Raw genomic sequence first — 56585 nt, 5'->3', positions numbered from 1 at the left:
GGGCGCTTCGAGCTGGAGAAGCGGGTGGCGCAGTTCGCCGCCAAGTACGCCATCGGCAAGGTGCCGCGGCCGCCGCACTGGTCCGGCTTCCGCATCGTGCCGCGGCGCATCGAATTCTGGCAGGATCGCCCGTTCCGTCTGCACGACCGGCTCGTTTATAGTCGCGACGCGGCCGATGCCGCCTGGCGCACCGAGCGCCTGTTCCCCTGACGGCGGCCGGATCCGGCCGCGACCGGAGCCGACGCCATGTCCGACGATCTCGCCGCCGCGGCCGCAGCCGCCGACCCGCGCGACCGCGCCGGGCGGCTCATGCGGCGCGCCACCTACGCCGCGGTGGGCGTCGCCTTCACGCTCATCATCGTGAAGGTGGTCGCCTATGTGCTGACGGGGTCGGTGGCGCTGCTTTCCAGCCTCATCGACAGTGCGCTCGATACGGCGGCCTCGGTGGTGAACCTGATCGCCGTACGCCACGCCCTGCAGCCCGCGGACGAAGAACACCGCTTCGGCCACGGCAAGGCCGAGCCGCTGGCCGGCCTCGGCCAGGCGGCCTTCATCACCGGGTCGAGCATCTTCCTGGTCATCGAGGCGGTGGATCGATTCGTCACGCCGCAGGAGGTGACGCGCGGCTGGGTCGGCATCGCCGTCATGGCCTTCGCCATCGTCGCTACGTTCGGCCTGGTCGCCTACCAGAAGCGGGTGGTGAAGGAGACCAACTCCGTCGCCATTTCGGCCGACAGCCTGCACTACACGGGTGACGTGCTCATCAACGGCAGCGTCATCGTCTCCATCGTGCTGGCGACATGGTTCGACGTTCCCTACGCCGACCCGGTGTTCGCGCTGGCCATCGCCGGCTACCTGTTGTGGAACGCGCGCGCCATCTTCCTGTCCAGCCTCGACCTGCTCATGGACCGCGAGTTCCCCGAGGAGGACCGCGAGAGGATCCTCGCCATCGCCCGCAGCCATCCGCTCGCCCGCGACGTCCACGACCTGCGCACGCGGTCGAGCGGCCAGCAGCAGTTCATCCAGTTGCACCTGGAACTGGATCGCGACCTGACGCTCGCCAAGGCGCACGCCATCGCCGACAAGGTGGAGCGCGACATCCGCAAGGCCTTCCCCCACGCCGACGTCATCATCCACCAGGACCCTGTCGGCATCGTCGAAAGCCACCACGACGACCTGGCCTACGGCGACAAGGAACTGGCGCCCGGCGAGGTGCCACCCAGGGAGGGGCAGGGCAGGGGCGCGTGACGCCTTGGCCGGACGGCTGACGCCCTAGCCTCGTCCGGCGCGGGCCTGGGTCCAGCGCAGGCAGAACACCCGCAGCGCGCTCGACAGGTTGCCGGTGCGCTGGTCGCGTCGGCTGTCGACGGCGGTGATGAGGGCGGTGACGGTGGTGCGCTCGGCTCGTGCGATGGACTGCAGCGATTCCCAGAAGGCCTGCTCCAGCGATACCGAGGTGCGGTGCCCGGCGATGTTCACCGAGCGTTTGACCACGGCGCCGAGCGGCGCTTCCGCCAGCAGGCCGGCGACGCCGGAGTCGACGTGGGGCGGGATGCGCTCGCTCATGCCGGCCCGCTCCCCGACCCGGTCGCCGCGGTCGCAACGGGCGCTGCGGCGGGCAGGGTGACGAAGAAGGTGGCGCCGGTGCCCGGCGTGCTTTCCACCGTGATGCGGCCGTGGTGGCGCTCCACGATGCGCTTGCAGATGGCGAGCCCGATGCCGTTGCCGCCGTAGGAGCCGCGGGCGTGCAGGCGCTGGAACATGAGGAAGATGCGGTCGGCGAAGCGCGGCTCCAGGCCGATGCCGTTGTCGCGCACGAAGAACCGCCAGCCGCCGGCAAGTCCGGCGGTCGCGTCCGGCTCGACGCCGACGTGAATGCGCGGCGGCCGTTCGGGATCGCGGAACTTCAGGGCGTTGTCGATGAGGTGCTGGAACAGGCGCACCAGCTGCGGGAAGTCGCCGTCGACCACCGGCAGGGCGTCCCAGGTGACGCGGGCGCCGCAGGCGGCGATGGCGCCTTCCAGGCGGCGCACGGCGCTTTCCACCGCCAGCACCGTGTCGCAGCGCTCGAACGGCCGGCCCTTGCGGTCGATGCGGCTGTAGTCGAGCAGGTCCGTGATCATGGACTGCATGCGCTTGGCGCCGTCCACCGCGAAACCGATGAACTCGCGGCTTTCCGCGTCCAGGCTCGCCGCCCGGCGGTCGACCAGCTGCAGGTAGCTGGCGATCATGCGCAGCGGCTCCTGCAGGTCGTGGCTGATGATGTAGGCGAAGGCCTCCAGCTCGGCATTGCTCTGGGCGATCTGATCCAGCAGCGCGCGCTGGCGCAGCTCGGCGCCGCGGATTTCCGTCAGGTCGGAGACGAAGGCGAAGGCACCGGTGGTGACGCCGCCGGCATCGCGCAGGGCGGTGGCGGCGATTCGCACGGGCACCAGCGAGCCGTCGTCGCGGCGCAGCTCCGTCTCGAAGGACGCATGCGGGCGCCCGTCGTCGGCGAGGGCGGCGGCGAGGCCCTCGGCGAGGCGGCGGCCGGCGTCGCCTTCCGCCAGGGTGGCGATGGGGCTGCCGATCAACGCCTCGCGCGCCACCCCGAGCAGGGCGGCGAAGGCGGCGTTGCAGCCGGTGAGGCGGCCGTGGCGGTCGACCTCGGCATAGCCTTCCTGGGTGAGGTTGAGGATGGTTTCCTGCCGCCGCTCGCCGGCCTCCAGCACCGCCATCTGGCGGCTGACGGCGGCCTGCAGGTGGCGCAGGTAGTCGGTTTCGATGCCGTGCAGCACGTCGGTGAACGACAGGATGGCGACGATGCCGCCGAGCCCGTCCTCGACGCCCAGGTGCCGGATGCCGCGGCTTTCCATCAGTTCCTGCGCCGTCAGCAGGGGCGCCGACGCGGCCACGGTGACGATGGGGGTGCTGGCGACGCCGCGCACGGCGCGCCCGACGTCCTGCCGTGCCACCAGGCGCAGAATGTCGCGCTCGGTGACGATGCCGTAGGGGGTGCCGTCGTCCTCCACGACCAGCGCCGCTTCCGCCTCGGCCTGGCGCAGGGCGCGGGCGGCGGTGGCGACGTCGGCGGCGGCGGGGATCTCGAGCGGGCGGCGGCGCGTCACCGACTCCACCGACCGCAGGGTGAGGTAGCCGTGCAGGCCGCTGTTGCGCACCACGTCGGTGCGCGACAGCACGCCGACCGGCGCACCCTCGGCGTCGACCACCAGGAAGTGCCGCAGGCCGGCCTCGCGGAAGCGGGGCAGGGCGTCTTCCAGGGTGACGCAGTCGGGCAGGGTGACGATGGGCGCGCTCATCACCGCCGCGATGGGGCGGGCGAGGGTGCCGGGATCTGCGAGGTCGAGGGCCAGCGCGTCACGCTCGGTCCAGATGCCGACGGGGCGGCCGCCTTCGACGACGATGATGGACGAACAGGCGTCGTCCGCCATCAGGCGGGCGGCCTGGGCCACCGGAGTCTCGGCCGGGCATTGCAGGATGGTGCGACGGACGAGGCGACCGACCGGCCATTTGCCGCGGTCGGGCGCGATGTCGTCCTCGCGGCCTTGCGGTGCCGCAGCCTGCGTCGGCCGCAGCGCCGGATCGGCTGCCGCCACTTCCACCGTCATGGTCTTCCCCCGTCGGGCGGGCGCGAAACCGCTGCGCCCGCGACCTTCGTCTGAACTATAGCAGATCGTGAGGCCGGGGGTACGTCTTTCGGGTCGTCACAGTGTCGCCAAGAAGGCGTCGATGGCGTCCACGGCCTCCGCCAGCGCCTGGGCCTCGGTGCGGCCGGAGGCGCGGCGCGGCTTCAGGGAATGGTCGCCGTCCTCCGCCCAGTGCAGCCGGATGGCCGGCGACAGCGCCAGGCCCGCCACCAGATCCCGCCCGCCGAGGGTGTCGCGGGTGCCCTGGACGATCAGGGTGGGGGTGCGCAAGCCGGCCAGATGCTCGGTCCGCAGCTTTTCCGGCTTGCCCGGCGGGTGGAAGGGGTAGCCGAGGCACACCAGCCCGCGCACGCCCGCCGCGTCGGCGATCAGGCTGGCCATGCGGCCGCCCATGGACTTGCCGCCGATCACGAGGTTCTGCGGCCCGCCCAGGTCGGCGATCACCTGCCGCCAGCAGTCCAGCAGCACAGGCTGGCGGTCGGGCGGGCGTTTCGTCCCGCCGTCGCGCCGGCCGGCCATGTAGGGAAACTCGAACCGCACCACCCGGTGGCCGGCGGCGGCGAGGCCGGTCGCGATGGTGTCCATGAAGGGGCTGTCCATGGGCGCGCCGGCGCCGTGGGCGAGAACCAGGGTGAGGCGGGCGTCGGGCGGGCCCTGGTCGAGCAGGTGCATGCGGAGGGTCTCCCGTGCGGTGGAAACGGAATGCATCGGGCGCACGTTGTACCGGGGTTTCCCATCGTCCTCCACCATCGGAGTGCTCCATGCCGTCGTCCATGCCGCGTGTCTGGCCGGGGTCGCCCTATCCCCTCGGTGCCACCTTCGACGGGTCGGGGACCAACTTCGCCCTGTTCTCCGCCCATGCCGAGAAGGTGGAGCTGTGCCTGTTCGACCACGGCGGCCGCACCGAGACGGCCCGCATCCCGCTGCCCGAATACACCCACGAGATCTGGCACGGCTACCTGCCCGACGTGCGGCCGGGGCAGCTCTACGGCTATCGCGTCCACGGCCCCTACGACCCGGCCAACGGCCACCGCTTCAACCACCACAAGCTGCTGCTCGACCCTTATGCCAAGGCCCTGCATGGCGAACTGAAGTGGGATGATGCCCTGTTCGCCTACATCGTCGGCGACCCGGCCGAGGACCTGTCGTTCTCCACCACCGACAGCGCCCGCTTCATGCCCAAGTGCCGCGTCATCGACCCGGCCTTCACCTGGGGCGACCGCAAGACGCCGACCCCCTGGCACGAAACGATCATCTACGAGACGCACGTCAAGGGTTTCACCATGCGCAACCCGGGCGTACCGGAGGAGATGCGCGGCACCTTCGACGGCCTGGCGACGGTGACCACGGCCGAATACCTGCGCGACCTAGGCGTCACGGCCGTCGAACTGCTGCCCGTGCACGCTTTCATCCAGGACCGCCACCTGATCGACCGCGGCTTGCGCAACTACTGGGGCTACAACTCCATCGGCTTCTTTGCGCCGCACCCCGAGTACCTGCCGGGCGACGACCCGCGCGCCTTCAAGACCTTCGTGCAGGTCATGCACGATGCGGGGATCGAGGTGATCCTCGACGTCGTCTACAACCACACCGCCGAGGGCAACCATCTGGGCCCGACGCTGTGCTTCCGTGGCATCGACAACCGCAGCTACTACTACCTGATGGGCGACAACGAGCGGTACTACAACGACTTCACCGGCACCGGCAACGCCCTCGAACTGCGCCATCCCTACGTCCTGCGCATGGTGACCGACTCCCTGCGCTATTGGGTGGAGGAGATGCGCGTCGACGGCTTCCGGTTCGACCTGGCGACCACGCTGGCGCGCGTCGAGGGGCCCTACGACCAGCACGCCGGCTTCCTCGACGCCGTGGCGCAGGACCCCGTGCTGTCGACCGTGAAGCTCATCGCCGAGCCGTGGGACACCGGCCTGGGCGGCTATCAGGTGGGCGCCTTCCCGCCCGGCTGGGCCGAGTGGAACGACCGCTACCGCGATACCGTGCGCGAGTTCTGGAAGGGCGATCCGGGCAAGCTCGGCGAATTGGCGTCGCGCGTCTCGGGCTCGTCGGACATCTACGGCCATCGCGGGCGGCGGCCGTGGGCATCGGTGAACTTCGTCACCGCCCACGACGGTTTCACCCTGCGCGACCTCGTCAGCTACAACGGCAAGCACAACGAGGCCAACAAGGAAGACAACCGCGACGGCTCCGACGACAACCGCAGCTGGAACTGCGGCGTGGAGGGGGAGACGGACGACCCCGCCGTCGTCGACCTGCGCCGCCGCCAGAGCCGCAACATGCTGGCGACACTGCTGCTCAGCCAGGGCGTGCCCATGATCCTCGGCGGCGACGAGTTCGGCCGCACCCAGGGCGGCAACAACAACGCCTATTGCCAGGACAGCGAGATCAGTTGGTTCGACTGGGAGGGCATCGACGAGGCCGGACACCAGATGATCGCCTTCACCAAGGCGCTCGTCCGCCTGCGGCGCGAGCACATCGTGTTCCACCGCTCGCGCTTCTTCCACGGCCGCGTCATTCCGGGGACGGAGGTGAAGGACGTCACCTGGCAGCGCCCCGACGGCACCGAGGTCACCGAGGACGACTGGGCCGACCCCAACGGCAAGTCGCTGCGCTTCGTGCTGTCGGGCGAAGCGGGCAACTTCCACCTGACCATGCGCGGCGAACCGGAACCCGACGACACTTTCCTGGTGGCCATGAACGCCAGCGGCGAAGACATCGACAACATCCTGCCCGACGACGAGGCCGGCGCCGGGCAGGTGTGGTGCAAGCTGGTCGACACGGCGGAAACGCCGTCGGTGTCCGAGAACGGCGAGGTCCTCGCCCAGGCGGACCCGGGCGGCACCTTCACCCTGGCGGCGCACAGCCTGGTGCTGTGGGTGCGGCGGGAGGAGGGGTAAAATCAGGTCCGAGCGGCTTCCTCGACCACTTCAAGAACGGCAGAAATCGCAGTGTCGCCGAGGAAACGGAGGCCGTCCGAGGTCGGGTTGACGTCGCGTTCCGCCAGTTGGACATAGGCCGAGGTCAGGGCCGTAAGACGGTCCCGCAGGCGCGGCAGACGATCGGATGGCAGGTCGCGCAGGATGCCGATCAGCCCTGCCCGATCGTTTTCCGCGATGGCCGCGAAGTCGAAGACATCACGAGTCTTGAAGTCGGAGGCGCGGTAGAAGGCTTTCTTTGCCGCGATCTCCAGGATCAGCTCCATCTGGATCGTCGTCCCATCGCCGACGACGAGAGGCTTTGGGGACAAGTCTGTCACGGGTGCAGAGGCTATGAAGTCGATCTCCCCGCCGTCCAACTCGAGTTTCAGGTAGTGGCCGGGCCACTGATAGCTGCGCCCAGCGAGAAATGCCCGCACTGCTTCGTTCTTCGGCGGAGCGAGGGCGCGGAGGTGGCGACTGCTTTCCAGGAATATGTCGATGTCGTAGCTGACGCGGTGACCGAGTTGGACCGCAAGGGCGGTGCCGCCGCCGAAGGTCCAGCAGTCACGCCCTGGCAGTGTCGCGTCCAGCACCGGAAGAATGCCCTCCAGCATTTCGCGCCAGATGGAGGTCGGCCATTTCCTTGATCCAGGGGGCGAGCCGGGCATCTTCGCATCTCCAGACGCGCAGGGCGTGATAGAGGGTCTCGAACGTCGTTGCGCCGGCCAGCACCATGTCGTGGACGGCCCCCATGTCGACCTCGTCGAACAGCGCCTGCATGTGCGGCAGCCACTCCGTCCGGACGGTCTCCGCCCGTAGGCACTCGAGAAGGGTAGCGGCGTCCATGGCTTGTGGTCGCGGCGCGTTCATGGTTTTGAGCGGCAGGCGGCACACCTGTTCCGCCGCCGCCAGTTCGCGCTCGCAGCGCCCAGCGAACGCGCGAACGGCCGGCACCGCATCCTCGCGCAGGCGCAGTTCCAGTCGGCGCCGTCCCAGTTCCGTCTGGCGGGTGCGGTAGCGGCGCATGCGGGTGCGGATGGTCGGATCGCTGCTCATGGAATGATCGTATACCGGAAACGGACCCGTTGCCAGCCGGCCTCACGGAAAAGGGCGCCGCTCCACCCGGAGCGGCGCCCTTCCTCTTTCCCAACTCTCCCCAGCCGTTACAGCTTCTGGAAGAAGTCGTTGCCCTTGTCGTCGACGATGATGAAGGCCGGGAAGTCCTCCACCTCGATCTTCCAGATGGCTTCCATGCCGAGTTCCGCGTACTCCAGCACCTCCACCTTCTTGATGGAGTTCTGCGCGAGAATCGCCGCAGCGCCGCCGATGGAGCCGAGGTAGAAGCCGCCATGGGTGTGGCAGGCGTCCGTCACCGCCTTGCTGCGGTTGCCCTTGGCGATCATCACCATGCTGCCGCCGGCGGCCTGGAACTGCTCGACATAGGCGTCCATGCGACCGGCCGTGGTCGGGCCAAAGGAGCCGGACGGCATGCCTTCCGGCGTCTTGGCCGGGCCGGCGTAGTACACGGCGTGCTGCTTGAAGTACTCGGGCAGGCCCTCGCCGGCGTCCAGGCACTCCTTGAGCTTGGCGTGGGCGATGTCGCGCGCCACGATCATCGGGCCGGTCAGGCTGACGCGGGTCTTGATCGGGTACTGCGACAGGGTCTTGCGGATCTCGTCCATGGGGCGGTTGAGGTCGATCTTCACCACCTCGTCGGAGAGCTTCTCGGTCTTCACCTCCGGCATGTACTTGGCCGGGTCGGTTTCCATCTGCTCCAGGAACACGCCGTCGCGGGTGATCTTGCCGAGGATCTGGCGGTCGGCCGAACACGACACGCCGATGCCGACCGGGCACGAGGCGCCGTGGCGGGGCAGGCGGATGACGCGCACGTCATGGCAGAAGTACTTGCCGCCGAACTGGGCGCCGATGCCCATCTTCTGGGTCATCTCCAGCACCATCGCCTCGGCTTCCAGGTCGCGGAAGGCGTGGCCGTCCTTGCCGCCCTCGGTCGGCAGGGCGTCGAGGTAGCGGGCGGAGGCCAGCTTCACGGTCTTCAGGCACGTTTCGGCCGAGGTGCCGCCGATGACGATGGCCAGGTGATAGGGCGGGCAGGCGGAGGTGCCGAGCGAGCGGATCTGCTCTTCCAGGAACTTCCGCAAGGACGCCGGGTTCAGCAGCGCCTTGGTCTGCTGGTAGAGGTAGGTCTTGTTGGCCGAGCCGCCGCCTTTCGCCATGAACATGAACTTGTAGGCGTCGCCCTCGGTCGCGTAGAGGTCGATCTGCGCCGGCAGGTTGTTGCCGGTGTTGATCTCGTCGTACATGGTCAGCGGCGCCATCTGGCTGTAGCGCAGGTTCAGCTTGGCATAGGCGTTGGCGACGCCGGCCGACAGGTAGTGGGCGTCGTTGGCGCCGGTCCAGATGCCCTGGCCCTTCTTGCCCATGACGATGGCGGTGCCGGTGTCCTGGCACATGGGCAGCACGCCGCCGGCGGCGATGTTGGCGTTCTTCAGCATCTCGATGGCGACGAAGCGGTCGTTGGGGCTCGCCTCGGGGTCGTCGATGATCTTGCGCAGCTGGGCCAGGTGGCCGGGGCGCAGCAGGTGGCTGACGTCGCGGAAGGCCGCCTCGGCCAGCACGGACAGCGCCATGGGGTCGACCACCACCACCTCGCGGCCGCCCACCGTCTCCACCGACACGTAGTCGCTGGTGAGCTTGCGGTAGGGCGTGGTGTCCTTGCCCAGCGGGAACATATCGGAGAAGGCGACGTCGACGGTCATGGCTGAAGGCCTCGCAGCACGGGTTCGCGACACAACGGGACGGGCGGTGCCCGCCGGCGGCCGCCGACGCTCACGCGCAGCGGCCCGCCCGAGCGGGTAGGGAAACGACTCTGCGAGGGAGTGTTTACCGCGAAATCACTTCTTACGGAAGGCGTCGAGGGTGACCACGTTGTCGCCGCCCTTGTCGGGGTCGTCGTCGTCCCCGCCGGTCCCTGCCTGTTCGGGCCGTTCGCCACCCTTCGGGTCGTGCCGCAGGACCGAGGCGTCGGTGCCGTCGTCCTCGTCGTCGTCCTGGTCCTCGTCGTCGAACCCGTCCAGGTCGTCCAGGTCGTCGTCGTCCAGGCCGACGTGGAACTGCAGGCCGAACTTGGCGTAGGGGTCGGCGAAGGCGGTGACCGCGGCAAACGGGATGTCCAGCTTTTCGAGCTTGGAGCTGAACGACAGCGTCACCGTGAACTCGTCCTGCGTCACACCCAGGTCGTAGTACTGGTGCTGCAGGACGATGGTCATGGTCTCCGGATGCTGCGCCTTCAGGCGCTCCGGCAGGACCACGCCCGGGGCGTCGGTGCGGAAGGTGATGTAGAAGTGGTGTTCGCCGGGCAGGCCGTCGGCGGCGGTGCGTTCGAGCGCACGACGCAGGACGCCGCGCAGGGCATCCTCGACCATTTCCTCGTAGTTGAAGCCGTCGGTCCGGTCGTCGTGCTCGTGCAACCTCTTGTCCCCTCCGGTGATGCGCCCTGTGCCACCGGTGATCCCGGCAGGGGCCGGAGGCGAGAGAAGTGGGAGGCTTCTGTTGCCAGGTGCCTCCCGGACCCCGCCCGACGGGGCTAACCGCCAGGACTTCAAGTCGGTTTACGATGCCGCATTACGCAGCAGCGCGAACCTCAGCAAAGTTGTCGTTGGCAACTATTGCGTTTGGCCCGATAACGGTGGAGCCATGCCGGGGACAGCCAATGCCTTTACCACGCACGTCGATCCTATTTCGGCCCCTTGCCACCGACGTTAGCCCGCCGGGTGAGGTTGGTGGAGCCGCCGGGTACCGCCCCCGGGTCCGTAACGCTTATTCCGCAATGGGTTTAGCCCCATAGTCGGGTTGCCCCGACGGGTCCTATATAGAGCGGGCGACCGGACTTGCAAAGAGGGTTTCGGTTTTGCCATGCGGCATGGGAGGGGCTATAACCCCTCGGCTTAGATCATACCAAGGAACGGGCCGCCCATGTCGCTCACCGACGCGCAGAAGGAAGAGATCGCCCAACTGCGGGGGATCGAGACTCCCACCCGCCGCGCCACCGTGCCGGCGCTGGAGGAGATTCTGTACGAGCCGCTGCCGCTGCTCGACCATGGCTTCGTGCGGGTGGTCGACTACATGGGCGACGACTCGGCGGTGGTGCAGGCGGCCCGCGTGTCCTACGGCAAGGGCACCAAGAAGGTGAGCGAGGACCGCGGCCTCATCCGCTACCTCATGCGGCACCGCCACACCACGCCCTTCGAGATGTGCGAGATCAAGTACCACGTGAAGATGCCCATCTTCGTGGCGCGCCAGTGGATCCGCCATCGCACCGCCAACGTGAACGAGTACTCGGCCCGTTACTCCATCCTCGACAAGGAGTTCTACATCCCGGGGCCGGACGCGCTGGCGCCGCAGTCCAAGCAGAACCACCAGGGCCGCGCCGAGGGCGAGCCGCTGACCGGCGAGGAGGCCCACAAGGTCCTCACCCTGCTGCGCGAGGACGCCGAGCGCTGCTACGCCAACTACGAGTGGATGCTGAACGAGGAGCAGGACCCGTCGCGCCGCGGCCTCGCCCGCGAGCTGGCGCGCATGAACCTGACCATGAACTGCTATACGCAGTGGTACTGGAAGATCGACCTGCACAACCTGCTGCACTTCCTGTCGCTGCGCGCCGACGGCCACGCGCAGTACGAGATCCGCGTCTATGCCGAAGCCATGCTGGAGACGGTGAAGCGCTGGGTGCCCCTGACCCACGAGGCCTTCAGCGACTACCGCATGGGCGGCGTCCACCTGTCGCGCGGCGGCCTCGACATCGTCCGCCGCCTGCTGGCCGGCGAGGCGGTGACGCAGGAGAATTCCGCCCTGTCGCCCCGCGAGTGGCGCGAACTGATGGCGAGCCTCGGCCGCGAGGGGTGAGGGCAGAGGCTGGCGAGGCGTCACTGGTTTCTATATATTCTATAGAAGCCAGAGGTGCCGGAGGGCCCATGCCAGGAAAGACCATCTCCGCCTATGCCGACGCCGAGACGGCGCGTCGCGTGGAGGCTCTCGCCCGCATCGAGGATCGCGCGCCGTCGCAGATCGCCGCGGCGGCCTTGCGCTTCTATCTCCGGCTTCCGCCCGATGCCCATGATGCGATCCGCCAGGTCGAAGCGCTCGGCGATGCGCATGACGTCGAGGTCCTCGTGGAAACCATGACGCGCGACCTGCTCAAGGCCCGGTCGGAAGTCTCCCTTCGCAAGATGGCGGACGCCATGGCCGAACGCGGCATCGGCGCCGGGTTGGACGACGAGGCGGCCATCGAAGCCGAAGCGGTGCGCCTCACCCGGCCCGGCCGCTGGCGCCGATGACGGCCGCGCAGGCCGTCCGCTGCTGCCTGGACCTCAACGTCTACTGCGCGGCCCTGCTCGCGCGCAGCCGCGGCCGCGAAAACACCGGCGCGCTACGCATGCTGGACATGATGCGCGACGGCAGGGGGGCCTGCGGCCCGCTGCAACTGATCGTGTCCTGGGTGATGCTGGACCGGCTGCGCAAGGTCTTCGTCGAGGACTGGCGCCTGCCGAAAGAGATCGCCGACCTGTTCCTGGCGGACGTTCGACTCCTCGCTGCCCTCGGACCCGATCGGCTGGATCCCTATCTGCTTCTGGGTGGCGGCGGTGTGGCCCCGGTGCGGGACGAGGAGGACCGTTCGGTACTCGAAGTCGCGGGTGCTGCGCGATCCGCACTACTGGTGACGAGCAACTTCGCCGACTTCACCGCCGACGCCGAGATCCTGGTGCCTCAGCGCCTGGCGCTGGCGGAAATCCAGCAACACAGGGTGATCGTCGCCCGCCCGGCGGAGGCCCTGCACCTCCTGACGGCCCCCGTGGTCCCCGACGTGGCGGCCGCACGCCGTTTGGCGGAGCGGCTGGTGGCCGCTCCGCCCTCCTGACCCGCCGTCAGCGGAACCAGAACTTCGGCTTCTTCTTCGCCGGCTGGGCGTCGGGCGTCTCGCCGGAGATGCTGCTCCAGATCGACTTGGCGATGTCCAGGTAGGCCTTGGCATGCGGGCCGTCGGGCTCGGCGACCACGATGGGGCGGCCGGCGTCGGTGGCCTCGCGGATCTTAAGGTCGAGCGGGATCTCGCCGAGGAAGGGGGCGTCCAGCTCCGCCGCCGTCTTGCGGGCGCCGCCGTGGCCGAAGACCTCCTCGCGGTGGCCGCAGCTCGGGCACTGGTAGTAGCTCATGTTCTCGATGATGCCGAGCACCGGCACCTCGACCTTGCGGAACATGAACAGGCCCTTGCGGGCATCGAGCAGGGCGATGTCCTGCGGCGTCGAGACGATGACGGCGCCCGACAGCGGCACGCGCTGGCTCATGGTCAGCTGGGTGTCGCCCGTGCCCGGCGGCATGTCGACGATCATCACGTCGAGCTCGCCCCAGTCGACGTCGCGCAAAAGCTGCTCCAGCGCGCCCACCACCATGGGGCCGCGCCACACGACGGGGCTGTCTTCCTCGACCATGAAGCCGATGGACATGACGGTGACGTCGTGGTTGCGCAGCGGCACGATGCGATCGCCGCGGGCCGTGGGCTTGCGCCCGGCCAGGCCCATCACGCGCGGCACGCTGGGGCCGTAGATGTCGGCGTCGAACAGGCCGACCTTGAGGCCGAGGCGGGCGAGCGCCAGGGCGATGTTGGCCGCCGTGGTCGACTTGCCGACGCCGCCCTTGCCCGAGGCGACGGCGACGATGTGCTTGATGTTGGGCAGGTCGAGCCGCCCGGTGCCGCCGCCGTGGCCCATCATGCCGGGGCCGGGGCCGTGCGAGTGGCCGTGGGAATGCCCATGGCCGCCCGCCTGCGGGCGCTGCTGCGGCGGCGGGGGCGTCGGCGCCGAGCCGGCGGCGCGGCCGGCCGTCAGCACCGCCGTGACGTGCGCGACGCCGTCGAGGGCTTCCACCGTACGTTGCGCCTCGGCCCGCACGGGTTCGAGCTGCGGCCCCAGTTCCGGCGGCACCTCGATGGCGAAGGTCACCCGGTCGCCGCTGACCACCGGGTCCTTCACCCAGCCGGCCGAGACGATGTCGGTGCCCAGCTGTTCGACCCGCACGGTCTTCAGCGCCGCGACCACCGTGTCCTTATCGATTTCCGCCATCCTTGAAAACTCCTGAGACTACCCGATATCTCAACCCGAGCGACGTGTGCGTTCGGCCGGGGCGCGTGCCACGTGAGGGGCATTTCGGAACCCCCCTTCGTTGCACGGGATTTCCTGGTGCCCTATAAGGCAATCAGGATCCAGTGTCCGCGTAAGGGGTTTCCGGTACGGGATCGACGGGGGATCATCCTTCCGCCGGTCCGGAAGTGCACCTTAAACGCTCAGGTATCTGTAAGCGAAGAGGGATTTGTTCAATGGCCTGGAATCAACAGGGCGGCCCCTGGGGCGGCGGCGGTAACAACGGCGGCGGCCCTTGGGGGGGCGGTCGGGGTCCGGGCGGCGGGGGTCAGGGCGGCGGAGGCGGCGGTCAGCAGCCCCCCGACCTGGAGGAACTGCTGCGCAAGAGCCAGGAACGGCTCCGCAAGTGGGTGCCCGGCGGCGGCCGCAGCGGCGGCGGCGGTGGCGGCGGTGGCATCGGGGCGCGCACGGTCGTGCTCATCGCCGCCGGCGTGCTCATCGCCTGGGGCCTGACCGGCTTCTACCGCGTGCAGCCGGACGAGCAGGGCGTCGAGCTGCTGTTCGGTGAATACGTCAAGACCACCGGTCCCGGCCTGAACTACTGGTTCCCCGGCCCCATCGGCGAGGTCGTGACGCCCAAGGTGACGCTCACCAACCAGCTGACCATCGGCTTCCGCGGCAGCTCCGACCCGCGCAACGGCGGCGCCCGCGACGTGCCGCAGGAAAGCATGATGCTGACCGGTGACCAGAACATCATCGACAGCGACTTCATCGTGCAGTGGCGCATCGCCGATGCCGGCAACTTCCTGTTCAACATCCGCGACCCGGAGACGACCGTGAAGGCCGCCGCCGAAAGCGCCATGCGTGAAGTGATCGGCCAGACGCCGCTGGAAGCCGCCATGACCGAGGGCCGCGCCGAGGTGCAGGCCAAGACCCAGCAGCTGCTGCAGCAGGTTCTCGACAGTTACGGCGCCGGCATCGCGGTGCTCGACGTCAAGCTGCTGAAGGCCGACCCGCCGGCCGAGGTGATCGACGCCTTCAACGACGTCCAGCGCGCCCGCCAGGACAAGGAGCGCCTGCAGAACGAAGCTCAGGCCTACCGCAACGACATCGTGCCGCGCGCCAAGGGCGAGGCGGAACGCATGATCCAGGAAGCGCAGGGTTACAAGCAGTCGGTCATCGCCGCCGCGCAGGGTGAAGCCAACCGCTTCAAGTCCGTGCTCGACAGCTACAACACCGCCCAGGACGTGACGACCCAGCGCCTCTACATCGAAGCCATGCAGGACGTGCTGGCGCGCAGCGACAAGGTGCTGGTGGACGGCCAGGGTGCCGGCGGCGTCGTGCCTTACCTGCCGCTGCCCGAGCTGCAGAAGCGCATGCAGTCGCAGCAGCCGACCGGCCGGGCCGCCGGTTCGTCCAACACGCCGAACACCTTCTCGGCGCCGCCGGTGCCCCAGGCGCCCCAGATGTCGTCCGCGCCGCAGGAGGCCGCTCGATGAAGCGTACCAGTCTCGCCGTTCTCGGCATCATCGTCGCGGTCGTCGCCGTGGTGCTGTTCAGTTCGCTCTTCACCGTCCACCAGACCCAGCAGGCGCTGGTGCTGCAGTTCGGCAGCCCGCAGCGCGTCGAAACCGAGCCGGGCCTCAAGTTCAAGCTGCCGTTCATCCAGAACGTGATCACGTACGACGCCCGCACCCTCGACCTCGATCCGCCGGGCCAGGAAGTGCCGCTGCGTGACCAGAAGCGCATCATCGTCGACACCTATGCCCGCTACCGCATCGTCGACCCGCTGCTGTTCTACCAGACGGTTCGTACCGAGCAGGGCCTGCGCGACCGCTTCGGCTCCATCCTCAACTCGGCGGTCCGCGACCAGCTGGGTGAGGCCGACCTGACCGACCTGCTGGCCGAAAGCCGCAGCCGGGTGATGGCCGAGATCACCAACACCGTCCGTCGCCGCGCCGGCGAGTTCGGCATCGAGGTGGTCGACGTCCGCATCGGCCGCACCGACCTGCCGCAGGAGACCAGCCAGTCGGTGTACAACCGCATGCGGTCCAGCCGTATCGCCCAGGCCGCCCAGCTGCGCGCCGAAGGCGCCGAGCTGAAGGCCAAGATCGAGGCCGAGGCCGACCGCGACCGCACGGTCATCCTGGCCGAGGCGCGCAAGACCGCCGACATCCTGCGCGGTCAGGGCGAAGGCGAGCGCAACCTGGTGCTCGGCGATGCCTATGGCGCCGACCCGCAGTTCTTCGCCTTCTACCGCTCGATGGAAGCCTACCGCCAGGCCCTCGGCAACGGCACCACCACCATGGTGCTCAGCCCCGACAGCGACTTCTTCCGCTTCTTCGGGGACGCTCCGGCCAACGGCAGTGTTCCGGCCGCCGCGCCGCGCTGACGCCGCCGGCACGAGGCCGTCGACAGAGGAGGGCGCGTCCGCGGGCAGCGGGCGCGCCCTCTATGTTTGCCGCAACGGCAAACGCCCGAAAAGCATAGTCTCTCTGGAACCCGTCCGGGCGGCGTCCTAGATTGGGAGTCCACGACTCTTTCGGGTCCGGCGAGGGGGCATTGGCACGCGGTGCGTGCCGGGGGTAGGCTTCCGTCGTCGCATCGTCCGCATCCGTCTGCAAATGGAGTAGTGTCCGTGAGAGGATCGATCCGCACCCGCGCGCCGGCCGTGCCCCGTTTCCGCCCGGCCGCCGTAGCCCGCCTGTGCCGGCTCGCGTCGCTGGTCGTGCTCGTCGCCCTGGTGAGCGGCGCCCATGTCGTCGGCGCCGGCCCGGCGGCCCAGGCGCGCGAGGCCCCCAGCTCGTTCGCCGACATGGCCGAGCGCCTGCTGCCCGCCGTCGTCAACATCTCCACCACGCAGAGCATGACCGGCGAGCGCGGCCCCCAGATGCCGCAGTTCCCGCCCGGCAGCCCGTTCGAGGAGTTCTTCCGCGAATTCTTCGACCGCCAGGGGCCGGGGCAGGGCCAGGCGCCCACCATGCCGCGCCGCGCCACCTCGCTCGGGTCCGGCTTCGTCATCGACAAGGAAGGCTACATCGTCACCAACAACCACGTCATCGAAGGCGCGGACGAGGTGACGGTCATCCTGCAGGACGACACCGCTCTGAAGGCGGAAATCGTCGGCCGCGATCCGAAGACCGACGTCGCCCTGCTGAAGGTCGAGGCCGAGAAGGATCTGCCGTTCGTCGAATTCGGCGACAGCGACCGCTCCCGCGTCGGCGACTGGGTCGTCGCCATCGGCAACCCCTTCGGCCTGGGCGGCACGGTGACGGCGGGCATCATCTCGGCCCGCGCCCGCAACATCAACGCCGGCCCCTACGACAACTTCATCCAGACCGACGCCTCCATCAACCGCGGCAACTCGGGCGGTCCGCTGTTCAACATGGACGGGCAGGTGATCGGCGTGAACACCGCCATCTACTCCCCGGCCGGCGGCGGGTCCGTCGGCATCGGCTTCGCCACGCCCTCCAACCTGGCGCAGAGCGTCGTCGACGACCTGCGCCGCTTCGGCGAGGTGAAGCGCGGCTGGCTCGGCGTGCGCATCCAGACCGTCACCGACGAGATCGCCGACAGCCTCGGCCTCGATCGCGCCCGCGGCGCCCTGGTGGCGAGCGTGCAGGAGGGTGGCCCGGCGGCCGAGGCCGGCATCCAGGCGGGCGACGTCATCCTGTCGTGGGACGGCGACGACATCCGCGAGATGCGCAACCTGCCCAAGGCCGTCGCCGACACCGAGATCGGCAGCACCGTCGACGCCGTGGTGTGGCGCGACGGCAAGCGCCAGACGGTCAAGGTGAAGGTGGCCGAGCTGGAGGAAGAAGAGGCCGCCGCCATGGCCGGCGAGGAAGGTGCCCCGGCGCCTGCGCCGGAGACCGCCGGCGCCGAGGTGCCGTCGCTCGGCCTGTCGGTGCAGCCGCTGAACGACCAGACGCGCGAGAGCTTCCAGATCCCCGAGGACGTGCAGCGCGGCGTGGTGGTCACCGACCTCAACGCCGAGAGCGACGCCGCCGAGAAGGGCATCCGCCCGGGCGACGTCATCGCCGAGGTCAACCAGAAGCAGGTGACCACCGCCGAGGAGATCCGGGCGCAGATCCAGGCGGCCAAGGATTCGGGCCGCAAGTCGGTGCTGCTGATGGTGCAGAACGAGGCGGGCAGCCGCTTCGTGGCGGTGCGCATCGGCGACCAGTAACGCCTTCACCGGCGTGGACCGCGACGGCCGGGCCCCTCCCACGGGGCCCGGCCGTTGCCGTTCCGGGCTGGTGCTTTCACCGCGGCCGCCGCTCCGTTCGCAGTTTGAAAACCGCAGCGAGTTCGCGTCGCAAAACTTCAATGCCCGGCCATGCCATACGAATCGTAAGGGTTAAGCACCCGCCTCCGGCCCGCGCAGCGGACCGTGCACGCGCGGAAAAAGGGAGAGAAACCGGGCGTTTGCCCCTCCGCCGGATGCGCAGGCGGCGATTGCCGCTGGATGGCACGCCCCCTGCAAAACAGCAGGTGTCGCAACCACCCGCCGGAGGACATCCGCATGTCGACCATCACCGCCCGCTCCGTCGCCCCCGCGTCCGAGGACTACGGCGCCCCCGATCCCATCGACGTCAACGTCGGCGTCCGCCTGCGTCTGCGTCGCACGCTGCTCGGCCTGACCCAGCAGCAGCTGGGCGACGCCATCGGCGTCACCTTCCAGCAGGTGCAGAAGTACGAGCGCGGCACCAACCGCATCTCCGCCTCCCGCCTGTTCGACATGGCCTGCGTGCTCAGCGTGCCCGTGTCCTACTTCTTCGACGACCTGCCGGAGGAGGTGGTGCAGGCCCGCACCGGCCGCGCCGGCGTCATCGGCGCCCGCGCCGGCCGGGGCCGTCTGGCCCGCCCGACCGACGCCACCGGCGAAGATCCCATGGCCTCGACGGAAATCGTCCAGCTGGCCAACGACTACCTCAAGCTCGACCAGCGCCAGCGCAAGGCCCTGCGCGCCTTCCTGGAAGCGACGGCGCACGGCTCGCGCTGAAGTCTGACGGTCCGGCGGATGCGGTGGAGCCGCCGCGGTGGCGGCTCCACTTTCCGCGGGCGCGGCGCTCGGCTATGCTGCGCGCCATGAAGCGCGTCGACTTCTATCATCTGCTGCAATGGCCGCTGGAGCAGGCACTGCCGCCGCTCCTCGGCAAGGTGCTGGACAGCGGCCAGCGGGCCGTGGTCCTGACCTCCTCCCGTCCCAGGGCGGAGGCGCTGTCCGCCGTGCTGTGGACCTTCAAGCCGGAGGCCTGGCTGCCCCACGGCACCCCCGGCGACGGCTTCGACGCCGACCAGCCGGTGTGGATCAGCGACACCGACGACCGGCCCAACGGCGCCGGCATCCTCCTGCTCACCGACGGCATGACCTCGCAGCGTCTGGCCGAATACGACCGCTGCCTCGACCTGTTCGACGGGCGCGACGACTCGGCGGTCCAGGCTGCCCGGCAGCGCTGGGTCGGCTGCCGCGACGCCGGCTTCGAGCTGCATTACTGGCAGCAGACCGAGCGCGGCGGCTGGACCGAAAAGGCAAGCGCCAACACGACTTCCGGCGGCTGATCGCGGCGGTAGAACATCAAATTCTGTCTTTCTCCTCCTGTCCTCGGGTAGACAGAACCTTCGCCGCTTCCACAGGTCGGGGGACTGACGGAGCGGTCCGAAGGGACCACAGGGGGGACCGGGGGAGATGGCCCGAGCGAAATTCGAGGTTCAGGTCCAGCGCGACGGTCGCTGGACGCTGGAACTCGTCGAGGAAGACGAGGCCGCGGCCATCCGCGAGGCGGACAAGATCCTCGCCCGCGGCAGCAACCAGGGTGTGCGCGTCGTCCGCGAGCGCCTGGGGCGCGATACCGTCGTCTACCAGAAGGAGCGGGGCGGCCCGAGCAACGCCAACGTCGCCGCCAGCGCCATCACCGAGGCGGCGGACTGCGCCGACATCGAGGACCTCTATGCCCTGCCGGCCCGCCTGACGGCCAGCAAGGTGCTGCGCCGCTGGCTGGACGCCAACAAGGTGACGCCGCTCGAGGTGCTGCACAACTACCGTGCCCTCAGCCGTCTCATGGACAGCGACCCGCAGGTCTACCCGTCCGCCGTCGACCGTGTGGCGACCCTGCAGGCCAAGGCGCGCGGCACCGACCCCCGGCAGCGCCGTGACGAGCTTTACCGCCTGATCGAGGAAGCGGCCACCCGCGCCCGCCGGGCGGAGGGCGAGAAGCAGATCTGGAAGCTCGGCCTGGAGACCTACCCCAAGCTCTGCCGCACCGCCGAACAGGTCGCCTGGATCCCGCAGGACCGCGACCTGCTGGTGCGCAGCGCCGTCGCCCGCGACCTGATCGGGCAGGGCTCGTGGCTCGGCAAGCTCGATGCGTTGCTCGTGGCGGTGACGCCCGAGTTGAGCGAGCAGGACCTCGCCATCCTCGACGAGTTCATCGCCGACGTGCTCGGCTCGCCGCAGACCATCCAGGACATCCTGGGCGAGCGCCCCAACCTGTCGGCGGCCCTGGTGGCCCTCATGGACATCATGGAGGGCAAGCCGCCCGCCGGCCGGCGCGAGCCGGAGACGGTGACGGTGCTGCGCTCCCTCATGGCCGAGGGGCGGCTACGCTCCGCCTGGGTGGTGCTGCGCGACCGCGTGGTCAACGAGGTGGCGAGCACCCGGCCGCTCGCCCGCAACGATCCGGCCCGCGAGACGGAGGCCTTCCAGGCCCTGGTCACCCGCATCCTGCGCTTCCCGAAGATCGGCAACGGCCCGGTCATGGCCGAAGCCCTGACGGGCCGCTGCAGCCGCCAGTTCCCGGAAGGCGGCAAGACCGGCATCCAGCTCGCCATCGGCGCCATGGGCGGCCTGATCGGCGACCGCTCGCGGCGGGTGCACTACTATCTCGACATGCTGCGCACCGAAAGCGGCCGCGCCTGCCTGCCCATGCTCGGCCAGGCGATCCAGCAGACGGTGATGGAAGCGCCCGACATCCACGCCTTCGCGCGCATGGACGAAAGCGCCCACGAAAAGCTGGCGGCCATGGGCTCGCTGCAGCGGTCGCTGCGCCGCGCGCCGCTGCCGCCGCAGCTGCGCGAGGCCCTCGTGGACCGGCTGGACGTGCTGGTGGCGCGCTATCTGGTGCAGGAGCGGGTGATCGAGCGCCTGGACGACCCCACCGACTCGCTGCGCATCCGCGCCAAGCGGCTGGTGCAGTTCGTCGCCTCCGGCCTGCTCATCGAGGGCAAGGCCATGGCGCTCGCCCGCGCCCGCGTGGTGGAGCACCTGAAGCGGCCGAACTTCCTCGGCGAGTTCACGGCCGACATCGCCGATCCGACCCACAAGGAAACGGCGGTGCGCGACTTCTGGCAGATGCTGACGACGGCCGGCTTCGGCGGCCCCGGGGGAAGCGGTGGCAGCAAGGACGATCAGCCGCCCGCCGCCATGGCCTCCTCGTAGGCTTCCTGGGCTTCGAGCCACGCCATTTCCATCTCTTCCACGGCCCGGGTCAGTTCGCCCAGTTCCTTCTGCAGGGCGGCGACCCGCTCGCCGGGGCCGTCGTAGAGTTTGGGATCGGCCAGCTGCGCCTCGACCTTGCGGCGCTTTTCCGTCAGGTCTTCCAGCTTCTTCTCGGCGGTCTGCGCCACCTTCTTCAGCGGCGCCGCCTTCTGGCGCAGCTCGGCGGCGGCGCGGCGGTCTTCCTTGCGGGCGGCGGCGGACTGGGCCGAGGGCTCGGCGTCGGCGCGGGCTTCGGCCTTGGCCTCGCGGCGGGCTTCGCGCGCACGGTCGAGCAGCAGCTTGCGGTAGTCCTGCATGTCGCCGTCGAAGGGCGTCACGCGGCCGTCGGCCACCAGCCACAGGCGGTCGGCCACCAGTTCCACCAGGTGGGGATCGTGCGAGATGAGCACGACGGCGCCCTCGAAGGTGTTCAGCGCCTCGATGAGGGCGTCGCGGGTGTCGATGTCCAGGTGGTTGGTCGGTTCGTCGAGCACCAGGATGTGCGGCGCGTCATGGGTCATGAGCGCGATGAGCAGGCGCGCCTTCTCGCCGCCCGACAGCTGCTCGACCCGGTTGTCGGCCAGTTCGGCCCCGAAGCCGAAGCGGCCGAGGTGGGCGCGCACCTTGGCGTCGGCGACGCCGGGCATGAGCTTCGCCATGTGCTGGAAGGGCGTGCCCTGGGGGTTCAGCTCTTCCGTCTGGTGCTGGGCGAAGTAGCCGACGCGCAGCTTGGTGCTGGCCTTCATCTCGCCTTCCATGAGGGCGAGGCGGCCGGTGATGACCTTAGCGAGCGTCGACTTGCCGTTGCCGTTGGCGCCGAGCAGGGCGATGCGGTCGTCCATGTCGATGCGGAACGACAGCCGGCCGAGCACCGGGCGGCCGTCGTAACCGGCCTTGCCGCTCTCCACCTGGATGAGCGGCGGCGCCAGCTCGTCGGGCTGCGGGAAGTCGAAGGAGACGGAGCGGTCCTCCACGATGGGGATCACCGGCTCCATCTTCTCCAGCATCTTGAGGCGGCTCTGGGCCTGGCGGGCCTTGGTGGCCTTGGCGCGGAAGCGGTCGACGAAGGACTGCAGGTGGGCGCGGCGGGCCTCCTGCTTGACGGCGGCCTTCTCGCGCAGTTCCATCATCTCGCGCCGCTGGCGGGCGAAGTCGTCGTAGCCGCCCTGGTAGGAGACCAGCTTGCCCTTGTCCAGGTGGACGATGCGCTGGCACACCTTGTTCAGCAGGTCACGGTCGTGGCTGACGATGATGAGCGTGCCGGGGTAGACCGCCAGGTAGTTCTCCAGCCAGACGGTGGCCTCGAGGTCCAGGTGGTTGGTCGGCTCGTCGAGCAGCAGCAGCTCCGGCCGGGCGAACAGCGCCGCGGCCAGCGCCACGCGCATGCGCCAGCCGCCCGAGAAGTCGCCGACGAACCGCTCCTGCGCCTCCGCCGAGAAGCCGAGGCCGGCCAGGATGCTGGCGGCGCGGGCCGGGGCGGAATGGGCGTCGATGGCGTTCAGCCGCTCGTGGATCTCGGCGATGCGGTGGGCGTCGGCGGCGGCCTCGGCGTCCGGCAGGTCGGCGAGGAGCCGGGCGCGTTCCAGGTCGGCGGCGAGCACGCAGTCGACCAGCGTGCGGTCGCCGGCCGGCGCCTCCTGCGCCACGCGGCCGACGCTGGCGCGCGGGCGCACGACGATGTCGCCGGAATCCGGGGCGACTTCGCCCAGGATCAGCTTCAGCAGGGTCGACTTGCCGGTGCCGTTGCGCCCCACCAGGCCGACCCGCGCGCCGGCGGGGATGTGGCAGGTGGCGCCGTCGAGCAGGACACGGCCGCCGATGCGGTAGACGAGGTCGTTCACGTGCAGCATGGGGCGGTTCCTACCACACCCGGAAGCGGCGGGAAACGGGGTCGTGCGGGCGCCGCCGCGACCGTAACGGATTGGCGGTTGTCACGGCCTGTGACTGTCTGTATAACCGCCCACCGTTTGCGGCCGAGCGGGACTCCGTGTAGGAGTCTGTCGCGAACGGTCGCGCCGCCACCCGGCACGCGACCCGCACCGCCGGCCGCTGGCCGCACAACAAACGCAGGGATACCGTAATGGCTATCGAACGCACGCTCTCGATCATCAAGCCCGATGCCACCCGTCGCAACCTGACCGGCAAGATCAATGCCCGGTTCGAGGAGAACGGCCTGCGCATCGTCGCGCAGAAGCGTCTGCAGCTGACCCAGGCCCAGGCCGAGGGCTTCTACGACGTGCACCGCGAGCGCTCCTTCTTCGGCGAGCTGGTCGCTTTCATGATCTCCGGTCCGGTGGTCGTGCAGGTGCTCGAGGGTGAGAACGCGGTCGTCCGCAACCGCGAGATCATGGGCGCCACCAACCCGGCGAACGCCGCCGAGGGCACCATCCGCAAGGACTTCGCCGAGAGCATCGAGGCGAACTCGGTCCACGGTTCGGACAGCCTGGAAAACGCCGCCCGCGAAATCTCGTTCTTCTTCGCCGAGATCGAGATCGCCGGCTGAGTGACTGCGGCCGCTTCCCCCGCGGCCGGCCGCCACGGCAATGAACCGGCGCTTCCCTAGCGGGAGGCGCCGGTTTCATTTCGGGGTGTCGGAAAATCTGACGCCGCCGGACGCGCCCGAAAGGCGCAGGATTCCGCCATTCGTCGGGATTCCCGAAATATCAGACCCATCCGGGGCGTCGCTGTGGACTACATGGCGAACTTTCCGATAACGCCGTAGCATTCCGGTTTTCCTTGCCTGCAGCCACGTGGCACGGTGCGTGCTTCTCCCTTGTCCCCGGGGGCAGTGACGGACAGGAAGGGAGAACGGCTCATGCGGCATCGATTCATCTTCGTGGCAGCGACCGGCGCGTCGGTCCTGATGATCGCGCTGGTGTCCGCCGCCACGGCCTTCGTGGTGCTGAACCACGAGGAGAAGGCCAGGGTCGTCGGCGGGCTGACCATCGACGACGGCAGCGCCGACGACGGCGGCGGCGACCACGACCGTTCCCTGGTGATGCGCATGGCCGACGCCCTGGCGGCGCGGCTGCTGCAGGGCTGGGAAAGCACCACGGTCCGCATCGCCGGCAATGGCGGCGCGGAGACCGGCGGCGCCATCGGGACCGGCATCGGCACGTCCGGCTCGGGCGACGTCCTCGGCGAATTGATGCCGCAGAGCGCCCTGACCTCGGCCCAGAACACCGGCCTGCGCCTCGGCCGCATGACCTTCGGCGCCTACGGCGAGAGCGGCCCGACCTTCACCACCGCCATGGCGATGCCCGGCGGCCTGGGCGGCGGCGGCGGGTCCGGGGGCGGCTCGGGCAGTGGCGGAGCCGCCGGCGGTGGTGGCGGCGAGGGTGGCGGTGCGCCGACGCCCGGCGGCCCGGCGCCCGTGGTCGACGAAGGGCGCCTGCAACTCCCGGCCCCGCCGGTCACGCCACCCGGCCCGCCGGCTGTGGTGCCGGTCGACCTGCCGGGCAACGCCGGCCCCGGCCCGCAGCCGCCGCGCGGCAACGCCAACCCGCCGGCGCCGCCCTTCAGCCCGATCCTGCCGGGACCCGGCGGCGGCCAGGTGGTGGAGGACCTCGTCCCCGCCCAGGTGCCGGAGCCGGCGAGCCTCGCCCTGCTGGGCGGCGCGCTGTCCACCCTGGCCCTCGGCGCCGCCTGGCGCCGCCGCCGCCGCGGCTGAAGTTGAGGCGGCCGCAAGCAGCCACGAACGCCCGCATGACGAAAAAGGGGAGGCTCCGGACCGGGCCTCCCCTTTCTCCTTGCCGAGCGCGGCGCCGCCGGTCAGGCGGTGCCGGCCAGCACGTCCTCGGCCCGGTGGCAGGCGACGCCGCGGCCCGCCACGTCGCGCACGGCCGGCACCTCGGTGCGGCAGCGGTCGATCACGTAGGGGCAGCGCGTGTGGAAGCGGCAGCCCGACGGCGGGTTCAGCGGCGACGGCAGCTCGCCCTTCAGCGGCACCTTCTTGGCACGGTCGGAGGCGTTGATCTTCGGCGTCGAGGCCATGAGCGCCCGCGTATACGGATGCGCCGGGTTGTCGAAGATCGCGTCCTTCGGCCCGTGCTCGGCCACCATGCCGAGGTACATCACCATGACGTCGTCGGCGATGTGGCGCACCACCGACAGGTCGTGGGAGATGAACAGGTAGGCGACGCCGAATTCTTCCTGCAGGTCCATGAGCAGGTTGAGCACCTGCGCCTGCACCGAGACGTCGAGCGCCGACACCGGCTCGTCGGCCACCACCACGCGCGGGTTCAGCATCAGCGCCCGCGCGATGGCGATGCGCTGGCGCTGGCCGCCCGAGAACATGTGCGGGTAACGGGCGGCGAACTCGGGCCGCAGGCCGACCACGCGCATCATCTCGCGCGCCCGGTCGCGGCGTTCCTCCTGGCTCATCTTCGTGTTGATGACGAGCGGCTCTTCCAGGATCGACAGCACCTTCTTGCGCGGATTGAGGCTGCCGTAGGGGTCCTGGAAGACGATCTGCACCTTGGTGCGGGCCTGCTTCAGCTTGTCGGCGGGCGCGCCGGCGAGATTCTCGCCCTCCAGCAGGAACTCGCCGGCGGTCGGCTGCTCGATGAGCGTCACCTGGCGGGCGAGGGTGGACTTGCCGCAGCCGGACTCGCCCACCACCGCCAGCGTGCGGCCGGCGTGCAGGGCGAAGGAGACACCGTCGAGCGCGCGCACGGTGGCGTCTTCCTGGAACATGCCGCGCTGCACCTTGTAGTGCTTGGTCAGGCCGCGGGCTTCCAACAGCGGGCCGCCGTCGGCCGGCGCCTCGATCTTCTGCAGCGGGGTCACGACGGCATCAGTCATAGGTCGGGTTCCCGTGATCGTCGAGCGGGTAGTGGCAGCGGTGGCGGAAGGCGCCTTCGCCCATCAGCGCCGGCCGTTCCTCGCGGCAGTGCTTGCGGGCGTTGGGGCAGCGCGGGTGCAGCAGGCAGCCGTGCGGCCGGTCGTAGGCGCCGGGCACCACGCCCGGCAGGCTGTTGAGGCGCGACGCCCCGACGGACCGCTCGGGCAGGGCCGCCAGCAGCGACTGGGTATAGGGGTGGCGCGGGTGGTCGAAGACCTCCGGCACCGTGCCCGTCTCCACCACCTGGCCGGCGTACATCACCACCACCCGGTGGGCGGCCTCGGCCACCACGGCGAGGTCGTGGGTGATGAGGATCATGCCCATGCCGCGCTTCTGCTGCAGATCCAGCAGCAGGTCCATGATCTGCGCCTGGATGGTGACGTCGAGCGCCGTCGTCGGCTCGTCGGCCACCAGCAGGCGCGGATTGCAGGCCAGCGCCATGGCGATCATGACGCGCTGGCTCATGCCGCCCGACATCTGGTGCGGGAAGGCCGACAGGCGCCGCTCGGCGTCGGGGATGCCGACCAGGCGCAGCAGTTCCACGGCGCGGGCGTGCCGTTCCGCACGGGTGCCGCCTTCGTGGATCTGCAGCGCTTCCTTGATCTGCCAGCCGACCGTGAAGCAGGGGTTCAGGCTGGTCATGGGCTCCTGGAAGATCATGGCGATCTCGGAGCCCGTCAGCTTGCGCCGCTTGCGGGCCGGCATGGCCAGCAGGTCCTGGCCGCGGAAGATGAGCTTGTCGGCCTTCACCCGCCCCGGATAGGCCACGAGGCCCATGGTGGCGAGCGAGGTGACGCTCTTGCCGGAGCCTGATTCTCCGACGATGCCGACCACTTCGCCCTCGTCGACGGTGAGGGAAAGGCGGTCGACGGCGCGGAAGGGCGACGCCTCGTCGCCGAATTCCACGCTCAGGTTTTCGATTTCGAGCAAATGGGACATCAGCGTTTCATCTTCGGGTCGAGGGCGTCGCGCAGGCCGTCGCCCATCAGGTTGAAGGCCAGCACCGTCAGCAGGATGGCGAGACCGGGGAAGGTCACCACCCACCACGCGCGCTGCACGAACTGGAGGCTGTCGGCCAGCATGGAGCCCCATTCCGGCGTCGGCGGCTGCGCGCCGAGGCCGAGGAAGCCGAGCGCCGCGGCGTCGAGGATGGCCGTCGAGAAGCCCAGCGTCGCCTGCACGATCAACGGCGCCATGCAGTTGGGCAGGATCGTGTTGAACATCAGCCGGCTGTTGGAGGCCCCGGCGATGCGCGAGCTGGTGACGTAGTCCTTGCTCGATTCCGTGATCACCGCCGCGCGCGTCAGGCGCACGTAGTGCGGCAGGACGACGATGGCGATGGCGACGATGGCGTTCTCGAGGCCGGGGCCGAGGATGGCGACCACGGCGATGGCCAGCAGCAGGCTCGGGATGGCCAGCATGATGTCCATGAGCCGCATGATGGCGACGTCCACCCAGCCGCGGAAGTAACCGGCCGACAGGCCGAGCACGATGCCGGCGGCCAGCGACAGGGTCACCACGATGACGCCGACCAGCAGCGACAGGCGCGAGCCCCAGATGATGCGCGAGAAGATGTCGCGGCCGACGTCGTCGGTGCCGAGCGGGTACGACCAGTTGCCGCCCTCGACGAAGGCCGGCGGCAGCAGCAGGGCGTCGCGGTACTGCTCGATCGGGCTGTGCGGCGCGATCCACGGCGCGAACAGCGCCGTCACCAGCAGCACGCCGATGAACAGGAGGCCGGCGAGCGCGCCCTTGTTTTCGGTGAAGTATTCCCAGAACTCCGCCAGCGGGTGGCGGGGGGTGCCGGCGATGGTCGCCGCCTCGTGCGCTTCGGCCACTTCGGCGGCGTGATCGGCGGCGGCTTCGGCCACGTTGGCCTGCTTGTATTGATCAACCATGGAAGTCGTCGCCCCTTCTACCGCTGGTGCCGGATGCGGGGATTGATGATGCCGTAGGTCAGGTCCACCAGCAGGTTGACCACGATGATGACCGTCGCCACCAGCATGATGCCGCCCTGGATCACCGGGTAGTCGCGGCGATAGATGCTCTCCACCAGCCACTTGCCGATGCCCGGCCACGAGAAGATCGTCTCGGTCAGGATGGCGCCGGCCAGCAGCGTGCCGACCTGCAGGCCGATGACGGTGATGACCGGGATCAGCGCGTTGCGCAGCGCGTGCACCATGATGACCCGCTTGGGCGCCACGCCCTTGGCGCGGGCGGTGCGCACGTAGTCCTCGCGCAGCACTTCCAGCATGGCCGAGCGGGTCATGCGGGCGATCACCGCGAGCGGGATGGTGCCGAGCACGATGGCCGGCAGCACCAGGTGGTGCAGGGCCGACCAGAAGGCATCGAACTCGCCCTGGATCAGCGTGTCGAGGAGCAGGAAGCCGGTCACCGGCTCCACCCAGAACAGCGCCGACAGGCGGCCCGAGACGGGCGTGATGCCGAGGGTGACCGAGAACAGGATGATGAGCAGCAGGCCCCACCAGAAGATCGGCATGGAATAGCCGGTCAGGCTGGTCGCCATGACGGTGTGGTCGACCGCCGTGCCGCGCTTCACCGCCGCGATGACGCCGGCGGGCAGGCCGACGACGATCGCGAAGGTCATGGCGCAGATGGTCAGCTCGATGGTAGCCGGGAACAGGGTCAGGAACTCCTGGATCACCGGCTTCTTGGTGACGATGCTGTTGCCCAGGTCGCCGCCGAGAACGCCGCTGATGTAGTTCCAGTACTGGACGATCAGCGGCTGGTCGAGACCCAGGTCGGCCCGCAGGCGGGCGTAGCGTTCCGGGTCGATGCCGCGCTCGCCGGCCATCATCAGCACCGGGTCGCCGGGGATGAGGTGGATGAGCGCGAAGGTCAGGACGGTGACGCCGATGAAGGCCGGGATCACCAGTCCGATGCGTCTGAGGATGAAGCCGAGCATGGGTCCTCGTGCTTTTGCCGATGCGGCGGCCGGAGGCGCGACTGGGGCCGGCCGGGGCACCGCTCCATTGCCAATACCAAAAGGGGCGGCGCGCAGTTTCGTTGCGGCGCCCGCCGGTAATGGCGAAGTATTGTTGCGAATGTGGAGCGGGGGAGGATGTCGCTGTCCTCCCCCGTCCCGAACTTGAAGGCGGGTCTACACCGCGCCTTCCCTATACGTCAACCCACCAATGGGTGGGGCATGCTCACTTCAGGTCGACGTTGTAGAAGTCGTGCTTGCCGAAGGGCGAGATCTTGTAGTTCACGACGTTGTCGCGCATCGGCATGAAGACGACCGAGTGGGCGACCGTGGTCCACGGCGTCTGGTCCTTGAAGCGGGCCTGGGCCTGCTTGTACAGCTCGGTGCGCTTGGCCGGATCGGAGACGATCTTGGCCTGCTTCACCAGCTTGTCGAACTCCTCGTCGCACCAGCGGGCGCGGTTGGCCGAGCCGACGGCGTCGCACGACAGCAGGGTGTAGAGGAAGTTGTCCGGGTCGCCGTTGTCGCCGGTCCAGCCGAGCAGCAGGGTCTGGTGCTCGCCTTCCTTCGACCGCTTCAGGTACTCACCCCACTCGTAGGAGACGATCTCGGCCTTCACGCCGATCTTCTCCCAGTCGGACTGGATGACTTCCGCCATGCGGCGGGCGTTGGGGTTGTACGGGCGCTGCACCGGCATGGCCCACAGGTTGGTGGAGAAGCCGTTGGGGAAGCCGGCCTCGGCCAGCAGCTTCTTGGCGCCTTCCGGATCATACTTGGTGTCCTGGATGTCGGTGTTGTACGACCACATGGTCGGCGGCAGCGGGTTCTTGGCGGCGCGGCCGGCGCCCTGGAACACGGCGTCGATGATGGCGTCCTTGTTCACCGCCATGTCGAGGGCGCGACGCACCCGCGGGTCGGTGAAGGGCTCCTTCTCGGTGTTGTAGGCCAGGTAGCCGACGTTCAGGCCTTCCTGCTCCATCACCGTGATGCCCTTCTCGGACTTCATCTGCTCGATGTCGGCCGGGTTGGGGTAGGGCATGACGTGGCACTCGCCGGCCTTCAGCTTGGCGTAGCGCACGCTGGCGTCGGGGGTGATGGCGAACACCAGCTGGTCGAGCGGCGCCTTGCCGGCCCAGTACTCGGGGAACGCCTTGTAGCGGAGCTGGGCGTCCTTCTGGTAGGTCACGAACTGGAACGGACCGGTGCCGATCGGGTTGGTGTCGACCATCTCGGGCGTGCCGGCTTCCTGCATCTTCTGGGCGTATTCGGCCGAGAAGATGGACGCGAAGTCCATGCCCAGGTTGGCGATCATCGGCGCTTCGGGGCGGGTGAGGTGGAAGCGGACGGTGTGGTCGTCCACCTTCTCGATCTTCTCGATCAGCTCACCCATGGCCATCGAGTTGAAGTACTCGTAGGAGCCGCCGCCGACCTTGTGGAACGGGTGTTCCGGGTTCATCTGGCGCTCGAAGCTCCAGATCACGTCGTCGGCGTTCAGCTCGCGGCTCGGCGTGAAGGCGTCGCTCGAGTGGAACTTCACACCCTTGCGCAGATTGAAGGTGTAGGTCTTGCCGTCTTCCGAGACTTCCCAGCTCTCGGCCAGGCCGGGCTCGATCTCGGTCGTCCCCTGCTTGAATTCGACCAGGCGGTCGTACATCGGCACCGACGTCGCGTCGAAGGTGGTGCCGGCGGTGTAGAACACCGGGTTCAGGCCCTCGGGGCTGCCCTCGGAGCAGTAGACCAGCGTCTTGGCCTGGGCGGCACCGGCCATGATCGCAGTCGCGACACCGGCGGCAAGGGCGAGTTTCAGAGCGTTCATACGTCGTCCTCGATATGAGTTTCGTGAAGCAACGGTGCGGACCACCGCCACGTCCCCCTGTTTATTGTTGGTTGAACCCGGGAACGGGAGTGTCGGCCTTCCCCGGCGCGTGGGCCCCTCGCACACGTCAACGAAGGCAATAGCCTAGCGCGGAACAGGGTGCAGGCAAAGCCGGCAGGTGAGTAATTTTGTTCTGAAGGTTATCGCTAAGGTGCTTGTTTTCTTTCCGTTTTTGCGCCGCACACAGGAATCTCGCGATCATTCCGGGAACATGCTGCGGTGCATGAACATTGACTGACCTAAGGGTATTCGCCCTTCCGCCTGCGTGCTTACGACGAAAGAGGCAAACGTTTGCGCCCCTCCCGCCCGCGCACGGGGCCGGGAGGGGCGACTCGTCTGCCGTCAGTCCTCCAGATCCACGCCGTAAAACACGTGGGCGTCGAAGGGCGAGGGCGTGTAGCCGGTGACCTCCTTGCGCACCACGTCGAACAGCTTGGCGTGCACCATCGGGTCCCACGGCACCTGCTCGTGGAACCGCCGCTGCGCCTTTTCATAGAGGGCGGCGCGGGCGGCCGGGTCGCTGACCCGCTTGGCCTCCATGACGGCGGCGTCGAACTCCTGGTCGCACCAGCGGGCGCGGTTGGCGGCGCCGACGCTGTCGCACGACAGCAGCACGGCCAGGAAGTTGTCGGGGTCGCCGTTGTCGCCGTTCCAGCCGAGCAGCAGCGTCTGATGCTCGCCGTCCTTGGAGCGCTTGAGGTACTCGCCCCATTCGTAGGTCTTGATCTCGGCGGTCACCCCGATCTTCTGCCAGTCGGCCTGGATCATCTCCGCCTGGCGGCGCGAGTTGGGGTTGATGTGGCTGTGGATGGGCACCGCCCAGACGTCGGTGGCGAAGCCGTCGGGGTAGCCCGCTTCCGCCAGCAGCCGCTTCGCCGCCTGCGGGTCGTAGGGGTGGTCCTCGATGTCGTCGGCGTAACCGAGCAGCATGGGCGGCATGGGGTTCTTGGCCGCCATGGCCTGGTTCAGGTAGACGGCTTCGACGATGGCGTCCTTGTCGATGGCCATGGACAGCGCCCGGCGCACCCGCGGATCGTCCATGGGCGGCTTCTCGGTGTTGAAGGCGAGGTAGCCGACGTTCAGGCCCGGCGCCTCCATCACCCGCAGGTCCGGGTGGTCCCGCATGAGCGGCACGTCGGCGGGGTTGGGGTAGGGCATGAGGTGGCACTCGCCGGCCTTGATCTTGGCGAAGCGCACGCCGGCGTCGGGGGTGATGGAGAACACCAGGCGGTCGAGCGCGGCCTTGCCTTCCCAGTAGTCCGGGTGGGCGAGGTAGCGGATGACGCTGTCCTTCTGGTAGTCGACCATCTTGAACGGGCCGGTGCCGACGGGGCGGCTGTCCACCAGGTCGGGCGTGCCGGCGTCCATCATGGCGTCGGCGTATTCCTTGGAGAAGATGGAGGCGAAGTCCATGGCGAGGTTCGCCAGCATGGGCGCTTCCGGCCGCGTCAGGTGGAAGCGCACCGTGTGGTCGTCCACCTTTTCCACGCGCTCGATGAGGTCGCCCATGGACATGGCCTCGAAGTACTCGTACGAGCCGCCGCCGACCTGGTGGTAGGGGTGCCGCGGGTTCATCTGGCGCTCGAAGCTCCACACCACGTCGTCGGCGGTCAGCGGCCGCGTCGGGGTGAAGCCGTCGATGCTGTGGAACTGCACGTCGGGGCGCAGATGGAAGGTGTAGGTCTTGCCGTCGTCGGAAATCTCCCACCGCTCGGCGAGGCCGGGGACGATCTCGGTGGTGCCGCGCTTGAACTCGACCAGCCGGTTGTAGACCTGGCGGGAGCTGGCATCCAGCGTGGTGCCGGCGGTGAAGAGCTGGGGGTTGAAGCCCTCGGGGCTCGCTTCGGAGCAGTACACCAGGGTCTTCGCCTGTGCGGCGCCGGCGCCCAGGGCGACCGACAGGGCGGCGGCCGCGGCCAATGTCTTCAGGGTCATGCTCACCTGCGACTGTTGGAGGTCGAACCGTGCCCCGCCGCCGGCCGGCGAAACGCGGCCGGCGGCGAGTGAGGGCGCGACTGTACAACCGTCGCGGCGATATGTGAACAGCAATAATGAAATACGCCGAGAGTTTTCCTGTCGGGAAACGGCGGAGCGGACGCTGCGGCGTTCACTCCGCCGCGCCGTCAGGCCCGCATCTTGCCGAGGAAGGCGGTCACCTCCGCCTGTAGGCGCTCCGCCTCGGTGCTGAGGCGGTCGGAGGCATCGAGCACCTGGCGGGCGTCGTGCCCGGTGGCTTCCGCCGCGCCGTTGACGGCGCCGAGGCGATCCTCCACCGCGTGGGTATTGGCGACGGCGCGGCGCAACGAGGCGAGGATGGCGGTGGTCGAGGCGCTCTGGCGTTCGACCTGCGCCAGGATGGTGGTGGTCATGCGGTCGGTGCGCACGATGGTCTCGACGATGTGGCCGATGGCGTCGGCGGCGTCGCGGGTGGCCTGCTGCACCGCCTGGATCTGCGCCGCGATCTCGCCGGTCGCCATGCTGGTCTGGTGGGCGAGCGTCTTCACCTCGCCGGCGACCACGGCGAAGCCCTTGCCGGCGGCGCCGGCGCGGGCGGCCTCGATGGTCGCGTTCAGGGCGAGCATGTTGGTCTGGGCGGCGATGCTGTCGATCATGGCCACCACCTCGCCGATGCGGTCGGCGGCGCCGGTCAGGCCGGTGACGATGTCCGTGGTGCGGTCGGCCTCGTCGGCGGCGGCCTTGACGATGCGGCTGGTCTCGTCGACTTCGCCGGTGATCTCGGCGATGGCGGCGGCGAGGCTTTCGGTCGCCTGTTCCACTTCGGTGATGGAGGCATGGGTGGCGGAGGCGAGGTCGGTCATGGCGCCGCCGTGGCCGCGCGTGGTTTCCACCGCGCCGACCATGCCTTCGGCCATGCCGCGCATCTGGCCGGCGTGGGCGGCGACGGAGGTGGCGACGGCCTGCACCGTCTCCTCCAGGGCGGCGGCGAGGGCGGCCATCTCGGCGGCGCGGGCTTCGCGGGCCTGGCGCTCGCGGGCCTGTTCCTCGGCCTTCAGGCGGGCGGCTTCGACGGCGGTCTGCTTGAACACCTCGATCTCGCGGGCCATGGCGCCGATCTCGTCGCGCAGGCCGGTGCCCGGCACGACGACGCCGTGATCGCCCTCGGCGAGCCCCTGCATGGCGACCTGGATGCCGCGCAGCGGCCGCAGCAGGCTGAGCGCGGTGACCGTGCCGAAGACGGCGAACAGGGCGACGCCGATGCCGCCGGCGCCGAGGATGATGGTCAGCATGCGCGTGCGCGCATCGTCCTGGCTGGCGCGGGCCGCTTCGGCCGCGGCGTCCGTGGCGGCGGCGAGGCGGTCGAACAGCGGCGCCGTGGAATCGATCTCGGCCTCCAGCGCCTGGGCGGCGGCGTCCAGTTCCAGCCGTGTCGCCGCATAGGTTTCCAGCGTCTTGCGGTAGGCGGTGAGCAGCGTGCCGAAGGCGGTGCGGCTGTCGTCGTCCATGGGTGCTGCCATGAGCGCGAAGTCGAACTCGTTGTACGGCTTGCGGTGGCGGTCGATGAGCGTCTGGTCGGGCGCCAGCATGAAGTCCAGCTCGAACCGCCGCATGGACAGCAGCAGCACCTTCAGCTTTTCGATGGCCTCGACGCTCGGCCACTTGGCGAGTTCGATCTCCACCGCCTGCACGGTGCCGCGCAACTCCGCCGTGAGGCCGTCGTCGCGGGTGAGGCCGAGGCGGCGGCGCATGGTTTCCACGGCGGAGAAGCGCTCGGCGGCCGAGGCCAGCGTCGTGCTCAGGTCCTCCGCCGCGCGGGCGGCCTCGCCCCCTTCCGCCGCCAGGGCCGCCAGTTCCCCCTTCAGCGCGGCGAGGGTGGCGCGGGTGCGGTCGGCGGCGGCGGCGTCACCGGCGGCCAGGAAGGCGCGCTCGTCGCGCTTTACCCGCTCCAGCCCGACGGCGACGGCATGGGTCGCCTCGCCGATGCGCTCGACGCGGGCGAGCTGCGCCGCCGCCTGGTCGATCTGCCGCTGGCCGAGCCACGAGGCCGCCGCCATGGCGGTCATCACGGCGATGGCGGCCACGACGAGCACGACGATGCGGGCGCGAATGGAAATGCGGGAAAAGGCACCGATCAGGCGCCCGGAGAAAGATTGGGAGGACATCGGTACCACCATTCGGGGGAAGGGGGTGTTTTTCCGATGGTGGTAAAGGGCGGCCGATCTTTCGGCCAATGAAGAGATGATGAAAGTCCGAGGTCGCTGCCGGCATCCACTATGGTATAGCCGTAGAACAACGATGGTTTATTTCAGCGCTTCTGCTTCTTTTTCTCCTCCACCGCGCGGCGCTGCGGCGGATGTTTCAGGTGACGCACCTCGAAGCGGGCGGGGTGCAAGGCCGCGGCGATGTCGGCGTCCACCGGGCAGGGCGCGCCGGTGATTTCCGCCGCCACCACCTCCGCCGCCAGCGGCGCCGTCTGGAAACCCCGCGACCCCAAGGCCCCGAGCACGAAGAGGCCGGGCACGTAGGGCGCCGGCGGGTAAGCCTGCGGCCGGCGGCCGTGGTGCAGGTCGGCGAAGGCGGTGCGGAAGGCGGCGGCGTCGTGCACGGGACCGGCCAGCGGCATGTGGTCGGGGATGGTGCAGCGCAGGCCCGCCCGCCCGCCGATGGGCTCCGCCCCCAACCGCGCCGCCGCGTCCGGCAGATGCTCGGCCAGCAGGGCGAGGTTGCGGGCGTGATCCTCCGGCCGCACCGGGCGCCAGTCGTCGGGGCGGTGACGCCAGCGGTCGTAGGTGGCGCCGAGGGCGTGGATGGGGCGGCCGTCCTCGTCGGTGAAGGGGGCGGTCAGGTAGCCGCCGAAACTGACGGCGCGGCGCGGTCCGGCCTCGCTGGCGGGCAGGAAGGTGATCTGGCCGCGGCTCTTGCCGAGCGGCCAGTCGGCGGCGGGCCATAGCTCCGGCAGGGCGGCCCCGGCTGCCAGCACCACGGCGGCGGCTTCCAGGATCGGCGCGCCGCCATCGTCGCGCAGCACCCAGCCGTCGCCCGCGCGGGCGAAGGCGGCGACGCGGACGCCGGTGCGCACCTCGCAACCTGCAGCGAGGGCAGGGCAGAGCAGTTGCGGATGCAGGCAGCCGGCGCGGCCGAACCACAGCCCGCCGAGCGGCGTCGGGCAGCCGGACAGGGCCAGCGCCTCGACGGCATCCACCCGGCGCACCTCCTCCGCCGGCCAGCGCAGGGCGGCGACCAGATGCTCCTGCTCCGCCACCTCCGCCGCATCGCGCGCCGCCGCCAGCACGCCGCGGCCCTCGCGCCAGACGGCGGCGGGCAGGGCGTCGTAGCGGTGCAGGGCGTGCAGCCAGGCCTGGGCGTGGAAGCGGCCGTAGGGGTGGCCGTCGGGCGTCAGGCGCGGCTTCATGAGGGCGGAGGGATTGCCCGAGCCGTCGCGGGCGAGGGCGGGGCCGGCCTCCAGGATCACGGCTTCGCGCCCGGCCCGCCGCAGGGCATCGGCGACGGCGGTACCGCCGATGCCGCCGCCGAGCACCGCCACCGGGCCGGCGGGTGCCGGGTCGGCGCGGCGGAACCAGGGCATTCGCCCGCCGTCCGTCGGCATGTCGTCGCTCACCACCGGCCGCGCCTCCCCGTCAATCGCGAGATGGCGCGGTTATAGCGGGCGCGCGGGCGCCGGTCACCCCTTGGGCGCGAGGCACTCCAGCAGCGAGTCCGCCATGCCGCGCATCAGCGCCTCGTACATGCCGGGGCCGGGCGGGATGTCGGTGCCGAGGGGGTCGAGCACACCGGCCCGCGCCGCCGTTCCCTCGGTGATGGTGGCCACCAGGCGCGGTTCGAACTGCGGTTCGGCGAAGACGCAGGTGGCTTTCAGGTCCGTCACCTTGTCGCGCAGCTCGGCGATGCGGCGGGCGCCGACGGGGCGGCCCGGCTCGACGGTGATGGAGCCGACGGGGGTGAGGCCGACGTCGTGCTCCAGGTATTGGTAGGCGTCGTGGAACACCACGTAGGGAACCCCGGCCACCGGCTGCAGGCGGACGGTCAGCTCCTGCGTCAGGGCGGCGATGCGCTCCGCCACGGCTTCGGCATTGGCGCGGTAGGTCGCGGCGTTGGCGGCATCGGCCTCGGCGAGGACGCCCGCCATGGTGCGCGCGATCACGGCGGCGTTGTCGGGATCGAGCCAGACGTGGGCATCGGTGTTCGGCGGCAGTTCGGCGGCGTCGGCGTCCAGGGCGGGCAGGGGATCGATGTGGTCGTGATCGTGGCCGTGCTCGTCGTGGCCGGCGGGGTGGGCCTTTTCGTGGTCATGGGCGTCGGCATGACCATGCTCGTCGTCGTGTGCGTGGTCGTCGTGCTCGTGCGCATGGGCCTCCCAGGCGCCGCCGACGCGGGTCGGCAGCAGGGTCAGGCCGGGCGCGCTCGCCAGGGCGACCACGCGGGCATCGCCGGCCAGGGACTGCACCGGCTTGGTGAGGAAGGCTTCGAGCGGCGCCCCCACCCAGAACACCACGTCGGCCTGATCGAGGGCGCGGGCGTCGGAGGGCTTCAGGGCGTAGTCGTGCGGGCTGGCGCCGGGCGGCAGCAGCAGCTCGGGCTCGCCGACCCCCTGCATCACCGCCGCCGCGAGGGAGTGCAGCGGCTTGACGGTCGTGACCACCTTCGGCACCTCGGCCAGCGCCGCGGCCGGCAGAAACGCGGCGGCGGCGAGCGCGGTGGTGACGAAGAGGGATGCACGCGGCGAAGGCATGGCTTAGGCTCCTGCTGGTTCGGCTTGTCGTGCCGGCATGTTACATTATATCATTCGCACCGCAAGCCCCCGCCGCAGCCCCTACGCCCCATGACCGCCGCACCCCACGCCTTTCCCGCCCCCGACCACGATCACGCCGCCTGCGTCGCCGCCGGCCTCGCCCAGGCGGAGGAGCTGTGCCGCGCCCGCGGCGCCCGCCTGACCGACGTGCGCCGCCGCGTGCTGGAATTGCTGCTGACGGAAGGCCACCGGGCGGTCGGCGCCTACGACCTGCTCGATCGTCTCAACGCCGGCGCCACCGGCAAGAAGGCGGCACCGCCGGCGGTCTATCGCGCGTTGGATTTCCTGGTGGAGCAGGGGCTGGTGCACCGCATCGCCAGCCTGAACGCCTTCGTCGGCTGCGTCCGCCCGCGCGACGACCACCGCGCCCAGTTCCTCATCTGCCGCCGGTGCGGCGCCGTGGCGGAACTGACCGGCGAGCGCCTGACGCAGGATCTGGCCGAGGCGGCGGCGCGCGCCGGCTTCACCATGCTGTCCGCGGTGGTCGAGGCGGAGGGCCTGTGCCCGCTGTGCCGCGACCTGCCGCCTGAAGAAGAGCCCGAATGACCCAACTCCTGATCGAGGGGCGCGGCCTGTCGCTGACGCGGCAGGGCACCGCCATCCTCTCCAATGTCGACATCCACGTCGGCGCCGGCGAGATCGTCACCATCGTCGGCCCCAACGGCGCAGGCAAGACGACGCTGGTGCGCGTGCTGCTGGGCGTGCTGGCGCCCGACGGCGGCACGGTGACGCGCAAGCCGGGCCTGCAGGTGGGCTACCTGCCGCAGAAGCTGCACGTCGACCCGGTGCTGCCGCTGGGCGTGCGCCGCCTGGTGACGCTGACCAAGCGGGCGAGCCGGGCGGAGGTCGATGCGGCGCTGGTGGAGGTCGGCGGCCTGCATCTGGCCGAAAAGGCGGTCAGCGGCCTGTCGGGCGGTGAGATGCAGCGCGTACTGCTGGCGCGCGCCCTGCTGCGCCGGCCCGACCTGCTGGTGCTCGACGAGCCGACCCAGGGCGTCGACCAGACCGGCCAGGCCGAGTTCTACGAGCTGCTGCGCACCATCCGCGACCGCCGCGGCTGCGGCATCGTGCTCATCAGCCACGACCTGCACGTGGTGATGGCGGCGACCGACCGGGTCATCTGCCTGCAGCATCACGTCTGCTGCGCCGGCGCCCCGCGCACCGTCGCCGGCGACCCGGAGTATCGCCGCCTGTTCGGGCCGGCGGCGGCGGAATTCGCCATCTACAGCCATCGCCACGACCACGGCCACGACCTGCACGGCAACCCGCTGCCCTGCGACCACGACCATGGGCACGCGCACACGCACGCCCCCACCGCGAGCGACGAGGTCCGGCCGTGATCCTGTTCGAAGACTTCATCCTGCGGGCGCTGGCCGCCGGCCTCGGCGTCGCCCTGGTGGCGGGGCCGCTCGGCTGTTTCGTGGTGTGGCGGCGCATGGCCTATTTCGGCGACACCATGGCGCACGCGGCGCTGACCGGCGTCGCCCTCGGCCTGCTGTTCGGCATCACGCCGGTGGCGGGCATCGTCGGCGTCGGGGTGGTGCTGGTGCTGTTCCTGACCGTGCTCGGCCGGCGCGGACGCCATGCCTCCGACACCCTGCTCGGAATTTTCAGCCACGGTGCGCTGTCGGTGGGCGTCATCCTGCTCGCGACCATGGAGTCGGTGCGCGTCGACCTGATGGCCTACCTGTTCGGCGACATCCTGGCCGTCATGCCGGCGGACCTGGCGTGGATCTGGGGCGGCGGGCTGACGGCGCTGGCGATGCTGGTGGTCCTGTGGCGCCCGCTGCTGGCCACCACCGTCTCGCCCGAGGTGGCGCAGGCCGAAGGGGTGCCGGTGCTGGCCGTGCAGGTGGCCTTCATGCTGCTGATCGCGCTGGTGGTGGCGGTCGCCATGAAGATCATCGGCGTGCTGCTCATCACCGCCATGCTCATCATCCCGGCCGCGGCGGCCCGGCGCTTCGCCGCCTCGCCCGAGGCCATGGCTGTGTTCGCGGCCGGCATCGGCGCGGTGGCGGTGGTGCTGGGGCTGGTGGCGAGCGCCCGGTGGGACACGCCGGCGGGGCCTTCGGTGGTGGCGGCGGCGGTGGCGGTCTTCGCCGTCAGCCCGCTGGCGGCACTGCTGACGGGCCGCCGCGGCTGATGCGCCGCGGCCCCGTCGGTCGGCCGGTCAGGGCTGGTTGAGCTGCCCCTCGCGCACCACGCGCTCGCGGCCGGTGCTGCGGTTCTTGATGCGATACTGCAGTTCGCTGCCCTCGAACGGCAGGAGGCGCGTGACCTCGACCAGGCCGCTGCCGTCCTCGTGCTCGTGACGGCTGGGGTTGAACTGCAACTGTTGCCCGATCCTGAACTTGTGCGTCTGCATGGGAGCGCCTTTCTTTCATGTCGGAGCAGAAACGGAACAGGGCGGCCGAGGCCGCCCTGTCCTACACGCGGAAGCGTGAACCGTTACACGGCCTGGAGATTTTCCGCGGCCGTCTTGCCCTTGCGCGGGTCGCGCACGGCGTCGAAGGACACCTTCTGGCCTTCGTTCAGGCCGGACATGCCAGCGCGCTCGACGGCGGAGATGTGGACGAACACGTCCTGGGTGCCGTCTTCCGGCTGGATGAAGCCGTAGCCCTTGGTCGCATTGAAAAACTTCACGGTGCCGATGGTCATGGCGCCTATCTCCCGATGGAGTTGGTTCCGGCGATATTGCCGGGCGTATCAAATCACGTCAGGAGAAATAGACGGCGCAGAGCGTCGAAGATTTAGCCGTCGGCAAGTTCGATGGTCTGGAATATAAGGTATGCCGTGAAATATTGCAATGGATGCGGGGAAAAGATTCCGGCGGGGCGGCGTCACCCGCCGCTGCCCACCCGTTTCGCGAGGCTGCTCATGGCCTGCGCCGCCTCCGGCAGCCGCAGTTCGGCGGTGACCGGCAGGTGGTCGGAGGCCTCGCGCGCCGTCGCCGTGTGATGGACCGCGGTGCGCACCACCTCGACGTCGTCGCTGGTGATGATGCGGTCGAGCCCGAACAGCGGCCGCCGCGCCGGGAAGCTCGGGCCGGGGGCGTTGACGCACAGCTTCTGCGAAAACACCCTCAGGCAGCCGCCGCGGGCGCTCCATTCGTTCAGGTCGCCCATGACCACCGTCGGCAGGCGGCGCTCGTCGGCGGCCAGCGCTTCCAGGATGGCTTCCGCTTGCCGCTTGCGGAACCGGCCGATGAGGCCGAGGTGGGCGGCGACGACGCGCAGCGGGTCGGCCGCGCCGACGTCCAGGTCCACCATCAGCGCCCCGCGCGGCTCCAGGGCGGGCAGGGTGATGCGCTTGCCCTGCAGCGGTTCGATGCCGCCGCGCACCAGGACGGCGTTGCCGTGCCAGCCGCTCGACAGCGGCCGCACCGCGTGGCGCACCAGGCGGTAGCCGGTGGCGTGCTCCAGCTGCTCGGCCTCGAAGGTGGTGGCGCGGGCGCCGAAGCGGCGGTCCACCTCCTGCAGGGCGACGATGTCGGCGTCCAGTTCGGCCAGCACGGAAAAGATGCGCTCCGGCCGCCGCTGGCCGTCGGAGCCGACGCTCTTGTGGATGTTGTAGGAGGCCACCGTGATGGTCAAAGTTCGGCCGCTCCCTCTGCGCTCGGTCGTGGGGTCTGCCATGCCAACGCCCGAGGGGCGGCCGACGCGGCGACACGGATCCGGCGTCTCCCCCGCCACGGCCGCCTTGTCCCCATGGGTGGCGGCCTCTTCCTTCTGTCTACCTCGTCCGGTATGCGGGCCGGAAAGTGTCGCGTCAAGGCCTACCTTGGCGCTGCGGGGCTGACGTCGGGCCGGCGCCGCCCCAGATTGGGGAGAGGATAGACGGACCGCGAAAATCGACATGGATCACAATCCCTTGCTGCCCACCACCCTCGATGCCGTGCCGGCCGACCGGCTGCGCCGCTGCGAGGGCCCCGCCGAAGCCCTCGACCGCCTGACCCGCCTCTACGACGACCAGATCGCCGTCCTGCGCGAGGATTTCGCCGCCTTCGCCCGCGGCGCCCTCGACCGGCCGGCGCGGCGCGTGGTCTACCCCTACCTCTGCGCCGAGATCGCGGCATCGGCCCTGCAGCCCAAGACCAACCTGGCTTTCGGCAAGGTCACCTCGCCGGGGCTGCACGGCACCACCATCACCGACCCGCGCCTGTTCGCCGACTACCTGATGGAGCAGATGACGCTGCTGGTGGAGAACCACGCGGCGGTGTTCCACGTCGGCCTCAGCCGCACGCCGATTCCGCTCACCTTCGGCCTGGAGCGCGAGGCCGCCGCCGGGGTGACGCCGGACCAGCGGCAGGCCCTGCGGCACGCCTTCGCCCTGCCCAACCTGGTCGGCACCAACGACGACATCGCCGACGGGCGCGAGGTGCACCAGCCCGGCCAGGTCATGCCCCTGTCGCTGTTCCCGGCCGAGCGCGTCGACTACAGCCTGCAGCGCCTGCGGCACTACACCGCCACCTCGCCCGAGCACTTCCAGCACTTCGTGCTGTTCACCAACTATCAGCGCTATGTCGATGAATTCATTGAACTCGGCCGCCGGGGCGTCGAGGCCGGCGAGTACCTCGCCCTGGTCGAGCCCGGCGACCGCGTCACCCGCCGCGGTGCCGAGCCGGACCGCCCGCCCATCACCAAGCCGCCGCAGATGCCGGCCTACCACCTGGTGCGCGAGGGCCGCAGCGGCATCACGCTCGTGAACATCGGCGTCGGCCCGTCCAACGCCAAGACCGTGACCGACCATCTGGCCGTGCTGCGGTCCCATGTCTGGCTCATGGTCGGGCACTGCGGCGGCCTGCGCGGCAGCCAGCGCCTGGGCGACTACGTGCTGGCGCATGCCTACCTGCGCGACGACCACGTGCTCGACCAGATCCTGCCGACGGAGATCCCGCTGCCGACCATCGCCGAGGTGCAGGTGGCGCTGGCCGGCGCCGTCTCGGCGGTCACCGACCTGCGCGGCAAGCAGTTGAAGGAACGGTTCCGCACCGGCACCGTGGTCACCACCGACGACCGCAACTGGGAACTGCGCATCGACCGCCTGGCGCAGCGCTTCAACCAGTCGCGCGCCATCGCCATCGACATGGAGTCGGCGACCATCGCCGCCAACGGCTATCGCTTCCGGGTGCCCTACGGGACGCTGCTATGCGTCTCCGACCGGCCGCTGCACGGCGAGATCAAGCTGCCGGGCATGGCCGACGCCTTCTACGAGCGCAGCGTCGGCCAGCACCTGCAGATCGGCATCCGCGCCATGGAGCTGCTGCGCCACGAGGCGCGGGCGGGCAGCCTGCATTCGCGCAAGCTGCGCAGCTTCGACGAGCCGGCGTTCCGCTAGCCAAAGCAAGAAGGGCGGCCGCTGCCGGCCGCCCTTTCGTCGTCGTCACGCCTGCGGCGTCACTGCGCCGAGGCGGTGGTCACTTCGCCGATGCCGACGGCGATGGGGTAGCCGCGCTGCTCGCGCACCACGCGCTCCACTGCGTCCCAATCGACGGTCACCCGCTCGGGCGCTGCCTCGACGATGGCGTTGATGACGTCCTGCGACAGCGCCGACGGCGGCAGCTCCTCGCGGTTTTCCAGCTTGTTCCAGGCGTCGATGCTGGGGTGCACCTCCAGCCACAGGCGGCCGTTGTCGAAGGCCACCGAGAAGCGCTGGTCGAGCGAGCGCACCTTGGTGCCGACGTCCACCTTCTCGAAGATGGTCTCCACGTCCCACGGGTACATGCGGATGCAGCCCGACGAGACGCGGCGGCCGACGCCGTCGGGGATGTTGGTGCCGTGGATCAGGTAGGCCGGCCAGCCCAGGTACATGGCGCGGTTGCCGAGCGGGTTCTGCGGGCCGGGGCCGATGGAGGCGGGCAGGTAGGGCTTGCGCTTGCGAATGTTCTCGGTCGGCGTCCAGGTCGGATCCTTGCGCTTGCCGACGACGGTGGTGGTGCCGCGCGGCGTCTCCAGGCCCTCGGCGCCGATGCCGATGGGGTAGCTCTCGACCTGGCCGTTGCCGCGGAAATGGAACAGGCGCATGGCCCCCAGGCTGATGAGGATGCCCTTATCCATGCCGACCGGCGCGATGTGGATGGTCGGCAGGACGATCTCCGAGCCGGGCTCGGGCATCCACGGCTCGACGTCCGGGTTGGCGGCGCGCAGTTCCAGGAACCCCAGTCCCTTGGCCTTGGCGATGTCGTGCAGGGTGTCGCCCTTCTTGACCGTGTAGGTCGTCACCAGCCGTTCCTCGGTGCGCGAGGCGGCGGCGAGGGCGGGAGCCCCGGGCAGGCCAGCGCCGGCGGTAGCCGCGGCGGCCAGGCTGAGGGCGGTGAACGAACGGCGGGAAATCATGGCGGTGCTGCATCCTCAGGGGTCTGCGGCCGCGGGCGGCGGTCCGAAGCGACGATCTCTACTGCCAGTAACGTGGGGGCCGGCGGGTTCGGTTTCACGAGTCGGCGAGCGCAAGAATACCGTAACGCCCGGCGGAACGCCATGGCAGCCACCGATTCCTCACGCATCGGCAAGGGACTGTGGCGCCGCCGCCTCAGTTCTCCAGGTCCTTGGGGCGCACGAAGGCGCGCAGACGGCACAGGCCGCTCGCCAGGTCGGCCCAGTCTTCCAGCGGCGCGGTCAGGGTGGCGAGACTGCCGGTCGGGTACTTCTCGCGCAGGTCGGCGAGGCCGGGCACGGATTCGGCCACCTCGCGCTCGGTCAGGCCGCTCGCCAGCTTGTGCAGGCCGGGGTTGTGGCCGAGCAGCAGCACCGACTCCACTTCGTGCGGCAGTTCGCGCAGGCGCTTGAGCAGTTGCGCGGCGGTCGCCTCGTACAGGCGGCGCTCGTAGCACACCGGCACGCCGTCCAGCGCCTCGACGATGTAGTCCATGGTCTGGCGGGTGCGGCGGGCGGAGGAGCACAACACCACGTCCGGGCGGATGGCGTGGGTGTCGATGTGGCGGCAGATCAGCGGCCCGGCCCGGTCGCCGCGCTCGTTCAGCGGCCGGTCGTAGTCGTCGAGCTCCGGAAAGTCCCAGCTCGACTTCAGGTGCCGGAGGAGGAAGATCCGTTTCATGTTTATGACTTTTGTCCCAAGGCGTTGCCGATCCGCTCGGGGCATAGTGTATATAGGAGACCGCGTCGCCTGTCGAAGGCGGCGTCGTTACAAAAGAGGGATCGAAGCGCCTCATGGAACAGACCACGCCGACCAGGACCCGCACCGCCCCGTCCAAGGCCGTGCCCACCATCGACATCGAGTCGAAGGACCGTTTCATCAACCGCGAACTGTCCTGGCTGGCCTTCAACTTCCGGGTGATGGAAGAGGCCTACAACGAGCGGCACCCGCTGCTCGAACGCCTCCGGTTCCTCTCGATCTCGGCCTCTAACCTGGACGAGTTCTACATGGTGCGCGTCGCCGGCCTGAAGGGCCAGGTGCATGCCGGCATCACCACCACCAGCCAGGACGGCCTGCTGCCCGGCCAGCAGCTGGAGGTGATCAACGAGTCGGCGCGCCGCCTGATGAACCAGCAGAGCGACTGCTGGCGCCACCTGCGCGAGCTGCTGCACCACGAGGGCATCCACGTCATCGACAAGGAAGACCTGACGCCCGAGGACATGAAGTGGCTGGAAAACCACTTCATGGACCGCATCTTCCCGATCCTGACGCCGCTCGCCATCGATCCGGCGCACCCGTTCCCCTTCCTGCCAAACCTGGCGCACGCCCTGGTGCTGCACCTGACGCGCCTGGACGACGGCGAGGCGCTGCGGGCGCTGGTGCCCATGCCGACCCAGGTGGACCGGTTCATCCGCCTGGACGGCCAGGCCATCCGCTATCTGGCGCTGGAGGAGGTGATCGGCCTGTTCCTCGACCACCTGTTCCCGGGCTTCAAGGTGGTGCAGGGCGGCCACTTCCGCGTCATCCGCGACAGCGAGATGGAAATCGACGAAGAGGCGCAGGACCTCGTGCAGTCCTTCGAGTCGGCGCTGAAGCGCCGCCGCCGCGGCCACTGCATCCGCCTGACCATGAACGCCGACATGCCGGAAGACCTGGTCAAGCTGGTGTGCACCGAGCTGGAGGTGGAGGACGCCGACGTCTTCAAGCTGAACGGCCTGATCGGCATGGCCGACACCCGCAAGCTCATCACCGACGAGCGGCCCGACCTCGTGTTCGTGCCCTACAACGCCCGCTTCCCGGAACGCATCCGCGACTTCGGCGGCGACTGCTTCGCGGCCATCCGCAAGAAGGACATCGTCGTCCACCACCCGTTCGAGAGCTTCGACGTGGTGGTGCAGTTCCTCCGTCAGGCGGCGCGCGACCCCAACGTGCTGTCCATCAAGCAGACGCTCTATCGCACCTCCAAGGACAGCCCCATCGTCAAGGCGCTGATCGAGGCGGCGGAACTCGGCAAAAGCGTCACCGCCATGGTGGAGCTGAAGGCGCGGTTCGACGAGGAAGCCAACATCCAGTGGGCGCGCGACCTGGAACGCGCCGGCGTGTCGGTGGTCTACGGCTTCATCGACCTGAAGACCCACGCCAAGATCAGCCTGGTCACCCGCAAGGAAGGGCAGGAGCTGCGGTCCTACGTCCACTTCGGCACCGGCAACTACCACCCGATCACCGCCAAGGTCTACACCGACCTGTCCTATTTCACGTCCGACCCGCAGCTGACGCGCGACGCCCAGAAGGCCTTCAACTTCATGACCGGCTACGCCAAGCCGGAGATGATGGAGAAGCTGGCCATCGCGCCGCTCGGCCTGCGCGACAAGCTGCTCGACCTCATCAACGACGAGGCCGAGCACGCCAAGGCCGGCCGCCCCGGCACCATCTGGGCCAAGATGAACAGCCTGGTGGACGGCAAGGTGATCGACGCCCTCTATCGGGCGAGCCAGGCCGGCGTGAAGATCGAACTGGTGATCCGCGGCATCTGCTGCCTGCGTCCGGGCGTTCCGGGACTGTCCGAAAACATCCGGGTGAAGAGCATCGTGGGCCGCTTCCTCGAGCATTCGCGCATCGTCTGCTTCGGCAACGGCCACCGCATGCCGTCGCGCCACGCCAAGATCTACATCTCCTCGGCCGACTGGATGCCGCGCAACCTCATCAACCGCGTCGAGGCCTTCGTGCCCATCGAGAACCCGACCGTGCACACCCAGATCCTGGAGCAGATCATGGTCGCCAACCTGAAGGACGAGGCGCAGACCTGGTACCTGCAGCCCGACGCCACCTTCAAGCGCGTGCCGCAGCGCGACGACGCCTTTTCCGCCCACCTCTACTTCATGACCAACCCGAGCCTGTCGGGACGCGGCAGCGCCCTGCAGCATGCGCAGAAGCCGGTGCCCAAGCTGGCCCTGCGGTCACGGTGAGGGCGGCGGAACCCATCATGGCGGCAGACAAGGCGCGGGGGACCAAGGCGACGGCGAAACGACTGCAACCCATCGGCCGGGCGGCGGAAGGCGGCATGTTCGTGCGCCGCCGCCGGCCCGTGGGCATCGTCGACATCGGCTCCAACAGCGTGCGTCTCGTGGTCTACGACGGCCTGACCCGCACGCCGATCCCGCTGTTCAACGAGAAGGCGGTCTGCGCCCTCGGCTCGGGCCTGCAGCAGTCGGGCCGGCTCAATCCCGAAGGGGTGGAGATGGCGCTGGCCTCGGTCGAGCGCTTCGTCCATCTGGCGCGCGCCATGGAGGTGGACCGGCTGGACGTGCTGGCCACCGCCGCGGCGCGCGACGCCGCCGACGGGCCGGAGTTCATCCGCCGGCTGGAAGAGCGCTGCGGCGTCAAGGTGTGCCTGCTGTCGGGCGAGGAGGAAGCCCGCAACGCGGCCCTCGGCGTGCTGTGCAGCATCCCCGACGCCGACGGCATGGTGGCCGACCTGGGCGGCGGCTCGCTGGAACTGGTGGTGGTGGAAAACCACCGCTGCGGCACCTTCAGCTCCATGCCGCTCGGCGTGCTGCGGCTGCAGGACCAGTCGGGCGGAGACCGGGCGCGCGCCGTCGCCATCATCGACGAGCATCTGGCCGGGCTCGACTGGCTGGGGCAGGGGCGGGGGCGCTGCCTCTACGCCGTCGGCGGGGCGTGGCGCACCATCGCGCGCATCCTGATCGAGCAGATGAACTATCCGCTGCACGTCCTGGACAACTTTACGCTTTCGGCGCCCGATGCCTTGTCGCTGCTGGACCTCATGTCGCGCCAGTCGCGCAAGTCGCTGGAAAAGATTCCCGGCGTCTCCAAGCGCCGCCTCGCCACCCTGCCGGTGGCGGCCATGATCCTGGAGCGGCTGGTGCAGGTGATCCAGCCGTCGCAGCTGGTGTTCTCCGTCTACGGCATGCGCGAGGGCCAGTTCTTCCAGAACCTGCCCGGTCCGGTGCGCGACGAGGACCCGCTCATTTCCGCCTGCGCCGATCTGGCCCTGGCGGCCGGCCGCTTCACCGAACACGCGCGCGAGCTCATGGACTGGATGAGCCCGCTGTTCCCGAACGAGTCGGCGCCGCTGCAGCGCCTGCGCCTGGCGGCCTGCCTGCTCGGCGACATCTTCTGGTCGGAACATCCCGACTACCGCGCCGAGCAGGGTCTGCTGAAGGTGCTGCGCCTGCCCTTCATGGGGCTGTCGCATACCGACCGGGCGGCGCTCGCGCTCGCCGTCTACTACCGCTACACGTCGTCCGACGACCATCCCATGGCGGCCCAGGCGCGGTTGCTGCTGGACGACGAGCGGGTGCGGCGGGTGCGCGTCATCGGCAACGCCCTGCGGCTCGGCCATACGCTTTCCGGCGGCGCGCCGGGCCTGCTCGCCCGGACTCGGCTGAAGATGACGCCGGAACGGCTGCTGCTGGAAGTGCCGACGGGGCATCCCGTGTATTCGGGCGATGCCTCGGCGCGGCGGTTCGAGAAACTGGCGGCGGTGCTGGGGCTGGCGAACTCCTCGATCGTAGTGGTGGAGTAGCGGTCAGGGTGGGGCCACCGTCGGGCTTCTTTACACGCTCTTGATACTTGTTTTTACAAGGCAGGCGACGGGCAACCGCGCCTCTGCCGTGGCGTTTACGTTTCAAATGACAGGAACGCCGGCGCGCATTACATGGCCGCGCCAGCCACGGAGGACGGCACCATGCCCAGGTTCGACATGCAGGCGTTGGTCAAGACCATCGATCCGCGGTTCCGCCAGCAGGAAACCATGGAATACAACCGCCTCGTCCAGCAGGCCGAGGTCTTCCGCGAAGCCGGCATCGGCGGCAATGCGGCCCAGGAGGAGCGTTTCGACCAGGCGGCGCGGATGATCGCGGCATCCATCTACGTCATCGCCCGCGACCTGAAGCTGCCGCCGGGCGACATGGGCGTGGTGGCGGGTCACGCCGTCGGCTTCTTCGTCGGCGCGTCGAGCCCCTCCGACCCGGAAGCGCGCGAGCAGTTCAAGCAGGTCTTCGCCGCCGCGCTCGACCGCGCCAACGGCGACAAGCCGCGCAGCATGGTCATGATGGCCGACATGGTCGAAAGCGGCATGCAGATCATGCGCCGTTATCGGAACAACAATTAAATTATCGTTGAAAAACAACGGACTAAGGAAGGCACCCCGCTTATTGATGCTACATCCGAAGCTTCGCGCCCGGATCGCTTGGGGTCGTGCGGCTACGGTGGTTCGGCGGTCGGTAACGGTAGGCGGAACGGTGTAGCATCATAGGTGCCACGGTTAGGGCGCGGTAGTGTAGAACAAAGCCAGCAGAATGCAAAAAAGGGCGCCATATTTTGGGCGCCCTTTGTTTGTGCGTATTATCGATGAATATAGGCTTCTTTCGGCTTTCGTCCCCGCCTATTCGTGGTCGGCTGTAATGCGGCGGGGCTTGTTACCGTCGGACTTGGCGCGGCGGGCGGTAAACCCTGCATCCACCGGACCACTTCGGACCGCAGGTAAAGCACACGGCAGCCCCGACCACGGGATATGCATGGGGGTCCCTTGCCCTGGCAGTGCAAGACGGCAAGGTATTTCACGCTGACGCGCGCAAGTCGGGCTGCCTCTTCTCTCGTAATATATTCGTCCATATGCATTCGGTTTTCTACGTTGACGGGCGGGATTGCCTGCTATGTGCCAAGCATATGAAAACGAGTTATCCCGCTGCATTATTTTTCTGCACCGTCGGCTAGACCGTGGTGGCACCGTGTAGCATGCCCCAGACGGCGAGTAGCGCAGCCTCGGCGCGATCGTGGTCCCGCACCCTGGCAAAGTGGGTTGCGTGGCTCGGGAACAGTCCGGACGCCACGTGTCGGGAAAATGATTTCAGGTCGGCAAAGCCGTTGGCAGTGGCATCCCTGGACGTGACGCACATAGTGCGCTTCCAAGACAGGGGGTGGACCCACAGCACCGGAATGCCAAGCGCGCCTGCCACACCCGCCACAACGCCGACGTTGGCGCCCTGGCTTAGATAGGACACCTTCGGCGCACCGACCGGTATGGGCTCTTCCAGCACCATGGTTGCCACGTCCGCAAACGGCAGTAGCAAGGCAGCCAAAGCGCCCGCATCCACCCTTTCCCGACCGCCCGAGGCGTGCGTCGGCATGTCGTGCAAGACCGTTAGGCTACCGTCGATTACGACCGCCACGGCACCGCTAAGACCGGGGTCGACCCCGATCCATACGGCAGCCGTCAAACGTCCTTTGGGGCACGCAGGGCGGCGCGGCGTGCCAGAAAATCGGGGTCATGCAATAGGGCTAGTGCCTCGGCTAGTGCCTGTGCCAGCCCCGGCGAAACCGGGGGCAGGGCTGCCAGGTCGACGGGTGGTCGGGTGCGGACACGTGGCATCACAGCACCTCCACGCCGGGCAACCTACCGAGGTAGCTAGGGCAGTAATGTTCGGTCGACCGAAGGCAATAATATCCGTCGTATGCCACGTGGTTTACACGGTCGTAAGCCAATAGCTTATCGACAATGTCCCGCATATGGGTGTCTTCGACGCGAATATAGCGGTAGATGTTGTATGCCTTTGGGTGCGTAGACCCGGTAATATAAGTCAGCAGGCAAGCATACATTTCAGCGTTTTGCGGGTAATACTCGGTGAACCGTGCAAGGTCGGCGGCAACCATTTTTGCGTCACGGCTGGGGTGCGCCGCAATGGCACGGTCGATATCGGAGATGGCACGGTCCAGGGCGGTCGATAGACGGTCGGTCCCACGGTCGGGGACGGTAGTCACATGCGGGGCCACATGCATGCTGCTGCCTCCACTCCCACCGGGTCTGTCCCGAATACAAATCCGGCATAAAGCAGGTATTCGCCGTCTTGGTTTGCCAAAAAGGCGCTGATTTTCGGGTTGAGCTTGTATTCTCGTGTAGTCGGCGCGTAATGCAGCAAGTGCGGATAATTTTGCTGGATAGCCGCTATTATCATTTGGTCGTGCTTGGCGCGGAACTTTTGCAGGTCCATATTGATTTTCTCCATGTTTGCTACGGCAAGCCGTAGTCTAGTCGTCCATATGTATTTATCGTGGCGCGCGCCGAAATGCCAAATAAGCCCCGAAAAACGCGATATTGGGAATATGCTGGAATATTGCGCGCCGAATAGCAGACAATGTATAAATAAAGATGTAGCGGGATTTAGCCATGGCCCGCTGCGGCAAGCAAATTATTCTCCGATATTATAGGTTGACTACCCCCGTTGGACTTTGCCCGGCGGGGGTTTTTTCTTGCTTGGCTGTTGGTCAATGGGTGCGGGGTGTGGGGTGTGCCCCCATACGTGCGGCGGTGCCGACCAAGAAAACGGCGCGAAACCAATAAGTTACGTGGTGCGAAGGGCTACCCCTTCACCCCTTCGCCACCCCTTCGCGAAATAACTCAATAAAAACAACGAGTTAGAAGGGGTGAAGGGGTCGAAGGGGTCTTTTTGCCTATTTCTGGAGAAAAAATATATTTTGCCAAAAAGACGAAAAGTAGGGCTTCGACCCCTTCACCCCTTCGATGTGTTTGATTTCATTAGGTTTTTTCAGAAATGACCCCTTCGCCCACCCCTTCGCATTACATCACCACGTCTTCGCACGTCTTCGGGCTTCGCCACGCCCCCACGAAAAAAAAGCACCTCGGACCCGATTAACTACGGATTAATAATGCAGCGGACCGCATGCAAATGATAAATAGATATGTGAAAGCGCAGAACCGAAGTTACGTGGTGGGGACCACAGTAGGTTTAGCGTCTGGTATGGCAGTGGAATAATGCAGTCGTGGTATCGTGGTGGTATAATGCCGCCATAGTCATAGGTTTCACCACGGCGCATCCACGCCATTACCAGTCCCCCACAGCTTCCCCCGGCTGTGGGGGAAATTTCTTGTCTGGTAACTACAATGGTGAAAACAGTATATCAGGCGTGGATTTCGGGGGTGCGATAATGGCACCTATTACTATCCTCGCCGCAAAGGAAAACCTCACAAAAACCCTGACTTGGGACGGCACGAAGTGGGAGAAGCAGGCATTTGACAATGCCTATACCTACAGCGTCTACGAAATGCCAGCCCACAACATTCATGAGCTTTCGGCACTATTGTCGGAACTCGAATCTATACCGAACGCCTGCATCATTCGCGCCGCGCTTCGCCCTGGCTATCCCACGGAGGGTGTAGTCCGCCGCATCCATGACGGTGGCGACGGCCGTGTTCCCTTCGCCGAGCGGGCGGCGGGCAACCCGTGGATCATGATCGATGTGGATGGGCTGCCAGCCCCCGACGGGTTGCACACCAACGCCGACCGTCTGGACTACATCGTCAGCACGCTCCCGACGTGGTTCCACGGCGTGACCTACCATTATCAGTGGTCCGCCTCGGCCGGGCTGTCGGGGTGGGACCGTCTGTCGTGCCATCTCTTCTTCTGGCTCGACCGACCCATTACCGACACCGCCCTGATAGAGCGGATGCGGTGGGAGACGATGCCAGACGGCTCCACCGGGTGGGACGTCGATGAATCCGTCTGCCGCACCGTGCAGCCAAATTACACTGCCGCACCCATCTTCCAGGGCGCCCCGGATCCGTTGCAGGGCTGCCGTAGCGGGCTGGTGCAGGGTGATACCGACGTGGTGTCTCTGCCGACCTGGACCCCCAAGCCGAAGCCACAAGCACAAGCCTATACGCCGCTTCCAGGCGGTGGGACGCTGGGCGGCGGTATTGCCGCTCGCCTCGCCGATATCGGACCCCGGTATCACATGCCGATTCAACGGGCGATCATGGCATTTGTCGGCTTCTACGGCACCGGCTGCGACCGGTGGGAAATCAAGCGGCTTATCCGGGACCGTGTAGCGGTCGCCCCCGCTGGCAGTAGCCCCAAGCACATCTATACGACCGATGCATACTTGGACGCATCCATTAGGGGCGCGGTCCGCAAAGTGGGTGCCTATTACACACCCGAAGAAATCGAAGAAAAAAAGCGGAAGAGCGAATATTACGAAAGAAAAGCCGCGCTAACCGCTTACTTCATGTCGAAAAAGAAAAAGAACAATTTTAGGTAAGGTGAAGCTATGACGAAAGAATTATTCCTCGAAACCCTCGAACAATACATGAGCCTTCCGGAAGGCGCCAAGGTAACCGATACCGCCGCCGCCGCCCGGTTCATGGAACTCGCAATGGACCATTCCGAGACCATGCAAGACGTGGAAATCGTCTCCGACGTGCTGGAAGACCACACGACAATTAAGGCAACCAAGCTGCGGGAATTCCGCATGAAGCTTCGGGCAAAGATCAAGCTTGGCGGCGTGCCGACCGATCACGTTGACTTTGTGCGCAAGTGGTGCGCCAAAAACAATATCGAGATTTCGCTTGATAAGCGCATTAAAGACCCCGAATGGACGGGCAAAGACCTGTCGGATTCCACCATTCGACAGCGCATTTACCTTGCGGGGGTGGATATCGGCGGACGGTGGGCAGATAAGGCGCCGCTAGATGCCGCATGGGCGGTCTTCAAGTCGGAGGTAGAGAGGCAGGAATCCCGGCGGTTCCTGGCAGCCATTGCCCACTGTCCGACCGCTCCAGACCCGTGGGACCGTGTGTTGCGGGCGCTGCTGGGGGACGTAGACCCCGACTATTTCACCGCTTGTTCGGCGGTGCTGCGGGGCGCCGTCCACCGGGTGAAGCTGGTTACCGACGGGACCATGGTCCGTAACCACATCATGCCGTATCTGCGGTCGCGACAGGGCACCGGTAAATCAACGTTCATGGCTTGGTTTTTCGGTCCCGTAAGTGGGGGGCTGACGGAAACGACGTTCGATATGTTCGCCCACACGGAAACATTGCAGGCTTTGACCTATTCGCCGATCATTTTCTTTGACGAAGTCGCACGGGCAGACAAAGCCGACGCCAACACCGTGAAAAACGTAATGACCAGCGAAACGAAGCAAATGCGCAAGCTGTATGGCGAAGCCACGAAGCAGCGCATCGTGTCCACTTTCTTCGGCGCTGGCAACCTTAACCTTGCCGAAGTCTTCACGGACGATACGGGTAGCCGTCGGTTTTTCCAGATCGATGTTAACCCGAACCTTCTGGAACTGCTGCCGACGATCATGCAGGAAATCGACCCTGCCGACCTCTGGAGAAGCGTGGACGAAACGAAGCCGTCGCCCCTGGATGGTGCCGACATTATCGAGCTTCTACAGTCATTCCAGGCGGAGCAAAAGAACAAGACTCCGCTCGAAAGCTACCTTGATTATGCCGAACACAACCACATTCACACGAATTGGACAACGGTCGATGAAGTGTTCAAGGCGTATGCGGAATGGCGGTCGATATACTTCCCGTCGGACCGAACCGACCTTAACCGCTTCCGAAACACCTTCGCGCGGGTGCTGAAAGACGGATATGCGGGGAAATGGGTCGACCGAAAGCACCCGAAGACAAGACGCATGGAATACCGTTGCGATACACGGTGATCACGATGCCCACCAAGCGCGGGGGTGGGGCGAAGGCACAGAAATAACAGCAAGTTACGTGGTGTGCGAAGGGCTACCCCTTCGCCCCCTTCGCTACCCCTTCGCGAAATAACTCAATAAAAACAACGAGTTAGAAGGGGTGAAGGGGTCGAAGGGGTCTTTTTGTCTATTTCGGGGAAAAATTTATTATATGTCCAACCAACACGAATATAGGGCTTCGACCCCTTCACCCCTTCGATGTGGTTGATTTCATTGGGTTTTTTCCGAATTGACCCCTTCGCCACCCCTTCGCATTTACTGCACCACGTCTTCGAAATGGCGGATTTCTGCCAAAATTCATTACCGGGCGCCCGGCGCGACCCCTTCGAAAAGGAAATATCACTTATGAACAAAGAAATTCAAATCAGTGAAGCGGCTAAACTGACATTGACCAATGCCGCATGGGGCTTTCTTACCCGTGATGGAGAAAAACAGGTTGGATTAGTGCGGAAGTCCAAGTCGCGCCCATACCCACCCGGCGGCAGCTTCTGGACTTCCCGAGTGATAGTAAATTGTCTCGGCTTCTCCAGCACTTATACATCAAACATTATCGGCAGTGGGAAAATGTGCACATACGTCATACTGGTAGATGACGACACGACCACTGACGATATGGAGTATCTAGCCACGGCTATACAGATTGCAGCCCCGGATATAGCCATGCCGAACAGTTTCGATGAAATTATGAGATTTCCATACGAGCATGTGAGTAGATGGGATGCGCAATTTTTTTGGTATCTCGACGAAATAAATTTCTGGACAAATGGTGCATTGCGCGAGCGTGCTTTCGCCATGGTGCGCCCAGGAACTTGGGCGCGAAAGCTAAACAAGATATGCCATATGTTGAACACGAAGATTCATATGAATACAATGCTTAATCCAGACAAAGTAGAGATTGATCGGATCCTTGAAGAGTTCGATGAATACGAATGGTTGTGCATCCGGAGGGGTATTGTCACGACCATATCCTATGGCGGCGCTTCATTGATTGTCGACTTGAGCCAACCCAAGCCGAGATTCGTAATAGCCACACAGGATAAATAAACACGACTGGTGCGGCTTCTCCCCGCCCGGTCGGTTGTCCAGTCCCCGCCTCAGTGCCGCACACCAGGGGCGGGGACACAACGTCCATACCACACCACTGCCATGCACAGCACCGACGACACCCTATCCCGCACCCTCGGCATACTCTCGGACGATCCGCGCAAGCTGGTCGACGTGACCGACGACACACCGACCGAGTTCCGCGCCCGCCTGCTGCACCGCCACACCGCGCAAGATTCCGACCCACCGGCCGCCACGGCGCCCCGGAAAAATATGCGTGAGTGATCCCGGCGGTAGGACCACGCGCCGCCGCAAACATTTACCAAAACCCCGCAAATTAAATATTTCGCGGACCCTGCAAAAAAGGTGTTGACCTACGCAAAAAGTTCTTGCGCAGCGCCATCGGCGTGCCTTTATCTATCCCTACGCCAAGACGGCACAGCCAAAGCGGGGGATCACAGCCCATGTATACGCTGATATCTGCCAGACCATTCACACCGCCGCCGACAGAACTAGCCGATGTAGTCTTCTTAGACACTGTCGATACTGCCAAACGATCGGGTGTCTACAGCGTCGATGTGTTCGCCTTGTCGGACCCGAGGATATGGCTGATCCCGCACGATCGGGCTTGATGGCTGCTGGACCAAGACGGTCGGACCCACGGTCTTCGGCTCGAATACGACGATGAGCTAGACGCCGTGATGGCTGGACTTTGCTTTGGATGAGGAAAGGGGAACGGGAAATGACGAACACTAATACCAGAGAGATGCAGGATGTGCTTTGGCGAAACTATGAATACTGGAGGGACCAAGTCTGTAATTTCGCGGATGAGCCTGACGATATTCCTGATGGTCTTGATCTTCCCGACCTAGTAATCGCCCTCAACAAATGCTTAGATTTGTTCGAAACCGATAGGGACCTTTTCACGTATGAGTATTTCGGGCTTGCTCATTTACTGGAGATGCTGGGGCATAATGGGAAGGTCGAGCT

52 protein-coding genes and 1 other RNA gene (2 of these 53 only partly in view) are annotated in these 56585 nt (G+C 67.8%); 26 read left to right on the top strand and 27 right to left on the bottom strand.

Annotated elements, in window-relative coordinates; translation table 11 throughout:
• On the top strand, window positions 1–210 hold the final stretch of the coding sequence (gene pdxH / locus CRP50_RS15170) for a pyridoxamine 5'-phosphate oxidase (RefSeq protein ID WP_097280023.1). The gene continues 390 nt to the left of window position 1, outside the view; only the last 210 of its 600 coding nucleotides appear in the window; its start codon lies off the left edge, out of view; it ends in the stop codon at window positions 208–210.
• A 36-nt stretch (window positions 211–246) separates the two neighbouring features.
• Window positions 247–1248 carry a cation diffusion facilitator family transporter gene (locus tag CRP50_RS15165; protein WP_097280022.1) on the top strand — a complete coding sequence of 334 codons (1002 nt, stop codon included), beginning with the start codon at window positions 247–249 and terminating at the stop codon, window positions 1246–1248.
• 24 nt (window positions 1249–1272) lie between these two features.
• Here the strand turns inward: CRP50_RS15165 and CRP50_RS15160 are convergent, their stop codons facing one another.
• From CRP50_RS15160 to CRP50_RS15150, 3 genes are all read right to left on the bottom strand, one after another.
• Window positions 1273–1566, bottom strand: coding sequence for a ribbon-helix-helix domain-containing protein (locus tag CRP50_RS15160; protein ID WP_097280021.1), 294 nt, complete (start codon window positions 1564–1566; stop codon window positions 1273–1275).
• Window positions 1563–3608 (bottom strand): CBS domain-containing protein, encoded by a 2046-nt coding sequence (locus tag CRP50_RS15155; protein ID WP_097280020.1) that lies wholly within the window; start codon window positions 3606–3608, stop codon window positions 1563–1565. The genes CRP50_RS15160 and CRP50_RS15155 overlap by 4 nt, the downstream gene beginning before the upstream one ends.
• A gap of 96 nt (window positions 3609–3704) precedes the next feature.
• Window positions 3705–4319 (bottom strand): alpha/beta fold hydrolase, encoded by a 615-nt coding sequence (locus CRP50_RS15150; protein WP_097280019.1) that lies wholly within the window; start codon window positions 4317–4319, stop codon window positions 3705–3707.
• A gap of 89 nt (window positions 4320–4408) precedes the next feature.
• On the opposite strand from CRP50_RS15150, the gene glgX reads away from it, so the two are divergent.
• Window positions 4409–6562 (top strand): glycogen debranching protein GlgX, encoded by a 2154-nt coding sequence (gene glgX / locus CRP50_RS15145; protein ID WP_097280018.1) that lies wholly within the window; start codon window positions 4409–4411, stop codon window positions 6560–6562.
• 2 nt (window positions 6563–6564) lie between these two features.
• On the opposite strand, the gene CRP50_RS15140 is transcribed toward glgX, so the two are convergent.
• The 5 genes from CRP50_RS15140 to ssrA all read right to left on the bottom strand — a co-directional run bounded on the left by CRP50_RS15140 (window position 6565) and on the right by ssrA (window position 10502).
• Window positions 6565–7176: a nucleotidyl transferase AbiEii/AbiGii toxin family protein gene (locus CRP50_RS15140; RefSeq protein WP_176525190.1), complete on the bottom strand. Its 612-nt coding sequence runs from the start codon at window positions 7174–7176 to the stop codon at window positions 6565–6567.
• Complete coding sequence (locus CRP50_RS25175) at window positions 7148–7639, bottom strand: hypothetical protein (protein ID WP_141415166.1); 492 nt, start codon at window positions 7637–7639, stop codon at window positions 7148–7150. Before CRP50_RS25175 ends, CRP50_RS15140 begins: the two co-directional genes overlap by 29 nt.
• Window positions 7640–7746: 107 nt before the next feature.
• Window positions 7747–9360, bottom strand: a complete 1614-nt coding sequence (locus CRP50_RS15135; protein WP_097280016.1) for a fumarate hydratase — start codon at window positions 9358–9360, stop codon at window positions 7747–7749.
• Between the two features lie 135 nt (window positions 9361–9495).
• A complete protein-coding gene (locus CRP50_RS15130; RefSeq protein WP_245913491.1) occupies window positions 9496–10071 on the bottom strand; it encodes an SspB family protein in 576 nt (191 codons plus the stop codon).
• A gap of 67 nt (window positions 10072–10138) precedes the next feature.
• Window positions 10139–10502, bottom strand: a transfer-messenger RNA (tmRNA) gene (ssrA, locus tag CRP50_RS15125).
• Window positions 10503–10576: 74 nt separating this feature from the next.
• Here ssrA and thyX point away from each other — a divergent pair.
• The 3 genes from thyX (at window position 10577) to CRP50_RS15110 (ending at window position 12518) form a co-directional block, all read left to right on the top strand.
• The gene (thyX, locus tag CRP50_RS15120) at window positions 10577–11506 is read left to right on the top strand and encodes an FAD-dependent thymidylate synthase (protein WP_097280015.1); all 930 of its coding nucleotides are present in this window, start codon (window positions 10577–10579) and stop codon (window positions 11504–11506) included.
• A gap of 68 nt (window positions 11507–11574) precedes the next feature.
• Window positions 11575–11937: a hypothetical protein gene (locus tag CRP50_RS15115; RefSeq protein ID WP_097280014.1), complete on the top strand. Its 363-nt coding sequence runs from the start codon at window positions 11575–11577 to the stop codon at window positions 11935–11937.
• The gene (locus CRP50_RS15110; RefSeq protein WP_097280013.1) at window positions 11934–12518 is read left to right on the top strand and encodes a PIN domain-containing protein; all 585 of its coding nucleotides are present in this window, start codon (window positions 11934–11936) and stop codon (window positions 12516–12518) included. Before CRP50_RS15115 ends, CRP50_RS15110 begins: the two co-directional genes overlap by 4 nt.
• Before the next feature lie 7 nt (window positions 12519–12525).
• On the opposite strand, the gene CRP50_RS15105 is transcribed toward CRP50_RS15110, so the two are convergent.
• On the bottom strand, window positions 12526–13719 hold the full coding sequence (locus CRP50_RS15105; RefSeq protein ID WP_097280012.1) for an Mrp/NBP35 family ATP-binding protein: 1194 nt from the start codon (window positions 13717–13719) through the stop codon (window positions 12526–12528).
• A 254-nt stretch (window positions 13720–13973) separates the two neighbouring features.
• Here CRP50_RS15105 and hflK point away from each other — a divergent pair, with 254 nt between their 5' ends.
• The 6 genes from hflK (at window position 13974) to CRP50_RS15075 (ending at window position 21178) form a co-directional block, all read left to right on the top strand.
• Window positions 13974–15236, top strand: coding sequence for an FtsH protease activity modulator HflK (gene hflK, locus CRP50_RS15100; protein WP_097280011.1), 1263 nt, complete (start codon window positions 13974–13976; stop codon window positions 15234–15236).
• Entirely contained in the window at window positions 15233–16129 is an 897-nt protein-coding gene (gene hflC, locus CRP50_RS15095) for a protease modulator HflC (protein ID WP_097280010.1), read from the top strand. The genes hflK and hflC overlap by 4 nt, the downstream gene beginning before the upstream one ends.
• A gap of 246 nt (window positions 16130–16375) precedes the next feature.
• Entirely contained in the window at window positions 16376–17926 is a 1551-nt protein-coding gene (locus CRP50_RS15090) for a DegQ family serine endoprotease (RefSeq protein ID WP_097280009.1), read from the top strand.
• Between the two features lie 336 nt (window positions 17927–18262).
• Window positions 18263–18742 carry a helix-turn-helix domain-containing protein gene (locus tag CRP50_RS15085; RefSeq protein ID WP_097280008.1) on the top strand — a complete coding sequence of 160 codons (480 nt, stop codon included), beginning with the start codon at window positions 18263–18265 and terminating at the stop codon, window positions 18740–18742.
• Between the two features lie 74 nt (window positions 18743–18816).
• Window positions 18817–19302: a DNA polymerase III subunit chi gene (locus CRP50_RS15080; RefSeq protein ID WP_245913490.1), complete on the top strand. Its 486-nt coding sequence runs from the start codon at window positions 18817–18819 to the stop codon at window positions 19300–19302.
• 127 nt (window positions 19303–19429) lie between these two features.
• Entirely contained in the window at window positions 19430–21178 is a 1749-nt protein-coding gene (locus CRP50_RS15075) for a hypothetical protein (RefSeq protein ID WP_097280007.1), read from the top strand.
• On the opposite strand, the gene CRP50_RS15070 is transcribed toward CRP50_RS15075, so the two are convergent.
• The gene (locus CRP50_RS15070; protein WP_097280006.1) at window positions 21148–23067 is read right to left on the bottom strand and encodes an ABC-F family ATP-binding cassette domain-containing protein; all 1920 of its coding nucleotides are present in this window, start codon (window positions 23065–23067) and stop codon (window positions 21148–21150) included. The two genes, CRP50_RS15075 and CRP50_RS15070, sit on opposite strands and share 31 nt — an antisense overlap.
• 230 nt (window positions 23068–23297) lie before the next feature.
• Between CRP50_RS15070 and ndk the strand changes: the two genes are divergently transcribed.
• Together ndk and CRP50_RS15060 are read left to right on the top strand one after the other, a co-directional pair.
• Window positions 23298–23720, top strand: a complete 423-nt coding sequence (ndk, locus tag CRP50_RS15065; protein WP_097280005.1) for a nucleoside-diphosphate kinase — start codon at window positions 23298–23300, stop codon at window positions 23718–23720.
• A gap of 312 nt (window positions 23721–24032) precedes the next feature.
• Window positions 24033–24887, top strand: a complete 855-nt coding sequence (locus CRP50_RS15060) for a PEP-CTERM sorting domain-containing protein (protein WP_097280004.1) — start codon at window positions 24033–24035, stop codon at window positions 24885–24887.
• Window positions 24888–24988: 101 nt separating this feature from the next.
• Here CRP50_RS15060 and CRP50_RS15055 read toward each other — a convergent pair whose 3' ends face one another.
• From CRP50_RS15055 to CRP50_RS15015, 9 genes are all read right to left on the bottom strand, one after another.
• Window positions 24989–26020: a peptide ABC transporter ATP-binding protein gene (locus CRP50_RS15055; RefSeq protein ID WP_097280003.1), complete on the bottom strand. Its 1032-nt coding sequence runs from the start codon at window positions 26018–26020 to the stop codon at window positions 24989–24991.
• Complete coding sequence (gene dppD, locus CRP50_RS15050; RefSeq protein WP_097280002.1) at window positions 26013–26999, bottom strand: dipeptide ABC transporter ATP-binding protein; 987 nt, start codon at window positions 26997–26999, stop codon at window positions 26013–26015. The genes CRP50_RS15055 and dppD overlap by 8 nt, the downstream gene beginning before the upstream one ends.
• A complete protein-coding gene (locus CRP50_RS15045) occupies window positions 26999–27958 on the bottom strand; it encodes an ABC transporter permease subunit (RefSeq protein WP_097280001.1) in 960 nt (319 codons plus the stop codon). The genes dppD and CRP50_RS15045 overlap by 1 nt, the downstream gene beginning before the upstream one ends.
• A gap of 17 nt (window positions 27959–27975) precedes the next feature.
• Entirely contained in the window at window positions 27976–28986 is a 1011-nt protein-coding gene (locus CRP50_RS15040) for an ABC transporter permease subunit (protein WP_097280000.1), read from the bottom strand.
• Between the two features lie 244 nt (window positions 28987–29230).
• Window positions 29231–30820 carry an ABC transporter substrate-binding protein gene (locus CRP50_RS15035; RefSeq protein WP_097279999.1) on the bottom strand — a complete coding sequence of 530 codons (1590 nt, stop codon included), beginning with the start codon at window positions 30818–30820 and terminating at the stop codon, window positions 29231–29233.
• A gap of 402 nt (window positions 30821–31222) precedes the next feature.
• Complete coding sequence (locus CRP50_RS15030; RefSeq protein ID WP_097279998.1) at window positions 31223–32815, bottom strand: ABC transporter substrate-binding protein; 1593 nt, start codon at window positions 32813–32815, stop codon at window positions 31223–31225.
• 188 nt (window positions 32816–33003) lie between these two features.
• A complete protein-coding gene (locus CRP50_RS15025) occupies window positions 33004–35001 on the bottom strand; it encodes a methyl-accepting chemotaxis protein (RefSeq protein ID WP_097279997.1) in 1998 nt (665 codons plus the stop codon).
• Between the two features lie 143 nt (window positions 35002–35144).
• Window positions 35145–36458 (bottom strand): FAD-dependent 5-carboxymethylaminomethyl-2-thiouridine(34) oxidoreductase MnmC, encoded by a 1314-nt coding sequence (gene mnmC / locus CRP50_RS15020; RefSeq protein ID WP_141415165.1) that lies wholly within the window; start codon window positions 36456–36458, stop codon window positions 35145–35147.
• Window positions 36459–36521: 63 nt separating this feature from the next.
• Window positions 36522–37589, bottom strand: a complete 1068-nt coding sequence (locus CRP50_RS15015; protein WP_097279995.1) for a zinc ABC transporter substrate-binding protein — start codon at window positions 37587–37589, stop codon at window positions 36522–36524.
• Between the two features lie 90 nt (window positions 37590–37679).
• Here CRP50_RS15015 and CRP50_RS15010 point away from each other — a divergent pair, with 90 nt between their 5' ends.
• Genes CRP50_RS15010 through CRP50_RS15000 form a run of 3 tightly spaced genes read left to right on the top strand, consistent with a single transcriptional unit; the run spans window position 37680 to window position 39792 of the window.
• Window positions 37680–38195 carry a transcriptional repressor gene (locus tag CRP50_RS15010; protein ID WP_097279994.1) on the top strand — a complete coding sequence of 172 codons (516 nt, stop codon included), beginning with the start codon at window positions 37680–37682 and terminating at the stop codon, window positions 38193–38195.
• Window positions 38192–38989: a metal ABC transporter ATP-binding protein gene (locus CRP50_RS15005; RefSeq protein ID WP_097279993.1), complete on the top strand. Its 798-nt coding sequence runs from the start codon at window positions 38192–38194 to the stop codon at window positions 38987–38989. The genes CRP50_RS15010 and CRP50_RS15005 overlap by 4 nt, the downstream gene beginning before the upstream one ends.
• Window positions 38986–39792 (top strand): metal ABC transporter permease, encoded by an 807-nt coding sequence (locus tag CRP50_RS15000; protein WP_097279992.1) that lies wholly within the window; start codon window positions 38986–38988, stop codon window positions 39790–39792. The genes CRP50_RS15005 and CRP50_RS15000 overlap by 4 nt, the downstream gene beginning before the upstream one ends.
• Before the next feature lie 27 nt (window positions 39793–39819).
• Here the strand turns inward: CRP50_RS15000 and CRP50_RS14995 are convergent, their stop codons facing one another.
• The 3 genes from CRP50_RS14995 to CRP50_RS14985 all read right to left on the bottom strand — a co-directional run bounded on the left by CRP50_RS14995 (window position 39820) and on the right by CRP50_RS14985 (window position 41242).
• The gene (locus tag CRP50_RS14995; RefSeq protein ID WP_097279991.1) at window positions 39820–40014 is read right to left on the bottom strand and encodes a hypothetical protein; all 195 of its coding nucleotides are present in this window, start codon (window positions 40012–40014) and stop codon (window positions 39820–39822) included.
• A gap of 83 nt (window positions 40015–40097) precedes the next feature.
• A complete protein-coding gene (locus CRP50_RS14990) occupies window positions 40098–40307 on the bottom strand; it encodes a cold-shock protein (RefSeq protein WP_097279990.1) in 210 nt (69 codons plus the stop codon).
• A gap of 182 nt (window positions 40308–40489) precedes the next feature.
• Complete coding sequence (locus tag CRP50_RS14985) at window positions 40490–41242, bottom strand: endonuclease/exonuclease/phosphatase family protein (protein WP_097279989.1); 753 nt, start codon at window positions 41240–41242, stop codon at window positions 40490–40492.
• 262 nt (window positions 41243–41504) lie between these two features.
• Between CRP50_RS14985 and CRP50_RS14980 the strand changes: the two genes are divergently transcribed.
• Window positions 41505–42986, top strand: coding sequence for an AMP nucleosidase (locus tag CRP50_RS14980; protein WP_097279988.1), 1482 nt, complete (start codon window positions 41505–41507; stop codon window positions 42984–42986).
• Between the two features lie 59 nt (window positions 42987–43045).
• On the opposite strand, the gene CRP50_RS14975 is transcribed toward CRP50_RS14980, so the two are convergent.
• Together CRP50_RS14975 and CRP50_RS14970 are read right to left on the bottom strand one after the other, a co-directional pair.
• The gene (locus tag CRP50_RS14975) at window positions 43046–43984 is read right to left on the bottom strand and encodes a L,D-transpeptidase family protein (RefSeq protein ID WP_097279987.1); all 939 of its coding nucleotides are present in this window, start codon (window positions 43982–43984) and stop codon (window positions 43046–43048) included.
• A gap of 193 nt (window positions 43985–44177) precedes the next feature.
• Complete coding sequence (locus tag CRP50_RS14970; RefSeq protein ID WP_097279986.1) at window positions 44178–44702, bottom strand: SixA phosphatase family protein; 525 nt, start codon at window positions 44700–44702, stop codon at window positions 44178–44180.
• Between the two features lie 113 nt (window positions 44703–44815).
• Here CRP50_RS14970 and CRP50_RS14965 point away from each other — a divergent pair, with 113 nt between their 5' ends.
• The 3 genes from CRP50_RS14965 to CRP50_RS14955 all read left to right on the top strand — a co-directional run bounded on the left by CRP50_RS14965 (window position 44816) and on the right by CRP50_RS14955 (window position 49155).
• A complete protein-coding gene (locus tag CRP50_RS14965) occupies window positions 44816–46987 on the top strand; it encodes an RNA degradosome polyphosphate kinase (RefSeq protein WP_097279985.1) in 2172 nt (723 codons plus the stop codon).
• A gap of 17 nt (window positions 46988–47004) precedes the next feature.
• Window positions 47005–48567 carry a Ppx/GppA family phosphatase gene (locus tag CRP50_RS14960; RefSeq protein WP_245913489.1) on the top strand — a complete coding sequence of 521 codons (1563 nt, stop codon included), beginning with the start codon at window positions 47005–47007 and terminating at the stop codon, window positions 48565–48567.
• A gap of 162 nt (window positions 48568–48729) precedes the next feature.
• Window positions 48730–49155: a hypothetical protein gene (locus CRP50_RS14955; protein ID WP_141415164.1), complete on the top strand. Its 426-nt coding sequence runs from the start codon at window positions 48730–48732 to the stop codon at window positions 49153–49155.
• 601 nt (window positions 49156–49756) lie between these two features.
• On the opposite strand, the gene CRP50_RS14950 is transcribed toward CRP50_RS14955, so the two are convergent.
• The 3 genes from CRP50_RS14950 to CRP50_RS25165 all read right to left on the bottom strand — a co-directional run bounded on the left by CRP50_RS14950 (window position 49757) and on the right by CRP50_RS25165 (window position 51034).
• Window positions 49757–50173 (bottom strand): hypothetical protein, encoded by a 417-nt coding sequence (locus CRP50_RS14950; protein WP_141415163.1) that lies wholly within the window; start codon window positions 50171–50173, stop codon window positions 49757–49759.
• A gap of 241 nt (window positions 50174–50414) precedes the next feature.
• Window positions 50415–50822 (bottom strand): hypothetical protein, encoded by a 408-nt coding sequence (locus tag CRP50_RS25170; RefSeq protein WP_141415162.1) that lies wholly within the window; start codon window positions 50820–50822, stop codon window positions 50415–50417.
• Window positions 50801–51034 carry a hypothetical protein gene (locus tag CRP50_RS25165; protein WP_141415161.1) on the bottom strand — a complete coding sequence of 78 codons (234 nt, stop codon included), beginning with the start codon at window positions 51032–51034 and terminating at the stop codon, window positions 50801–50803. The genes CRP50_RS25170 and CRP50_RS25165 overlap by 22 nt, the downstream gene beginning before the upstream one ends.
• Window positions 51035–51929: 895 nt before the next feature.
• Here CRP50_RS25165 and CRP50_RS14945 point away from each other — a divergent pair.
• The 5 genes from CRP50_RS14945 to CRP50_RS25155 all read left to right on the top strand — a co-directional run.
• Window positions 51930–53099, top strand: a complete 1170-nt coding sequence (locus CRP50_RS14945) for a hypothetical protein (RefSeq protein ID WP_141415160.1) — start codon at window positions 51930–51932, stop codon at window positions 53097–53099.
• A 9-nt stretch (window positions 53100–53108) separates the two neighbouring features.
• Entirely contained in the window at window positions 53109–54512 is a 1404-nt protein-coding gene (locus CRP50_RS14940) for a VapE domain-containing protein (protein WP_097279980.1), read from the top strand.
• 384 nt (window positions 54513–54896) lie between these two features.
• On the top strand, window positions 54897–55595 hold the full coding sequence (locus CRP50_RS25160; protein ID WP_141415159.1) for a hypothetical protein: 699 nt from the start codon (window positions 54897–54899) through the stop codon (window positions 55593–55595).
• Between the two features lie 102 nt (window positions 55596–55697).
• Window positions 55698–55880, top strand: a complete 183-nt coding sequence (locus CRP50_RS14935) for a hypothetical protein (RefSeq protein ID WP_097279979.1) — start codon at window positions 55698–55700, stop codon at window positions 55878–55880.
• Between the two features lie 457 nt (window positions 55881–56337).
• Window positions 56338–56585: the 5' portion of a hypothetical protein gene (locus tag CRP50_RS25155; RefSeq protein ID WP_141415158.1), read on the top strand. It continues 112 nt past the right edge of the window; 248 of the gene's 360 nt are visible here — the first part of the coding sequence; its start codon is at window positions 56338–56340; its stop codon lies off the right edge, out of view.

It is taken from the genome of Caenispirillum bisanense (assembly GCF_900230255.1).
GTDB classification, from domain to species: domain Bacteria; phylum Pseudomonadota; class Alphaproteobacteria; order Rhodospirillales; family Rhodospirillaceae; genus Caenispirillum; species Caenispirillum bisanense_A.
The sequence above is the reverse complement of the archived record's forward strand: the minus strand, read 5'-3'. Positions and strand labels throughout refer to the sequence as shown.

Coding starts and splice junctions, on each gene's coding strand:
- CRP50_RS14995 (WP_097279991.1), bottom strand. CDS start 40,014: ATGCAGACGCACAAGTTCAGGATCGGGCAACAGTTGCAGTTCAACCCC.
- CRP50_RS15115 (WP_097280014.1), top strand. CDS start 11,575: ATGCCAGGAAAGACCATCTCCGCCTATGCCGACGCCGAGACGGCGCGT.
- CRP50_RS25175 (WP_141415166.1), bottom strand. CDS start 7,639: ATGAGCAGCGATCCGACCATCCGCACCCGCATGCGCCGCTACCGCACC.
- CRP50_RS15030 (WP_097279998.1), bottom strand. CDS start 32,815: ATGACCCTGAAGACATTGGCCGCGGCCGCCGCCCTGTCGGTCGCCCTG.
- ndk (WP_097280005.1), top strand. CDS start 23,298: ATGGCTATCGAACGCACGCTCTCGATCATCAAGCCCGATGCCACCCGT.
- dppD (WP_097280002.1), bottom strand. CDS start 26,999: ATGTCCCATTTGCTCGAAATCGAAAACCTGAGCGTGGAATTCGGCGAC.
- CRP50_RS15045 (WP_097280001.1), bottom strand. CDS start 27,958: ATGGTTGATCAATACAAGCAGGCCAACGTGGCCGAAGCCGCCGCCGAT.
- CRP50_RS14940 (WP_097279980.1), top strand. CDS start 53,109: ATGACGAAAGAATTATTCCTCGAAACCCTCGAACAATACATGAGCCTT.
- CRP50_RS15005 (WP_097279993.1), top strand. CDS start 38,192: ATGACCCAACTCCTGATCGAGGGGCGCGGCCTGTCGCTGACGCGGCAG.
- CRP50_RS15070 (WP_097280006.1), bottom strand. CDS start 23,067: ATGCTGCACGTGAACGACCTCGTCTACCGCATCGGCGGCCGTGTCCTG.
- CRP50_RS15035 (WP_097279999.1), bottom strand. CDS start 30,820: ATGAACGCTCTGAAACTCGCCCTTGCCGCCGGTGTCGCGACTGCGATC.
- CRP50_RS15135 (WP_097280016.1), bottom strand. CDS start 9,360: ATGACCGTCGACGTCGCCTTCTCCGATATGTTCCCGCTGGGCAAGGAC.
- CRP50_RS14970 (WP_097279986.1), bottom strand. CDS start 44,702: ATGAAACGGATCTTCCTCCTCCGGCACCTGAAGTCGAGCTGGGACTTT.
- CRP50_RS14990 (WP_097279990.1), bottom strand. CDS start 40,307: ATGACCATCGGCACCGTGAAGTTTTTCAATGCGACCAAGGGCTACGGC.
- CRP50_RS15150 (WP_097280019.1), bottom strand. CDS start 4,319: ATGCACCTGCTCGACCAGGGCCCGCCCGACGCCCGCCTCACCCTGGTT.
- CRP50_RS15060 (WP_097280004.1), top strand. CDS start 24,033: ATGCGGCATCGATTCATCTTCGTGGCAGCGACCGGCGCGTCGGTCCTG.
- CRP50_RS15105 (WP_097280012.1), bottom strand. CDS start 13,719: ATGGCGGAAATCGATAAGGACACGGTGGTCGCGGCGCTGAAGACCGTG.
- CRP50_RS25165 (WP_141415161.1), bottom strand. CDS start 51,034: ATGGACCTGCAAAAGTTCCGCGCCAAGCACGACCAAATGATAATAGCG.
- CRP50_RS15155 (WP_097280020.1), bottom strand. CDS start 3,608: ATGACGGTGGAAGTGGCGGCAGCCGATCCGGCGCTGCGGCCGACGCAG.
- CRP50_RS15025 (WP_097279997.1), bottom strand. CDS start 35,001: ATGTCCTCCCAATCTTTCTCCGGGCGCCTGATCGGTGCCTTTTCCCGC.
- CRP50_RS14950 (WP_141415163.1), bottom strand. CDS start 50,173: ATGCCGACGCACGCCTCGGGCGGTCGGGAAAGGGTGGATGCGGGCGCT.
- CRP50_RS14980 (WP_097279988.1), top strand. CDS start 41,505: ATGGATCACAATCCCTTGCTGCCCACCACCCTCGATGCCGTGCCGGCC.
- CRP50_RS14960 (WP_245913489.1), top strand. CDS start 47,005: ATGGCGGCAGACAAGGCGCGGGGGACCAAGGCGACGGCGAAACGACTG.
- CRP50_RS25170 (WP_141415162.1), bottom strand. CDS start 50,822: ATGCATGTGGCCCCGCATGTGACTACCGTCCCCGACCGTGGGACCGAC.
- CRP50_RS15010 (WP_097279994.1), top strand. CDS start 37,680: ATGACCGCCGCACCCCACGCCTTTCCCGCCCCCGACCACGATCACGCC.
- glgX (WP_097280018.1), top strand. CDS start 4,409: ATGCCGTCGTCCATGCCGCGTGTCTGGCCGGGGTCGCCCTATCCCCTC.
- CRP50_RS14965 (WP_097279985.1), top strand. CDS start 44,816: ATGGAACAGACCACGCCGACCAGGACCCGCACCGCCCCGTCCAAGGCC.
- hflK (WP_097280011.1), top strand. CDS start 13,974: ATGGCCTGGAATCAACAGGGCGGCCCCTGGGGCGGCGGCGGTAACAAC.
- thyX (WP_097280015.1), top strand. CDS start 10,577: ATGTCGCTCACCGACGCGCAGAAGGAAGAGATCGCCCAACTGCGGGGG.
- CRP50_RS15110 (WP_097280013.1), top strand. CDS start 11,934: ATGACGGCCGCGCAGGCCGTCCGCTGCTGCCTGGACCTCAACGTCTAC.
- CRP50_RS15075 (WP_097280007.1), top strand. CDS start 19,430: ATGGCCCGAGCGAAATTCGAGGTTCAGGTCCAGCGCGACGGTCGCTGG.
- CRP50_RS15055 (WP_097280003.1), bottom strand. CDS start 26,020: ATGACTGATGCCGTCGTGACCCCGCTGCAGAAGATCGAGGCGCCGGCC.
- CRP50_RS15040 (WP_097280000.1), bottom strand. CDS start 28,986: ATGCTCGGCTTCATCCTCAGACGCATCGGACTGGTGATCCCGGCCTTC.
- CRP50_RS15160 (WP_097280021.1), bottom strand. CDS start 1,566: ATGAGCGAGCGCATCCCGCCCCACGTCGACTCCGGCGTCGCCGGCCTG.
- CRP50_RS15085 (WP_097280008.1), top strand. CDS start 18,263: ATGTCGACCATCACCGCCCGCTCCGTCGCCCCCGCGTCCGAGGACTAC.
- CRP50_RS14955 (WP_141415164.1), top strand. CDS start 48,730: ATGCCCAGGTTCGACATGCAGGCGTTGGTCAAGACCATCGATCCGCGG.
- CRP50_RS14975 (WP_097279987.1), bottom strand. CDS start 43,984: ATGATTTCCCGCCGTTCGTTCACCGCCCTCAGCCTGGCCGCCGCGGCT.
- CRP50_RS25160 (WP_141415159.1), top strand. CDS start 54,897: ATGAACAAAGAAATTCAAATCAGTGAAGCGGCTAAACTGACATTGACC.
- hflC (WP_097280010.1), top strand. CDS start 15,233: ATGAAGCGTACCAGTCTCGCCGTTCTCGGCATCATCGTCGCGGTCGTC.
- CRP50_RS15015 (WP_097279995.1), bottom strand. CDS start 37,589: ATGCCTTCGCCGCGTGCATCCCTCTTCGTCACCACCGCGCTCGCCGCC.
- CRP50_RS14935 (WP_097279979.1), top strand. CDS start 55,698: ATGCACAGCACCGACGACACCCTATCCCGCACCCTCGGCATACTCTCG.
- CRP50_RS15165 (WP_097280022.1), top strand. CDS start 247: ATGTCCGACGATCTCGCCGCCGCGGCCGCAGCCGCCGACCCGCGCGAC.
- CRP50_RS15080 (WP_245913490.1), top strand. CDS start 18,817: ATGCTGCGCGCCATGAAGCGCGTCGACTTCTATCATCTGCTGCAATGG.